Raw genomic sequence first — 54675 nt, 5'->3', positions numbered from 1 at the left:
TCTCAATTCGCCGCCGAGGCGGCACAGATACTGCGATTACGGGAAGGCATCCGGGCAACGGGCACCCTCCGGGAACGCGATGACCGGCGCTCCGGGCATGCCACGCTCACACCCCCAGCAGGGAGTTCAGGTGATCGCGCTTGCCGGGCAACTCGGCCTTGGAGATCTCCTCGATGATTCGACCGTGCTCCATCACATAGTGGCGGTCGGCCAGCGGCGCGGCGAAGCGGAAGTTCTGCTCCACCAGCACGATGGTCATGCCGCGATCGCGCAGCTTGACCAGCACCTCGCCGAGTTTCTGGACGATGACCGGCGCCAGGCCTTCGGTGATCTCATCGAGCAGCAGCATGCGCGCGCCGGTGCGCAGGATGCGCGCCATGGCCAGCATCTGCTGCTCGCCGCCGGAGAGCCGTGTGCCCTGGCTGCGGCGCCGCTCATAGAGGTTGGGGAACATCGCGTAGATCTCGTCGATGCTCATCCCACCGGAGCGCACCGTGGGCGGCAGCAGCAGGTTCTCCTCCACGTCGAGGCTGGCGAAGATACCGCGCTCCTCGGGACAGTAGCCGATGCCCAGCCGCGGGATGCGATGGGGCTTCATGCCCAGCGTCTCGTTGCCGTTGATCATGATCGAGCCGGTACGCCGGCCGACCATGTTCATGATCGACTTGAGGGTGGTGCTGCGCCCGGCGCCGTTGCGCCCCAGCAGGGTGACCAGCTCGCCGCGCTTCACGTCGAAGTCGACGCCGTGAAGGATGTGCGACTCGCCGTAGAAGGCGTGCAGGTCACGCACCCGCAGCATCTCGGCGCCGTCGTGATCCTGATACTGGGTGGGGTCGGTGACCGGTTCGGCTACCTGATTCATGCGCTGGCCTCCTCTTCTTCGTCCGCTTCGCTGCCCATGTAGGCCTCCTTGACCCGCGGGTCGGCGGACACCTCGGCGTAGTCGCCCTCGGCGAGCACGGCCCCGCGCGCCAGCACGGTGATGCGGTCGCACAGTCGACTGACTACGCTGAGGTTGTGCTCCACCATCAGCACGGTGCGCCCCTTGGCCACGCGGCGGATCAGTTCGACGATGCGGTCCACGTCCTCGGCGCCCATGCCCTGGGTCGGCTCATCGAGCAGCATCAGGGTCGGGTCCATGGCCAGGGTGGTGGCCACCTCCAGCGCGCGCTTGCGACCGTAGGGCATTTCCACGGTGAGCACATCGGCATACTCGCGCAGGCCCACCTCATCGAGCAGTTCGATGGCGCGGTCGTTGAGGTGGTCGAGAGTGCGTTCGGACTTCCAGAAATGGAAGGAGGTGCCCATGGGCCGCTGCAGCGCCACACGGACGTTCTCCAGCGCGGTCATGTGGGCGAACACCGCCGAAATCTGGAAGGAGCGAACCATCCCCAGGCGGGCGATCTCATTGGCCTTCATGCCGGTAATGGAGTCGCCGCGATAGAGGATCTCGCCGCGGGTCGGCGGTAGAAACTTGGTGAGGAGATTGAAGACGGTCGTCTTGCCGGCGCCATTGGGACCGATCAAGGCATGAATATGTCCTTCCCGGACCTGCAGGTTGACATCGTCCACGGCGGTGAAGCCGCGAAACTCCTTGGTCAACCCGCGAGTTTCCAGTATGAACTCCTGGGTCATGAGACGTCCTCTCTGGATCGCGCTGGCGATCCGCGCTGATTTGTTGTCTTTGTGGTGAAGGCTGCTGTGCGTGTACCAGCCCGGGGCTTTCTAACCTTTACGTTAACGTAAGCTAGAGGAGACGCTCCCGCAGGGCAACACCTGAAAGGCCGAACTCGACCAATGGCGTAGACATCCGGGCTTTCAATAGCTTGCAAATAAAAAAACGGCGCCCGTCGGGGCGCCGCGCTGGCTAAGTATAGAGGGTTGATCTGAAAGCAGCTTTCTCCGGTCAGCACTCGATGGCGTTGACGGCCAGGCCGCCGCGGGAGGTCTCCTTGTACTTCTCCTGCATGTCGGCCCCGGTGTCGCGCATGGTGCGAATCACCTTGTCCAGGGAGATGAAGTGCTCGCCGTCGCCGCGCAGCGCCATCTGGGCGGCGTTGATCGCCTTCACCGAGGCGATGGCGTTGCGCTCGATGCAGGGCACCTGCACCAGGCCTCCCACCGGGTCGCAGGTCAGCCCCAGGTTGTGCTCCAGGCCGATCTCGGCGGCGTTCTCCACCTGGCCGACGCTGCCGCCCATCACCTCGGTGAGCCCCGCCGCGGCCATGGCGCAGGCCGACCCCACCTCGCCCTGGCAGCCCACCTCGGCGCCGGAGATGGAGGCGTTCTTCTTGCACAGGATGCCCACGGCCCCGGCGGTCAGCAGGAAGTCCACCACGTCGCGCTCGCCGGCGCCCTTGCGGAACTGCATGTAGTAGTGCAGCACCGCCGGAATGATGCCCGCCGCGCCGTTGGTGGGCGCGGTGACCATGCGCCCGCCGGCGGCGTTCTCCTCGTTGACCGCCAGGGCATAGAGGTTGACCCAGTCCATGGCCGACATCGTGGAGGCGATCAGCGAGTGGTCGTCCTCGCTGGCCAGCATGCGCTGGTAGAGGGTCTTGGCACGGCGCTTGACGTTGAGCCCGCCGGGCAGCACGCCCTCGGCCTCCATGCCGGCCTTGACGCAGGCCTGCATGGCTTCCCAGGCCTTCAGCAAACCGGCCCGCGTCTCGGCCTCGCTGCGCCAGGCCTTCTCGTTCTCCAGCATCAGCTCGCTGATGCGCAGGCCGTGCATGCGACACAGTGCCATCAGCTCGTCACCGGTCTGGAAGTCGTAGGGCAGCTCGGTGGTATCGCTATCCAGCTCGCCGCGTGCGGCTTGCTCGGCATCGATCACGAAGCCGCCGCCCACCGAGTAGAAGGTGTTGCGGTACAGCTCATCGCCATGGCCGTGGGCCACCAGCGTCATGGCGTTGGGATGATACGGCAGGCAGTCGTCATGCCACTGCAGGTCACGGGCCCACAGGAAGGCGATCGGCAGGCGGCCGTCGAGCAGCAGGGTGCTGGACTCCAGCAACTCCTCGATGGAAGGGCCGACGATGGCGGGGTCGATGGCATCGGGTCGCTCGCCCATCAGGCCCATGAGCACGGCGCGGTCGGTGCCGTGCCCCTTGCCGGTGGCCGACAGCGAGCCGTGCAGGTGCACCTCGATGCGCGCCACCCGCTCGAGCAGGCGCCGCTGGCGCAGCGCCTCGACGAAGTCGAAGGCGGCGCGCATCGGCCCCACGGTGTGGGAGCTGGACGGACCGATACCGATCTTGAACAGATCGAAGACGCTGATTGCCATGATATCTACCTCATAGGGTCGGCGGCTGACGTGCTGCCCGAAGCTTCTGGAAACGGCGAATACATCAGCATAACTAAACAGCCTTGCCATCTGGCCGGCTTTGCCTCTATGTTGGTGCGGTTAACAGCGCCGAGCAAACCAGAATAACTCCCCATGAGTATAGAATGACTAAAGCATGAGCCGCCTCCTCCACGCCCAGACCCACGCCTGGCTGAAGGTCTTCGCCATCAGCGCCCGCCACCTCTCCTTCACCCGCGCCGCCGAGGAGCTGCACGTGACCACCGGCGCTGTCAGCCAGCAGATCAAGCAGCTGGAGGCCCGACTGGGCTTCAAGCTGTTTCGTCGCCTGCCGCGCCGACTGGAGCTCACCGAGGAGGGCCGCCGGCTCGCCGACGTGGTCGACGAGGCCTACCAGGCGGTGGGCCTGGAAGTGAAACGCCTGCGCAGCGGGGTGATGAGCGGCATCGTGCGCCTGCGCAGCGTGCCGGCCTTTCTCAGCAAATGGCTGATGCCGCGCCTGCCGCGGCTGCAGGCGCGGTTTCCCGACATCGAGCTTCAGCTGGTCGCCGAGGACAGCAGCCTGTCGCTGCGCGAGGGCGACTTCGACCTGGCCATCGACCTCAACGACGGCCACTATCCCGGCCTGGCCACCACGCCGCTAATGGAGGAGGTGATCTTCCCGGTCTGCGCCCCGGCGCTGCTGCGCCGACGCCCTTCGCTGTCGAGTCCGGCAGAACTCGCCTGGTACCCGCTGCTGCACGACATCACCGCCTGGCGCGGTGGCCACCCCTACGCCGAATGGGAGCACTACCTGCGGGCGGTTCAGGCGCCACCGCTCAACGCCCGGCGCGGCTACACCTTCAACCGCCACCGCCTGGCGCTGGAGGCCGCCGTGGCCGGCATGGGCGTGGCCATCGCCCGCCAGGCCCTGCTCACCGACGAGCTCAAGACCGGCGCACTGATCGCCCCCTTCCCCACGCGCATTCCCACCGGCAAGCGCTACGGCATCGTGCACACCAGCGGCGCCCTCGACGATCGCCGGGTCGCCGCCGTGCACGACTGGATCGTCGAGGAAGCACAGCGCTAGCAGCTCCCATCGAAACCAAAAACCCCCGCAGACAGAGCCTGCGAGGGCATTTCGGTGACGGTGCGGCGAAGCGGCTTACTCGTCGAGGAACGAACGCAGCGGCTCGGAGCGGCTGGGGTGGCGCAGCTTGCGCAGCGCCTTGGCCTCGATCTGGCGAATCCGCTCGCGGGTGACGTCGAACTGCTTACCGACCTCCTCGAGGGTGTGGTCGGTGTTCATGTCGATGCCGAAGCGCATGCGCAGCACCTTGGCCTCGCGGGCAGTCAGCCCACCGAGCACGTTGCGGGTCGCCTCGATCAACCCCTCGCCGGTGGCCATATCGATGGGCAGCAGCATGGTGCCGTCCTCGATGAAGTCGCCCAGGTGGGAGTCGTCGTCGTCGCCGATGGGCGTCTCCATGGAGATCGGCTCCTTGGCGATCTTGAGCACCTTGCGCACCTTGTCCTCGGGCATCTCGAGGCGCTCGCCGAGCTCCTCCGGCGTCGGCTCGCGCCCCATCTCCTGGAGCATCTGGCGCGACACGCGGTTGAGCTTGTTGATGGTCTCGATCATGTGCACCGGAATACGAATGGTGCGTGCCTGGTCGGCGATGGAGCGGGTGATCGCCTGGCGAATCCACCAGGTGGCGTAGGTGGAGAACTTGTAGCCGCGGCGATATTCGAACTTGTCCACCGCCTTCATCAGGCCGATGTTGCCCTCCTGGATCAGGTCCAGGAACTGCAGGCCGCGGTTGGTGTACTTCTTGGCGATGGAGATCACCAGGCGCAGGTTGGCCTCGACCATCTCCTTCTTGGCCCGGCGCGCCTTGGCCTCGCCGATGGAGAGGCGACGGTTGATCTCCTTGAGCTCCGGCACGGCCAACTGGACCATGTCCTCTTCGAAGGCGATGCGCCGCTGGGCGCGCTGGATATCGCCGCGCATGGCGCTGAGGCGATCGGCGTACTTGCCGTGGGCGGCGATGAACTCATCGAGCCACTCCTGGCGCGACTCGTTGCCCGGGAACGCCTTGATGAAGGTCTTGCGCGGCACCTTGGCCTTCTTGACGAACAGCTGCATCACCGCCTTCTCCTGGGCGCGCACCTGCTCGACGCTGATGCGCACCTGGCCGACCAGGCGCTCGAAGTGCTTGGGCACCAGCTTGATCGGCGAGAACAGCTCGGCCAGCCGCGTCAGTTCGGCCCTGGCCTCCGGGGAGCCGCGGCCATGGGCCGCGATCGCCGCCCGGGCGCGCTCGTTGAGCTCGCGGATCTGCTCGAAGCGCGCCCGCGCCTCTTCCGGGTCCGGGCCGCCGGTGGTCTCTTCCTCGCCCGCATCCTCGTCGTCATCCTCATCGCCGTCGCCCTCGGACTCGGCGCGCGGCTCCTCCTCAGGCACCTCGGCCTCGGCCACGCCGGGGATGCCCTCGTCGGGGTCGATGAAGCCAGAAAAGAGGTCGGACAGGCGGCCGGGCGCCTCCTCGTCCTGGGTGGCATCGTAGGCCTCGAGGATGGAGTCGACCGCACCGGGCAGCCAGGCCAGCGCCGACATCACCTCGCGGGTTCCCTCCTCGATGCGCTTGGCGATCTCGATCTCGCCCTCGCGGGTCAGCAGCTCCACGGTACCCATCTCGCGCATGTACATGCGCACCGGGTCGGTGGTGCGGCCCACGTCGCTTTCCACGGCAGCCAGTGCCGCGACGGCCTCTTCGGCAGCCGACTCATCGGTGGAATGATCCGACATCATCAGGGTATCTTCATCGGGCGCCACTTCGACGACGCTGATACCCATGTCGTTGATCATGCCGATGATGTCTTCCACCTGGTCGGGGTCGGCGATGTCCTCGGGAAGATGGTCGTTGACCTCGGCATAGGTCAGGTAGCCCTGTTCCTTGCCGCGCGCGATCAACTCCTTCAGACGCGACTGCTGCTGCGCATTTCCAGCCATAGAAACCCTATCTCGACGAAGAAGAATGAAGCACCTGAAGCGCTGGGTGGAGAAAACTCATCAAGCCGGACAGTATAGCGGAAAATACCCGACTCCCGCCAGCTCGACCCATTTGCTCGGTCACTCAGGTGTGTTAATTTATTCGGTTATGCTGGCGCCAGAGCCCGCGGACCTGCTGCCTAGATGGGGCTTGCCGCGGTGATTTCAACCCCGGCGACCACCACGGGTCGACTAGCCCTTCAGCTCCATCAACAGCTCCATGAGTCTTAGACGCGCTTCGCGCGGCAGACGTTCGCCGCTGCGCTCCCTGGCCAGCAGGGCCGCGTACTCTTCCTGTGGCGACCGGCGCCGCCGGTGGCGACGCAGATGCTCCACCAGGCCATCGATTTCAGCCGCCCGCGCTTCCCGCGGAATCAGCATCTCGCGCTGCGCCAGGGCGGCCAGCCGCTGGCCCGACTCGCTGCCATGAAAGTGCGCCAGCAGCACCTGGGCGCTGCGATAGCGCCCGGCACGCAGCAGGGCCTCCACCTCCCGACACAGCCCGCTGTCCGGATCCCCCTCGGGGTACCAGTCGTCCTCCACCGGCAGCCGCTCGACCAGCGCCGGCTCATGCACCAGCAGCTGGAGGATTCGCCCCACCAGCCCCAGCGGCGTCCGCTCGGCGCCCAGCGGGTGGTTCTCGCCCGCTGCCCGATCACTCAGCGGGGGCGCGGCGGATGCACCAGCCGCCTCGGGCGTCGCCGCGACGTCGCGGGCCATCAGCGCCTCGAAGCGAGACTGATCGACCCCGGTACGCCGCGAGAGTTCGCCCAGCAGCAGCGATTTCAGCACTCCCTCGGGCAGCCTGGCGATCGCCGCCAGCACCTGGCTCGCATAGCGCTCGCGCTCCTCGATACGGGCCAGGTCACGCCCCGTCGCCGCCTGGTCGAAGAGAAACTCCGACAAGGGACTCGCGCAGGTGATGCGATCCTCGAAGGCCGCCTGCCCCTCGCGGCGCACCAGCGTATCCGGGTCCTCTCCCTCGGGGAGGAACAGGAAGCGCGCCTGGCGCCCGTCAATCATCAGCGGCAGTACCGTCTCCAGGGCGCGACTGGCCGCCTGACGGCCGGCCCGGTCGCCGTCGAAGCAGAACACCACCTCGCTGACCATCCGGAACAGCCGCGCCAGATGCTCCTCGCTGGTGGAGGTACCCAGCGTGGCCACGGCGTTGCGGATGCCAAACTGGGCCAGCGCCACCACGTCCATGTAACCCTCGACGATCAGCAGCCGCTCGAGGCGCGGATTGGCCTGACGCGCCTCATAGAGCCCGTAGAGCTCGCGCCCCTTGTGGAAGACGGGCGTCTCCGGCGAGTTCAGGTACTTCGGCTTGGCGTCGCCCAGCACCCGACCGCCGAAGGCGATGGTGCGGCCGCGCACGTCGCGAATCGGGAACATCACCCGGTCGCGGAAGCGGTCATAGGTGCGACCGCTCTCCTCGCGCTGCACCAGCAGGCCATACTCCACCTGCACCGACTCGGCGATCCCGCGCTCACCCAGGTGGCGCTTGAGCGACTCCCAGGCATCCGGCGCATAGCCGATACCGAAGGCCTGCTGCACCTCCGCCGAGAGACCGCGGCGCTCGAGATACTCCCGCGCCCCCCTCCCTTCGGGCATCTTCAGCCGCTCGCGGAAGTAGCTCGCCGAGAGCTCCAGCAGGTTGACCCCCTCCCGGCGCTTGCGCTCGCGGGCTTGGGCCCGCGGGTCGTCGGCCCCCTCCCGCGGCACCTCCAGCCCCAGCCGGGCGGCCAACTGCTCCACCGCCTCGGGGAAACGCAGCTGGTCGTACTCCATCAGGAAGCGCAGGGCGTTGCCGTGGGCGCCGCAGCCGAAACAGTGATAGAACTGCTTGTCGGCGCTGACGGTGAAGGACGGGGTCTTCTCCTGATGAAAGGGGCACAGGCCGGAGTGATTGCGCCCGGCCTTTTTCAGCTGCACCCGCTCGCCCACCACCTCGACGACGTCGACGCGGGCCAGCAGGTCATCGATGAAACGCTGCGGAATCTGACCGGCCATGCGGTTATCGCCACCTCGGCACGCAACAGGTGGATGAAGGTCGCGGCGGGATCAATGGAAAAACAAGCGGCCACCCGCCGGCGGCCGCTTGGTCATCCTTCCAGGACAGCCGGGGCGTACGCCTCGACCGCCCCACAGTACGGATCAGTAGAGCCGTTCGAAACGCTTGCGCTCACGCTGGAGCTTCTTGGCGTGACGCTTGACCGCGGCAGCCGCCTTGCGCTTGCGCTCTGCGGTCGGCTTCTCGTAGTGCTCGCGACGGCGAACCTCGGACAGAATGCCGGCTTTTTCACAGGAACGCTTGAAGCGACGCAGTGCGACGTCAAACGGCTCGTTATCACGTACTTTGACAGAAGGCATTAAGCACTCACCTACCTTAAGGTTTCTTGAGTTCGGTTTGTACGCACACCCTCTTCGGGCAGATCACGCGGTCGCCTAACCTCATCGGCAGCGAACTACCGATGGCGACACGGCAACGGATGCGGGAAAAGCCCCTGGATGCACGACCCAGTCTTGCAGCGCACAGTATTCTAGTCGCCACCTTGGCGCTTTGCAAATGCTCGATAGCCGATACGCCCGATCCCTTGACGTCGCCGGGCACGTTGTCGCATACGGCTTGCTAGCCCCGGCCAGCCGGGATAGCGTGCCGTTTAGATCAGCCTGGAATTTCTACATTCTTCGCCTAATCACAAATTATTACAACTTACACCCCGTCAAGCGCTTGACGGCGGGGCCAGGGCCGAGAGGTGGCTTTACCGATGACCATCCGTAACCTGCTGATCACGCTGCTGACCGTGATGGGGCTGTTGATCCTGGTGGGCTCGAGCTGGGAAATCCGCGAGATCCGGGCCAAGCAGGGCGCCGCCGAGTGGGTGCACCAGAGCAACCGGGTGGCCGACCTCTCCCTGCGCGCCAGCGGCGTCATGGCCATGGAGCGCGGCATCACCGCCGCCATCCTCTCACGCCCCGACCGGGCCAACCCGGAGATGCTCTACGAGATGGCCGAGCAGCGCCACAGCGGCGACGAGCTCTACCGGTCCATCGCGGCGCTGGCATCGCGCCTGACCGGCGACGACGCCGACCTGCCGCTGTCACGCAGCCTGGCCCAGCTGGCTCGCCACCGGGATGAGCTGGCCAGCGCTCGCCAGCAGGTAGACCGGCTGATCGCCGGCGACGCCTCTTCTCTGAACGAGCAGCAGTGGATTCGCCTGGCGACACGCCATATCGAGGTGCTCTCCGACCTGCGCGACGCCACCAATCAGCCAAAGCCCGGCAACCTCTACTCCCATACCCCCAACCCGGTGATCAAGGAGGTGCTGTTCAACGCCAGCGAGCACGCCGGCCGCGAGCGCGCCATCGTCGGCGCCGCCATTGCCCAGGCGCGCCCGCTGAGCGAGTCCGAGCTGGCGCGGCTGCAGCGCTATCGCGATATCGTCGACGCCTCGTTGGAACGCGCCGACACCCTGATCGAGCAGCTGCCCGACATTCCCAAGCTGGCAGCGGCCAGAGAGGCGCTGGAAGCCGGGTTCCTGGGCGACTACCAGGCGCTGCGCCAGGCGGTCTACGCGGCCAGCCGGGAGGGCGAGCCCTATCCGGTCAGCGCCAGCGAATGGTATCAGCGCGCCACCAGCGGCATCGCCACGCTGCTGGCCCTCTCCGAGTCGGTCAGCGAGCACTTCGAATCCCACCTGGGGCGGCTACGCGACCACGCCCGACTCTCGCTGGGGATGGTAGCCATTTCGATCTTCACTGCCGTCAGCGTCTTCCTGTTTGCCGTCTGGGCCATACGCAGCCGCATCCTGCACCCCTTGCGCCGCCTCGAAGTCTCCATGAACCACGTGACCCAGGGCCATCTCGACCGCCCCCTGCCGCGCTTCAGAAGCGACGAGATCGGCGCCCTGGCGCGCGCCTTCGAACAGCTGCGCATCAGCCTGATCGACGATATCGTACGGCGCGAGGCCAGCGAGGCCGAACTGCGCAAGCTCTCCCATGCCGTGGAACAGAGCGCCGACTCGGTGATCATCACCGACCGCCATCGCAACATCGAATACGTCAACAGCACCTTCGAGCGGCTGCGCGGCTACCGCCGCGAGGACATCATCGGCATGAACGCCCGCCTGCTGCGAAGCCACGAACGCAACCCCCCGGAGGTCTACCAGGGCTTCCGCGAGGCGCTGGAGAAGGGCGAGACCTTCCGCACCATCCTCATCAACCTGAGCGCCAAGGGTGAGCTGTACTACGAGGAGATGGCCGTCTCGCCGCTGCATGACGACGCAGGTGAGATCACCCACTATGTGGCCAACGGCCGGGACGTCACCGAGCGGATGCGCACAGAACAGGAGCTCAAGAAGCTCAACCAGGCCATCGACCAGAGCGTCAGCTCGATCGTCATCACCGACGCCAACGGCATCACCGAGTACGTCAACCCCCAGTTCACGCGCACCACGGGCTACCGCCCGGAGGAGATCAAGGGGCGACGCATCCACCTGCTGGAGCCCGGACGCCTGCCTCGCAGCCAATACCAGGACCTGCGCCGCACCCTGCAGCAGGGCAAGGTGTGGGAGGGCGAGATCCTCAACCGTCGCAAGGATGGCCAGCCCTACTGGGAACTCACCTCCATCAGTCCGGTGCGCAACCAGCACGGCATCATCACCCACTTCGTCGGCATCCAGTACGACATCAGCGAACGCAAGCAGATGGAGGAGCAGATCAACCTGCTCGCCTACTATGACGACCTGACCAACCTGCCCAACCGTACCCTGCTGGCCAAGCACTTCGACAAGCTCGCCGCCCGGGCCCTGCAGCGAGGCCAGCAGGTCGCGCTGCTCTCTCTGGATATCAGCCGCTTCCATCTGATCAACGACAGCCTGGGTCACCGCGCCGGGGACCAGGTGCTACAGACCGTCGGCCAGCGGCTGGGCGAGTGTGCCCGCGGCCAGGATATGGTGGCCCGCTATGCCGGCGACGAGTTCGTGGTGATCCTCACCGACGTGCCCCATTACGAGGGCATCGCCGCGGTGGCCCAGCGCATGATCGACTCCGTTTACCGCCCCATGTCCGTCGAGGGCCAGGAGCTGCACATCGACATGCATGCGGGCATCAGCGTGCTGCCCCAGGATGGACAGGACCTGGAGACCCTGCTGAGCAATGCCACCACCGCCCAGCACATTGCCGCGCGGGAGGGGCAGCGGGTGTTCCGCTTCTTTACCGAGGACCTCAATGCAGCGGCCCTGAAGCGCCTGGCCCTGGAGCAGGAGCTGCGGCGCGCCCTGGAGCACAACGCCCTGGCGCTGCACTATCAGCCCAAGGTGGACTTTGCCAGCGGCGAAGTGGTGGGCATGGAGGCCCTGGCCCGCTGGCACCACCCCAGCGAAGGCCCCATCTCGCCCATGCACTTCATTCCGGTGGCCGAGGAGACCGGCCTGATCCAGCCGCTGGGCGAATGGGCACTGCGCGAGGCGTGCCGGCAGGGCCAGGCCTGGCAGAACCAGGGGCTTGGCCAACTGAACCTGGCGGTCAATCTCTCGGCCCGGCAGCTGCAGCAGCCGGACCTGGCCGCCATGGTGGGCAGGGTGCTTGCCGACACCGGCTTCCCCCCCGAACTGCTGGAACTGGAGCTGACCGAAAGCGCGGTCATGGAGCGCCCCGAGGAGACCATTGCAGTGCTCAAGGAGCTGAAGGCCCTGGGCGTGCGTCTGGCCGTGGATGACTTCGGCACCGGCTACTCCAGCCTGGCCTACCTGCGTCGCTTCCCCTTCGACACCCTGAAGATCGACCGCAGTTTCATCACCAACGTCACCACCTCACCCGATGAGGCCTCCATCGCCCAGACCATCATCGCCATGGGGCACGGGCTGCGCCTGCAGGTGGTGGCCGAGGGGGTGGAAACCCTGGCCCAGGCCGCCTACCTGCGCCGCCGGCACTGTGACCAGCTGCAGGGCTACCTGTTCAGCCGCCCGCTGCCGACGGAGGAGATGACGGCCCTGCTGAAGGAGCAGCGGCGACTGATATTGCCCTCGATCGACCCGTCCGTGGCCAACCGTTCGCTGCTGGTGCTGGACCCCGACCCAGAGGCGCTGGCGGCGCTGTCCCGTCCGCTACAGGACGCCGGCTACCGCCCCTTGACGGCCACGCATATCGAGGAGGCCTTCGACCTGCTGGCCCTGAACAGCATTCGCGTGGTGATCGGCGGGCTGCACCTGCCGGACATGCCGGGGCTCGAGTTCCATCACCGCGTCAGGGCCCTCTATCCCGAGGTCGCCTGTCTCGCCCTTGCCACCCCGGAGGACGCGCCTCGCGCCGCCGCTGGCGTCGACAGCGGCCCGCTCCACGGCTGGCTCGACAAGGGCTGCCAGGAGGAGGCGCTGCTCGCTCAGGTCCAGACGGCCTTCTCCCTGACCGCATTCACCGCCACGCATCTCGACGAACCCCTGGACGCCGCCCCCTGATCCTGGGGGGGGGGCGATCCTGCCTAAGCTGCAAGGCCGGCCCCCTGAGCGAGCCGAGCGCCGGGCATCCCTGCCCCTCAGGCGGCTAGGCGAGCGCCGGCAGCGGCTCCCTGGAGGGCGACGGCAGCGAGACACCGGCGTCGGACTCGGGCCGGTCACGCTGCCCCAGCACAAAGGCGCTCATCAGCACATTGAGATGCTCGGCTTGCGCCCGCATGTCGGCAGCGGCATTGGACGTCTGCTCCACCAGGGCGACATTGCGCTGGGTGTTGCCATCCAGCTCACTGACGGCCTGGTTGACCTGGACGATACCGGCGCTCTGCTCCCGGGCGCCCGCGCTGATCTCGGCAATCACGCCAGTGACCCGCTCGACGCTCTGGACGATCTCCTCCATGGTGGCACCGGCATGCTGCACGATCTCCGCCCCACGCTGCGTATGCACCACCGAGGCATCGATCAGCTGGCGGATCTCCTGGGCGGCATCGCCGCTGCGGCTGGCCAGTACCCGCACCTCCTGGGCGACCACCGCGAAGCCGCGCCCGTGCTCCCCGGCTCGGGCCGCCTCCACCGACGCGTTGAGTGCCAGGATATTGGTCTGAAAGGCGATGCTGTCGATCAGCGTGATGATCTCGACGATGCGCTCCGCGGAGGCGCTGATATCTTTCATGGTGCCGCCCACCTCCTGCATGGCGGCCTCCCCCCGGCGCGCCACCTGGGCGGTGGACAGCGCCAGCGCATCCGCCTGCTGGGCCGAGTCGGCGCTGTGGTTGACCGTGGCGGTGATCTGTTCCATGGAAGCCGAAGTCTCCTGCAGGCTCGAGGCCTCCTGCTCGGTGCGCGCGGCCAGGGCCTCGCTCCCCTGGGCGATCTCCTCGGCACTGCTATAGACCCGCTGGGCGCTCTCCTTGACGTCCAGCAGCAGCCCCTGCATGCGCGCCGCAAAGGCGTTGAACTGGGTCGCCAGGCTGCCGATCTCATCGTGATGGGTCACGCTCAGCCGGCGCGTCAGGTCGCCATCGCCTTCGGCAATCTCACGCATCGCCTGGGCCGTCTGACGCAACCGCAGCACCGTGCTGCGCCCGATCAGCAGCGCCACCAGCACCACCAGCCCGGCGATCACGGCGGCAATCACACCGTTGCGTACCAAGTCATGCCGGGCTCCGTCGCGCAGCCCTGCCACCAGCGCCAGCACACTGTCGGCCAGGGCATCCTCGACGACCTTCAGGCGGTCGATCTTGACCGACTGCCACTCGAACCACTCTTCGGGATCAACGCCGAACCCCTGTCGCTCTGCACTTTGCAGCACCACCCCGCGGAGCGCGTCCAGGCGCTCGATCTCGGGACCGGCCAGCTGCTCGTCGAGCAGCGCACGCTGTGTCTGGGAGGCGAGAACCTGGAAGGTGTTCAGCTGCGCCTCCTGGGCGCCGATCAGCGACACGAAGCGCTGATACGTCTCGCCATCGATGCGGTCCGCGCCGAAGGCGCTAGAGAGCAGCGCCCGCTCGATACCGGCCAACTCCTTGGCGCGCAGCAGGCTGTAGTAGGCCGCCAGGGTGCGGGTGGTCTGCGCCTCGTCGGTGACATGGCTGAGCTGCCCCACGATACCGATCAGCTCGGTGTTAAGATCGGTGTAGCGGCCCAGCACCTGCCCGGCCGAGGCATCGAGCTCGTCCACCCGCTGCCGCTGCGCGGCCAAGCCCGCCAGGCCCTCGACGGCGCTGTCGATTCGCTGCCGCGTCGGGGCGTCGCTATCGCCGCGCCCCAACGCCTGCAGCCGTGTTTCGAAGCGCTCGATCCGGCGATCGGTCTGCGCGCGCTGCGCCTGCAGCTCGGCGCCGAACTGGCGCCCCTGAGTACCGAGGTAGATCGCGGTGCCGCCCCGCTCGCGCTGCAGCTCATGGACGAGATCCCCGGCCGTCAGCGCCAGCCCGGACAGGCGATGCAGCTGATTCATATTGCTGACCACTTGCTGTCGCTCCAGCAGCTGCAGGCCGGCGAAGCCGGCCATGGCCAGCAGCGGCAGCATCAGCGCCAGCAGTATCTTGTGTCCGATGGAGATATGGCGAAGCAGGTGCATGACAGTCCCCCAAAAATCGTCGGCAGCGAGCCTGCCGAACTTGTTATGGTTATTTCCAAATCAGCAGCCTAGCCCAACGCCCATATATCCCCATGATTCAGATCAATTTTCGCCGAACATACCCATATCTGGCGGACAACATGCGTTGAAAATCGGGAAAACTCTCCCGCTTGCACTTCCCTCCCCGACAGGACCCATCGGCAAGCGCCAGGGCGAATTTGCTAGAATGCCCGCCTCTGTCCTTATGCGAGCCTGAACCATGCGAGTCCTCGGCATCGAAACCTCCTGCGACGAGACCGGCGTCGCCCTCTACGACACCGAGCGCGGCCTGATGGCCGACGCCCTCTACAGCCAGGTGGCCATGCACGCCGAGTTCGGCGGGGTGGTCCCCGAGCTGGCGTCGCGGGACCACACCCGCCGGCTGCTGCCACTGATCGAGCAGGTGCTCGAGGAGGCTCGCCTGAGCCGCGGCGAGCTCGACGCCATCGCCTATACCGCCGGCCCCGGCCTGGTCGGTGCGCTGATGGTGGGTGCCGCCACCGCCCACGGCATGGCGCGGGCGCTGGGCATTCCGGTGCTCGGCGTACACCACATGGAGGGGCACCTGCTGGCCCCCATGCTCGAAGACGAACCACCGGCCTTCCCCTTCGTGGCGCTGCTGGTCTCCGGCGGCCATACCCAGCTGGTGGAGGTGAAGGGGCTGGGTCGCTACCGACTGCTGGGCGAGTCGGTGGACGATGCCGCCGGCGAGGCCTTCGACAAGGCGGCCAAGATGCTGGGGCTGGACTATCCCGGCGGCCCCCAGGTGGCCCGGCTCGCCGAGCGGGGCGACCCCGGACGCTTTCGCTTTCCGCGCCCGATGACCGACCGCCCGGGGCTCGACTTCAGCTTCTCGGGGCTCAAGACCCACACCCTGACCGCCATCCGCCAGCTCGAGGCCGCCGCCGAACTGGACGACCCGGCGCGCGCCGACGTGGCCCGCGCCTTCGAGGAGGCGGTGGTGGATACGCTGGTGATCAAGTGCCGCCGCGCCCTGGACCAGACCGGCCTGAAGCGGCTGGTGGTGGCCGGCGGCGTGAGTGCCAACCTGCGGCTGCGCGAGCGGCTGGAGCACGAGTGCGCCAAGCGCAGCGCCCGGGCCTACTATCCCCGCGGCCGCTTCTGCACCGACAACGGAGCGATGATTGCGTATGTGGGGGCACAGCGCCTGCTGGCCGGTGAGCGTGACGAGATCGGCGTGATGAAGGCCGTGCCGCGCTGGCCGATGGATAGCCTGGAAGCACCGGCTTCAGGTCAGGCTTGAGGCGGAGGCAGGGTAACGAAGCGAAGCGATATCTACCCGGGAACGCTGGCAACAAGCGCCGCCGCGCACGTCAATCGACAGGGATGTCGAGTGAGGGGCACCCGTGAGGGATTATGTTGTGCCCCGACGTGCAAGCGGCAAGCGAAGTGACAGGGTTTCGTTCCCGGGATCGCGAGTCTCGTTCCCCTGCCTGAAGCTCAGCCACCGCAGCGCTACAGCCCCGGCTCGTCGCCGCGGCGCAGCCGGCGGATATTGAACAGGTGGCGCACCAGCACCAGGGCCGTGAAGGCCGTCACGACTGCCACATGGTCCGGCGCCAGCCACAGGCTGGCCAGCGGCGCCACCCCGGCGCTGGCCAGGGAGGCCACCGCGGCGGTGCGCACTCGCCAGGCCAGCAGGGCCCACAGCGCGGCGCACGCCAGCGCCACCCCCGGGGTCAGCACCAGCATCACGCCGAAGGCACTGGCCACCGCCTTGCCGCCACGCAAGCGGTGCCAGAGCGGGAAGCTGTGGCCGAGCAGAACCGCCAGCCCCACCAGACCCTGGGCCCAGGGCGGCAGACCCAGCCACAGGGCCAACCACAGCACCGGCATGCCCTTGACCGCATCCACCAGCAGGGTGGCCAGCGCCAGCCGGCGGCCATGCAGGCGCAGCACATTGGAAAAGCCCGGGTTGCCGGAGCCGGCGCGGCGCGGATCGCCCACGCCGGCCAGCCGGCACACGCTCAGCGCGCCCAGCCAGGAACCGCTGAGATAGCCCAGCGCCATCAGCGGCATCAGCCACTCGACCGCAGTCACCCGCTACTCGCCCCCCGTGCATGCCTATCGCCGACACCCGCTGGCCAAATGCCCCACCGGTGCCGTGCGGCCGCTGTCATCCCCCGACCGGCTCACGTACAATCGGGCGCCTGCAGTTGTGGATGCCGCGCATCCGCCACCACTAGCCGGTCGGGGGAGCCCGCAATGGACCTTGTACTGATCGAGTCGCTCGGCGTGGACACCGTGATCGGCGTCTATGCCTGGGAGCGTACCATCTCCCAGCGCCTGCTGCTCGACCTGGAGCTGGCCACCGACATTCGCCCCGCCGCCGCCGAGGACGACATCGCCCAGACCCTCGACTACGCCGCCGTCTGCGAGCGCATCAACCGCTTTGCCGCCGACCACGATGTGGCCCTGGTGGAGACCTTCGCCGAACGGCTGGCCGCCACCCTGCGCGAGGAGTTCGGCATCGCCTGGCTGCGCCTGACCGTACGCAAGCCGGGTGCCGTACCCGCCGCCGCTGCGGTGGGCGTGCGCATCGAGCGCGGCACGCCCCCCGGGAGCCCCTGATGGCACTCGTCAGCGTCAGCATCGGCAGCAACATCGACCGTGAGCGGCATATTCGCCGCTGCCTGGACGCCCTGCACGCCGAATTCGGCACGCTCAGGGTTTCACGGGTCTTAGAGAGCGAGCCCGTCGGCTTCGAGGATGGCCGCAACTTCTACAACCTGGTGGTGCTGTTCGAGTCCCGCTGGACGGTGGGCGAGCTGCAGGCCTGGTGCAAGCGCCTGGAACTGGCCAACGGCCGCCGCCCGGATAGCCCCAAGTTCAGCCCCCGTACCCTGGATATCGACCTGCTCACGGTGGGCGGGCTGACCGGCGTGCATGACGGCGTGCCTCTGCCCCGCGACGAAATCACGCAGCACGCCTTCGTGCTGCAGCCACTGGCCGAGCTGCTGCCGGACACCCCGCATCCGCTCAGCGGCAGGGTCTACGGCGACCTCTGGGCCGATCTCCGGGCCGATTTCGACGCCACCGGCCAGCGCCTATGGCCGGTGGATTTTGTCTGGCAAGGCCGCACAATGGGGTAGACTCTCGGCTGGCCCGCTGAATCAACAAGGAGAAGACATGACAGCCAAATTTCGTCTGGTGACGCGCAGCGACTTCGACGGCCTGGTCTGTGGTGCCCTGCTCAAGCACCTGGACATGATCGACGACATCCTCTTCGTCCACCCCAAGGACATGCAGGACGGCAAGGTCGCCATCGGCGAACAGGACATCACCACCAACCTTCCCTATGTGCCCGGCTGCCACCTCGCCTTCGACCACCACCTCAGCGAGACGCTGCGCAACGAGCAGCGGGCCGACAACCATATCATCGACCCCGACGCCCCCTCCGCCGCCCGCGTGCTGTGGCGCCACTACGGCGGCCACGACGCCTTCCCGGCGCGCTGGGACGACATGATGGAGGCGGTCGACAAGGGCGATGCCGCCCAGTTCACCAAGGACGAGATCCTCGACCCCCAGGGCTGGGTGCTGCTCAACTTCATCATGGATGCGCGGACCGGGCTCGGCCGCTTCCGCGACTTCCGCATCTCCAACTACCAGCTGATGATGAAGCTGATCGACTACTGTCGGGAGCACAGCATCGAGGAGATCCTCGATCTGCCCGATGTCCGCGAGCGGGTCGAACTCTATCAGGAACACTATGACAAGGCGCGGGAACAGATCCGCCGCTGCGCCACGGTCCACGGCAACCTGGTGGTGCTCGATCTGCGCGACGAGGAGACGATCTTCGCCACCAACCGTTTCGTGATCTATGCGCTCTACCCGGCGTGCAATATCTCCCTTCACGTGCTGTGGGGCCTGAAGAAGCAGAACACCGTCTTCGCCATCGGCAAGTCGATCCTCGACCGCTCCAGCCGCACCAATGTCGGCGAGCTGTGCCTGGCCTACGGCGGCGGCGGCCACCGCAACGCCGGCACCTGCCAGATCGCCAACGACCAGGCGGAAGAGCGGCTCAAGGAGATCATCGCCCGGATCAACGCCGACGGCTGAGCGTTCACTCCGGCTCGGCGAGTGCCGCGGCCAGCTCGGCCCGGCGCCGCCGGGTCAGCTCCTCCCCCAGGGCGCGGCCGTGAAACCCTTCGGCAAGCAGCGCCTTGGGCTCTAGCGCCGCCGCGGCCCGCCAGCCGCGCGCCGCGGCCGGGGCCAGCCCCGGCGCCTCCAGCGCCAGCAGCGCCAGCAGTGCCGACATCCGCTCACTGCGCCGCCAGGCGTCGACGCCATCCAGCCAGGCCTGCACGGCGTCGACCCCGGGTGCCGGGTGCTGCCACAGCCGCCGGGTCAGCGCCGCCTGGCGCCCCAGGTCGGCATAGGCCCGCGGCAGCCGCAGCCGCTCGGCGATGGCCGCCCGCTCCGCCTCGTCGAGGTGTTCCACCAGCCGCGCCCAGCGCCAGCGCCGGCGCTGCCCCTCGGGCAGCGCCGCCGGCAGTCGCTCGAGCCGCGCCAGCGCCGCCGCCAGGGCTTCGTCGTCGCCCGCCAGCTCGGGCAGCAGCGCGGCCAGGGCGCCGCACTCCGCCAGGGTGCGGAAGTAGACCGCCGGGCAGGGCTCCCCCAGCGCCTTCTCGGTCTCGGTCCACACCCGCTCGGCCACCAGATAGGCGAGCTCGCCGCTGTCGGCCAGCTCGCCCATCAGCGTCCGGGTCTCCTCGGCGATCACGAAGCCCAGCTCAGCGTAGCGGGCCAGGAAGCGCGCGGTGCGCAGCACCCGCAGCGGGTCCTCGACGAAGGCCGGCGAGACATGGCGCAGGCGACGCGCCTGAAGGTCAGCCAGGCCGCCATAGGGATCGATCAGCTCACCCTCGGGGGTCTCGGCCATGGCGTTGATGGTCAGGTCGCGGCGGGCCAGGTCCTCCTCCAGGGTCACCTCGGGGCTGGCGTGGACCGCGAAGCCGGTGTAGCCGTGGCCGGACTTGCGCTCGGTGCGCGCCAGGGCATACTCCTCGTGGGTCACCGGGTGCAGGAACACCGGGAAGTCGCGCCCTACCGGCTTGAAGCCGCGCCGGCGCATCGCCTCGGGCGTGGTACCCACCACCACCCAGTCGGTGTCCTTGACCGGCCAGCCGAGACGGGCGTCGCGCACCGCCCCGCCCACCCGGTAGACCTCGAGCCCGTCGACACAGGGGTCTTGACGATCATCCATGGCGGCCTCAGCGGTGCAGACGGCTGGGCACGCTGACGCGCTCGCCGCTGTCGAGGTTGAGGGCGGTCAGGCTGCCGCCCCAGACGCAGCCGGTATCCAGCGCCTCGGCGCGCACCCGGGCGCCGGGCAGCCCGCCCTGCAGCGCCGCCCAGTGGCCGAACAGCAGCCGGGCCGCGTCGTCGCGGGGGTACTGGAACCAGGGCGCGAAGCCCTCGGGTGCACTGTCGAGCCCCTCCTTGGCGGTGAAGTCGAGGCAGCCATCGGCATCGATGAAGCGCATGCGGGTCAGCGCGTTGACGATGGCCCGCAGCCGCTCGATGCCGTCCAGGTCGTCGCGCCAGCAGGCCGGTCGGTTGCCGTACATCCGCTCGAGAAAGGCGCCGCTGTTCTCGCTGGCGAGCCTCGCCGCCACCTCGCCGGCCAGCGCCTCGGCCTGGCCCACCGACCACTGGGGCAGCAGGCCGGCATGGGTCATCACGGTGTCCCGGTCGCTCTCGCCCCCCTGGCGCGCCAGCAGCGGTCGCGACTGCAGCCAGTCGAGCAGCGCCTCGCGGTCGGGCGCAGTGAGGATGGCGTCCAGGGTGTCCTTGCGGTTGAGGTCCGCCCCGCCGCGGGCCACCGCCAGCAGGTGCAGGTCGTGGTTGCCGAGCACCGTCAGTGCCGCCTCGCCCAGCGCGCGCACCTCGCGCAGGCAGGCCAGCGATCCCGGGCCGCGATTGACCAGGTCGCCGGCCAGCCAGAGCCGGTCGCGGCGCGGGTCGAAGTCGAGTCGTTCGAGCAGTTCGACGAATTCAGCGTGGCAACCCTGGAGGTCGCCGATGGCGTAGGTGGTCATGGCCACTCCCTGTGTCGATGCGCGCCAGACGCTCCGCGTCAGTGTACCTGGTTGGGGCCGGCCAGCCGGAACGGCGCCACGGCCACCTCGAAGGGGCGCTGGCTGGCGGTATCCACGCAGGTGTAGCCCCCTTCCATCACGCCCACCGGCCCGTCGAGAATCGCCCGGCTGGTGTAGCGGAAGGTCTGGCCGGGACCGATCATCGGCTGCTGCCCCACCACCCCCTTGCCGCGCACCTCCTGCACCTTGCCGCTGCCCTGGGTGATCTTCCAGTGGCGGGCCAGCAGCTGCACGCTGCGCGGCGAGTGGTTGTGGATGGTCACCGTATAGCTGAACACATAGCGGGACTCGTCGGCGCTGGACTCCTCCTCGCGGAAGGCCGGCTCCACGTCGACGCGAATCTCATCGGTCGGGGACTGCGGTGTCTGGGTCATGGGGTCGCCTCCATCGCGGCCAGGTGGTTGGCGATACGTACGAACTCCTCCACCGTCAGGGTCTGGGGACGGCGCGAGGGATCGATCCCCAGCGTTTCGAGCGCATCTCCCTCGACCAGCCCCTTGAGGTTGTTGCGCAGCGTCTTGCGCCGCTGGCCGAAGGCCTGACGCACCAGGCGAAACAGCAGCGCCTCGTCGTCGGCCGGATGCGGCGGCTCGCCGTGGGGGGTCAGCCGCACGATGGCGGAGTCGACCTTGGGCCGCGGCACGAAGGCTTCCGGCGGCACCACGAACAGCGCATCGACGCGGCAGCGGTACTGGGCCATCACCGACAGCCGCCCCCAGTCGGCGCCGCCGGGGGCCGCCGCCAGGCGGTCGACCACCTCCTTTTGCAGCATGAAGTGCATGTCGGCGATGGCGTCGCCCGCTTCGAGCAGATGGGCGATCAGCGGCGTGGAGATATTGTAGGGCAGGTTGCCCACCACGCGCAGCGGCTCACCCTCGCCGCGCAGGGCGCGAAAATCGAACTTGAGCGCATCGCCCTCGTGGATCACGAAATCGGGGTGGTTGAAGAACTGCACCCGCAGCCCCGGTATCAGGTCGCGGTCCAGCTCGATCACCTCGAGGCGGCCGCCGGCGGCCTCCAGCAGCGGCTCGGTGAGCGCGCCCTGGCCGGGGCCGATCTCCACCAGGCGCTCGCCGGGGCGGGGTGCGATGGCGCGCACGATGCGCGAGATGATGCCGGGGTCGCGCAGGAAGTTCTGGCCGAAGCGCTTACGGGCCCGGTGAACCGGGGGGCGAGCTGCCATTCAGGGGTGTCCTTCTATCGCTGGGGTCATCTGTACCACCGGCTCTGGGCTGCCCCGGGGGCAGACCTGCGAGGAGGCGCTGTGAATACGTCCCTGTACGCTACCGATTCCTTCCTTGGAATCGGACCTCCTCTTCGGTCTGCCCCCGGCGCCCTTTACGGTGTTGTCATTGCCTTTAAGTCGCCACGGCTTGTCATCTCGGCGGCCAGGGCCACGGCCACGGCCAGGCTGCCGGGGTCGGCGCGGCCGCTGCCGGCCAGGTCCAGGGCGGTGCCGTGATCCACCGAAGTGCGCGGAAACGGCAGGCCCAGGGTGATATTGGCGGCGCGGCCGAAGCCGGCGTACTTGAGCACCGGCAGCCCCTGGTCGTGGTACATCGCCAGCACCGCGTCGACACCGGCCAGGTGGCGCGGAGTGAACAGGGTATCCGCCGGCAGCGGTCCGTCAAGGTCGAGGCCCTCGCCACGCAGCGCGTCAAGGCAGGGCGCGATGACCTCCAGCTCCTCGCGCCCCAGGTGCCCGCCTTCGCCGGCGTGGGGGTTGAGCCCGCAGACGGCGATCCGCGGCCGCTCGACGGCGAACCAGCGCCGCAGGTCGCCATGCAGGATACGCAGGGTGCGCGCCAGCCTAGGCGCGCGGATGGCGTCGGCCACGTCGCGCAGCGGCAGGTGGGTGGTGGCCAGCGCCACCCGCAGCGCCCCGCCACCCCGCCAGGTCGGCTCGGCGGCGTGCAGGGCGCGGTCGGTGGCCAGCATCATCACCACCTCGTCGATGCCGCAGGCGTCGCGCAGGTACTCGGTATGCCCGGTAAAGCCGACATGGCCGGCGTCGAGGATCACCCCCTTGTGCAGCGGCGCGGTGATCATGCCGGCGGCGTGGCCGGCGCGACAGGCGCCCACCGCCACGTCGAGGGTCTCCAGCACGTAGTCGGCATTGGCGGTGGCCAGCACGCCGGGGCGGCTCGGCTCGCGCAGCGCCACCGGCCACACCGGCAGCACCCCGGCCCGGGCCGCGGGCACCGGCTCGCCGGGGGCCAATTCGGGCAGCGATAGCGACAGCCCCAGCATGGCGGCGCGCTCGGCCAGCAGTGCCGGGTCGCCCACCGCCACCGGCCGCGCCGCCGACGGCGCGGTGGCGGCCAGCCGCAGCGCCAGTTCGGGGCCGACCCCGGCGGGCTCGCCGGTGGTCAGGGCCAGCACTGGTCCATGGGCAGCGTCGGCCATCAGCGCGCGGCGGAGAGGCGGTTGTCGATGAAGGCCTCGGCGCGGATCTCCTGGATCCATGCCTCCAGGGCCTCGTTGCCCTTGCGCTGGAACAGCGCCTGGCGCGCCTGGTCACGGCTCACGGCGCCACCCTGCTGTTCGATGAAGCGCTCGACCTCACGCTCGCTGATGTTGATACGGCTGCCCACCTGGCGCTGCTGCAGCTCGCGCATCAGCATCTCGCGGCGGATCTCTTCGCGCACGGAGGCCAGGGTCAGGCCGTCGGCCTCCAGGGCATCGGCGAACTGGTCGAGGCTCATGCCGTTGTCCTCGGCGATGGCGCGCATCTGGCGGTTGAGCTGGGTGTCATCCACGGCGAGCCCCGCCTCGGCCGCCTTCTGCAGCTGGATCTCCTCGACGATCAGGCGCTCGAGCACCTGCTCGCGCAGCACCGACTCCGGCGGCAGGTTCTGTAACTGCTCTCCGGTCAGTTGGCTGCGCGCCTGCTCCACGCGATCGCTGAGCTGGCTCTCCATGATCGCCTGCTGGTTGACCACCGCCACGATGCGATCCAGCGACTGGCGCTCCAGCGGCTGGAAGCTCTGCGCCTGGGCGCTCAACGACAGTGCCCCCAGGCACAGGGCCAGCGCCAGGGTGGCGCCCAGGGTGGCGATTCGCGGAGTGCGCATGTCGTTCTTTCCTCTCATGATGTCTCTCGTTTGCCGACCACGCGGGTCGTTCAGAAGGCCGTGGCGCGGTAGCCCGGCACGGCCCGTTCGAAGTAGTCGCCGGCGTCGCCGCCCACGCCGCCCAGTCCCTTCAGCACGAAGCGCAGGAAGAGGCCGCGGTCGGTGGTGTCGTCGTCGACCCGGGCAGTATCGTTGTCGTCGATCCACTCGCGCCAGACCAGCTGCAAACCATAGCAGCAGTCGTTCCACTGCACACCCGCCAGCTGCTCGAGGAAGCGGTCGTTGGTGTGGTCGTAGAGGGCGCGGCCGATCACGTCGACCCGCGGCGAGGCCTTCCAGGCGAACGACAGGTCGTACTCCTCGCGGTTGAAGTCGCGAAATTCGTCGTCACCGGGCTCTGCCGACGGGTCGAAGCCTTGGAGTTCCCAGCGGTAGCCCAGGTTCAATACGTGGCCGGCGCGGGCGCGATACTGCAGGTCCAGCGAGGCGCGCTCGGTCTGCTCGAAGTTATCGTCATAGAACCACTGCCAGCGGGTACGCCAGCGCTCGGAGACCCGCCAGTCGGCGCGGGCGACCAGCGGCGAGCGGTCCCGGGTGGCGTTGTAGTAGCGCTGGAAGTCGCCGCCCTGCTCGGGCGGGGTGGGCAGCGCATCCGGGTCCCCGTCCATGTCGATATGGCGGTCGTCGAAGTAGAACGCCTGCCCCACGCCGACCGCCAGGCGCTCGCGACCGCGCTCATCCTCCAGCAGCCGCGAGTCGAGGCCGAGTGACAGGCGATTCAGATCGCCGACCCGGTCGGCGCCGGAGAAGCGATACGGCGACCACAGCTGCGCCCAGGAGAAGGCGCGTTCGCTGGTGTCGAAATCGGGAAACTCCGCCTGGTCCCGGGCCGGCACGTAGGCGTAGTTGAGGCGCGGCTCCAGGGTCTGGCGATAGTCGCGCCCGCCAAGCGCCAGCTCGCGCTCGAAGACCAGCCCACCATCGAGGCTGCTCACCGGCAGTGCCCGGGAGAGCGAGGTGTCGCGAGCGGTGTCACGCTCGCCGTAGTCCAGGTCGTAGGCGGTGTAGAGCCACTCCACCCGCGGCTCCAGGTGCCCCCAGCGCTCCTCGAAGCGCCAGCCGGTGGCCGGCGACAGATGCAGGCGCGTCCCCAGGGCCGCCTCGCGGTCGCGGGGAATCGCTGTCTCGTCCACGTCGCGCCAGAAGTAGGTCAGGTTGGAGCGCCACTCCTGGTAGAGGCCGCCCGGCTGCGACCAGCGCGCGTCGGCGGAGAGGCTGGGCAGACGATAGAAGGGCTTGTCGCGGTCGCGCAGTGGGTCGTCGAGGCGCTGGAAGCCCTGGGCGCGGGCATCCAGCCGCCAGACCTCGCCGTGGTAATTGAGCTGGGCCAGGCGCGGCATGCTCGACGGGCTGTCGCCGAAGGCGCTGCCGAAGTCGTCGAAGTAGCGGCCGTCGCTGGCCGCCCCGTAGCGCAGCGCGTAGCGGGTGCGGGGGTCGAAGCGGCCCGCGTGCCGGTAGTCGAGGTACCAGCGCTCCTCCCCTTCGAAGCGCCGCGAGGGTGCCTCGGGGTCGTCGCTGGAGCCGCCACCGTCGCGGGCCAGGTAGGCGCCCTCGATCTGCCCGGCATCGGTGGGGAAGAGGTAGCGATACTCACCGCCCAGCAGCAGGCCGCGGTCGCTGATCCAGCGCGGCGTGATGGTCGCATCCTGATGGGGGGCGATGTTCCAGTAGAACGGCTGGGCGTAATCCAGGGCGCCGCTGGAGACGCCGAGCTCCGGCCACAGGAAGCCGGTATGGCGGCGGTCGTCGATGGGAAAGCGCACCCAGGGCCAGTAGAAGACCGGCACCCGCCCCAGCTCGAGCCGCGCATGACGGGCGGTACCGAAGCCGCTCTCGCGGTCGAGTACCACGTCGCCACCCACCAGCCGCCACTGCTCGTGGCCCGGATCGCAGGTGGTGAAATTGGCCGAGGTCAGGCGAAAACGCCCATCCTCCAGGCGCGCCAGCTGCAGCGCCTCGCCGTGCAGGTGGCGGTCGTGGATCACGTAGTGGGCGGACTCGATGCGCGCGGCGTCGCTGACCAGCGAGACCTCGGCGGCCTGCCCGCGCACCAGCAGCCCCTGGTCGCGCAGCGCCAGGGGGCCCTCGGCGAAGGCGCTCTGCCGGGCGGCCGGCACGCTGACGCGCGGCGACTCCAGCTGGCTGTCGCCGCGGCGCAGAATCACCTCGCCGCCGAGAATCGTCTCGCCGTCTTCGCCGTAGAAGGCGGTGTCGGATTCGCTTTGCACCTGGCGCGGGTCGTCGGCGGCCGGCAGGCGATAGTCGGGCATGACATAGACGCCGCGGCACAGCGCGTCCGCCGGGCGCTCGTCCCCCCAGGGGCGCCAGTCGAGGCGCTCGGCCGGCATCGGCTCGAGCGCCGCGGCCTGCAGCGCGCCGGCGCCCAGGCCCGGGGGGATCAGGCCGGAGGTGATCAGACCGGCGAGGGCCATCCCTGAAAGTCGCTTGCCCATGGTGCTCGCTGTCCTCGGCGAAGAGAGTCGGTATTATACAGATCGCATCGCCAGTCGTATGCGCCGCGGCCGCCGAGCCAGCATGCGACGGCGCCCCACGGGCGTCAACCGCCGGTGCCCGACACTCGCAAGGAGCCCGCATGACCGAGGCCGATATCCCGACACGACTCAGCCAGCTGCGCCGCTGGGCGGCCGATCAACACGGCCTCGATGCCCACGCCCTGGAGCTGCGGCTGGCCGCCGGCGACGCCAGCTTTCGCCGCTACTATCGGCTGCGCCTACCCGACGGGGCCACGCGCATGCTGATGGATGCCCCACCCGAACAGGAGGACAGCCGCCCTTTCGTGGCCATCGCCGGCCGCTGGCGAGCCGGCGGCCTGCCGGTGCCGGCGCTGCACGCGGTGGACCTCGAGGCGGGCTTTCTCGAGCTCGACGACCTCGGCGACACGCCCCTGCAGCGCTGCTTTCACGGCGACGACCACCCCGCCACCCTGGCTTGGCACGACCGCGCCATCGACCTGCTCCACGCGCTGCAGAACCGCGCCTCGCCGGACGCCCTGCCGCCCTATGACGCCGCGCTGCTGGGCCGCGAGCTGGACCTCTTCCCCGACTGGTGCCTGGGCGAGTGGCTCGGCATCGCCGCGCCGCCCGGCTGGGAGGCGCTGCGCGAGGCGCTGATCGCCTCGGCGCTGGCCCAGCCGGTGGTCACCGTGCACCGTGACTTCGACGCCATGAACCTGATGGTCCGGGACGACGCCCTCTACCTGATCGACTTCCAGGACGCCGTGGCCGGCCCGCTCAGCTACGACCTGATCTCGCTCATCCGTGGCCGCTACTGCCGCTTCACCGCCCCGCGCTTCGCGGCCTGGGTGGAGGCCTTCCGGCAGCGCGCCGTGGCGGAGGGTCGTCTGTCCTCGGGCACCGACCTGGCCACCTTCCTGACCCAGGCCCAGGCCATGGCCGCCCAGCGCGCGCTGAAGGTCCTGGGCATCTTCTGCCGCCTCACCCTGCGCGATGACCGCGAGGGCTACCTGGCCCGGCTGCCGCACTTCCTCGGCCACCTCGAGGAGAGCTTGGCGGCGCTGCCCGAGCACCGCGACGTCCACGACTGGCTGCGCGACCACTTCCACCCCGCCCTCGAGGCGAAGCTGGCGGCCCAGGGCATCGCCGGCGGGAGCCTGGCATGAAGGCGATGATCCTGGCCGCGGGCCTGGGCACCCGCATGCGCCCGCTCACCGACCACTGCCCCAAGCCGCTGCTGCCGGTGGCGGGCAAACCGCTGATCGTCCACCACCTCGAACGGCTGCGCGAGGCGGGCATTCGCGAGGCGGTGATCAACGTCAGCTACCGGGCCGAGCAGATCATGGCGGCGCTGGGCGACGGCGCGGCCTTCGGCATGCGCCTCGCCTGGAGCCGCGAGGCAACACCGCTGGAAACCGGCGGCGGCATCCGCCAGGCGCTGCCGCTGCTCGGCACCGCCCCCTTTGTGCTGATCAACGGCGATATCTGGTGCGATCACGACCCGGCCGAGCTGCCGCCGCTGGGCAACGACCTGGCGCACCTGGTGCTGGTCGACAACCCGGGCCATCACCCGGAGGGCGACTTCCATCTGGACGGGCGCGGACGGGTACAGGCCGAAGGCGAGCCGCGGCTGACCTTCGCCGGGATCAGCCTGATGCGACCCGAGCTGGTGGCCGACCGGCCCCCCGGCGCCTTCGCCCTGGCGCCGCTGCTGCGCCATGCCATGGCGGCGGGTCGGGTGGGGGGACGCCACCACCGCGGCGACTGGGTCGATGTGGGCACGCCCGAGCGGCTCGCCGAGCTCGACCGCCGCCTGCGAGGCTGAACCGAAGGCTGTTAGCAGGTAGCAGGATCGCTCGAGGCCGTTCCGGCGACAGGCCTTCGAGGGGGCGCTGTGAACCCCTCCCTGGGCGCTACCTCGGCCATCCCTGGTCCTCGGACCCCCTCTGCGACCTGTCCCCGGTGCCTCTCGCTATGGGCAGCTGCGATACCCCTGTATGCTGCCCCCTTTCCCCGACAATCGAAAAGGAGCCCTGCCATGAAAGCCAGCGTGAAATGGACCGACGGTCGTCAATTCGTTGCCGAAAGCGGTAGCGGCCACAGCGTGGTCATCGACGGCCCCCCCGACCACGGCGGCCGCAATACCGGACCGCGCCCCATGGAAATGCTGCTGATGGGGCTCGGCGCCTGCGCCTCCTTCGACGTGATGGAGATCCTCGAGAAGGCCCGCGCCTCGGTGACCGACTGCGTGGCCCAGGTGGAGGCCGAGCGGGCCGATGCGGTGCCCGCGGTGTTCACCAAGATCCATGTCCACTTCATTGTGGCCGGCCACGGCCTCAAGGAGAATCAGGTCAAGCGGGCGGTGGCGCTGTCCGCCGAGAAATACTGCAGCGCCTCGATCATGCTGGCCCAGGGCGGCGTCGAGATGACGCACTCCTATACCATCGTGGAGGAGTAAACGCTGCTCTGAAGGCTGACCCAGCGGCTATTCTGGCGACAGGTCTACAAGGGGGCGCTGTGAACCCCTCCCTGGGCGCTACCGATGCCATCCCTGGCATAGGACCCCCTTTTCGACCTGTCCCCAGTGCCGCTTCCACTGAGTCCCGCCTGACCACACTGCCTTAGATGCGATAGACACTCTTGGTCATCACCTTGGACATCAGCGACATGCCGAACTTGACCGGGGCAGGGAAGCGGCTGCCCCCGGCTTCCAGCGCCAGCTGGGCATGGTGCGCCTCGTCGATGGCCATCTGGCGCAGCACCGCGCGGGAGCGGTGATCGGCGGCGGGCAGCCTGACCAGGTGATCCTCCAGGTGGCGCCCGACCTGCTCCTCGGTGGCGGCTACGAAGCCCAGGCTGACCCGGTCGCCCACCGCCCCGGCTACCGCACCCAGCCCGAAGGAGGCGGCATAGAAGAACGGATTGAGCAGGCTAGTGCGCCCCTCGAGCTCCTGCAGGCGGTCGTCGCACCAGGCTAGATGGTCGATCTCCTCCTGGGCCGCCTGCTCCATCTGGCCACGCACCTCGGGCAGCTTGGCGGTCAGCCCCTGGCCCTGGTAGAGCGCCTGGGCGCAGACCTCGCCGGTGTGGTTGATGCGCATCAGCCCCTCGGCATGACGCCGCTCTTCCGGGGTCATGGGGTCATCGCGAATGTCCGGGGTCACGGGCGACGGCCGGGAGGAGCGGGCCGCATGGGGCACCAGGGTGCGCAGTACGGTATCGAACTGATGGATCAGCGAATCGGCGCGGCTCAGCTTGCGGTTCATGGCACCCCTTATTCCAGGTCAGGTTGGTTCCAGGTCGGGTTTTCCAGGACGGGTCAGGTGTCGAGCCGTCATTCTAACCGAGCCGGGCACCGGCCAGAAGTTCCCGCCCGACCACACGGCGGCGCCACCCGCAGGGGTGGCGCCAAAGGGGTATGCACCTGATGCGTCGCACGCCTTGACGCGCGCGATTTTCACCGCAGGGCGCCAGCTAGCCAGCCGGCCAAGTAAAGCGTCGACCGCCCATCAGGTGCATATGAATATGATAGACCGTCTGACCGCCCTGGTCATTGCAGTTCATGACCACCCGGTAGCCATCTTCGGCGAAGCCACGCTCGCGGGCCAGCCGGGCGGCGACGTAGGGCAGCCGGCCGACCAGCGCCTGATCCGCCTCGGTGAGATCGTTGAGGGTGGCGATATGGCGCTTGGGGATGATCAGGATATGGGTCGGGGCCTGGGGGTTGAGGTCGTTGAAGGCCAGCACCTCATCGTCCTCGTAGACGATATCGGCGGGTATCTCGCGGTTGACGATCTTGCAGAACAGGCAGTCCATCGGGCTTATGCTCCTCTTGTTAGTGAACCGACTTGTGTTGGGGAAGCGACGCCGCGACCGAGGGTGACTCAGCGAAAACGGCGCTGGGCCAGCAAATGGCGCACCAGTGGCGCCAGGATCAGCTCGATGGCCAGCGACATCCGCGACCCCGGCACCACCAGCGTATGGGGCCGACTCATGAAGGAGTCCTTGATCATCGCCAGCAGCCAGGGAAAGTCCACCGTGGCGGGGTCGCGAAAACGAATCACCACGAAGGACTCGGCGTCAGTGGGGATATCCTGCACCTCGAAGGGGTTGGAGGTATCCACCGTGGGCACCCGCTGGAAGTTGATATGGGTACGCGAGAACTGCGGCTGGATATAGCGCACATAGTCGTCCATGCGGCCGAGGATGGTGTCGATCACCGCCTCCTGGGAGTGGCCGCGCAGCTTGGTGTCACGGTCGATCTTCTGGATCCACTCCAGGTTCATGGTCGGCGCCACCCCCACCAGCAGATCCACGTGCCGGGCGATGTCGTAATCGGCGGTGACCAGGCCGCCGTGCAGCCCCTCGTAGAACAGCAGGTCGGTACCGCAGGGCAGCGCCTGCCACTCGGTGAAGGTGCCGATCCGGTAGCCGGCCTCGATCATCTGCTTGTCTTCGGCGTGGATGTAGTGGCGGTAGGTGCCGGTGCCGTACTCGCCGTACTCCTGGAACAGCGCCTCCAGTCGGTCGAGCAGGTTCGCCTCCACGGCGAAGTGGGAGAGCTCGTCCTTGCGCTCGGGCTCCTCGCGGAAGATACGCGCCAGTTCGTCGCGGGTGTAGCGGTGGAAGGCGTCGCCATCGACGAAGGCGGCGTGAACGTCCTCACGCAGAAACATCCGCTCGAAGGTCCGCTTCACCGTGGTGGTCCCCGCCCCGGACGAGCCGGTCACGGCGATGATCGGGTATTCGCGCGACATCAGGCGCTCTCCGCTCCGTCGATGGCCCGCTGCACGACGTCGGGAATCGCCACCGGGCGACCGATGGCGGGGTCGACCAGCACCACATTGAGCCGCGCGGTGGCCACCGGCTTGCCGCCCTCGGCATGACACACCCGATGATAGACGACCAGCGACTTGCCCTGGGGCGACGGGATGGCCGTCTCCACCACCAGCGCATCCGGCCAGCGGGCCTCGGACTGGTACTGCACGGCGAGGTCGGCCACCACGCTGGGAAAGCCGCCCATGTCCCATTCGCTGAGCCCGAGGGCGCCGAACGCCTGAATGCGCGCCTCGTGGAGCAGCGACACCAGGGTGTCATGCCCCAGGTGGCGGCCATAGTTCATGTCGGTGATGCGCATCGTCAGGGGGTGACGATGGATCACCGCCTGGGCGGGAAACTCGAGTCTGATGCGTTCCATCCTCGCTCCATATCGTTGTTCTTGATAACTCGCTCTTGGGGACCGGCTCTTGAGAGCTGGCGCTTGGCGGCTGGCACTTGAGAGCTGGCGCTGGGGCGCAACGGCGAGGCCGACCGACTCAGTCGGCCCGGCGCTCGCGGGCAATGGCGCGATGGGCGATATCGCGGCGGAACTGGGCCCCCTCCCAGGTAATGGCGTCCACCCCTTGGTAAGCCAAGTCGCGCGCCGCCGCGACGCCCTCACCCAGCGCCGTGACACACAGCACCCGCCCGCCGGCGGTGACGATCTCACCGTGCTCGTTCTGGGCGGTGCCGGCATGGAAGACCTTGCAGTCGCGTGACTCGGCGGCCTCGAGGCCGGTGATGACGTCGCCCTTACGGTAGCTGCCCGGGTAGCCGCCGGCGGCCATCACCACGCCTACCGCGGCGCGGGGGTCCCAGTCGCAGGTGTGGCCGGCCAGCTCGCCGCGTGCGCCGGCCAGGCACAGCTCGGCCAGGTCCGACTGCAGGCGCAGCATGATCGGCTGAGTCTCCGGATCACCGAAGCGGCAGTTGTATTCGATGACCCTGGGGTTGCCCTCGGCGTCGATCATCAGGCCGGCGTAGAGGAATCCGGAGTAGGGGTGGCCCTCCCGGGCCATGCCGCGCACCGTGGGCAGAATCACCCGCTCCATGATGCGCTCATGGACGCTCTCGGTGACCACCGGCGCCGGGGAGTAGGCGCCCATGCCGCCGGTGTTGGGGCCGGCATCGCCATCCAGGGCGCGCTTGTGGTCCTGGCTGGTGGCCATGGGCAGCACCGTCTCGCCGTCCACCATGACGATGAAGCTGGCCTCCTCGCCCTCGAGGAACTCCTCGATCACCACCCGCGCTCCGGCGTCGCCGAAGGCATTGGCCTCGAGCATGTCGCGCACCGCCGCCTCGGCCTCGGCCAGGGTCATGGCCACGATCACGCCCTTGCCCGCGGCCAGGCCGTCGGCCTTGATGACGATCGGCGCCCCCTGCTCGGCCAGGTACGCAAGCGCTGGCGCCACCTCGGTGAAGGTGCGATACGCCGCGGTGGGGATGGCGTGGCGGGCCAGGAAGTCCTTGGTGAAGGACTTGGAGCCCTCGAGCTGGGCCGCCCCGGCGGTGGGGCCGAAGATCGCCAGACCCGCCTCGCGGAAGCGATCGACCACGCCCTCGACCAGCGGGGCCTCCGGCCCCACGATGGTGAGATCGATGCGCTGCTCGCCGGCGAAGGCCACCAGGCCGTCGAGATCGTCGACGCCGATGGCGACATTCTCAAGGCCCGGCTCACGGGCGCTACCGGCATTACCGGGGGCCACGAAGACGCGCTCGACGCGCGGCGACTGGGCGACCTTCCAGGCCAGGGCATGTTCGCGGCCACCGCCGCCGATGATCAGAACCTTCATCCGCTGCTCTACCTATAAAACGACTGGAAACGGGCTTGATCGCCGCGCACCGGATGGGCGCAGGCGAAAAATGTCGCCGCATTATGTCAGAAAGCCGCCGTTATCGCCGCCCCGGTCACGACTTCTTGGAATCGTCATCGTCGTCGTTCTGGGGGCCACCCTGGCCGATGGTCTGCTGCCAGAAGCGCATGTTCTCCTCGGCCAGGTCGCGCATCACCTCCATGGGCGAATGGCGCAAGGCCTGCTGCCACTGGTCCTGCATGCGTTTCTGCTGCTCGAGCATCAGCTTGGTGCCCTGCTCCAGGTAGCGCGCCAGCGGCAGCGGCTGGGCCATGTCATAGACCCGAATGAACTCGGCCAACAGGTCGTTGGAGAAGACCTCCGCCTCGCCGTCGGCCTGCTCCTGCTCGATGATGATCGACAGCAGGATGGTCCGGGTCAGGTCCTCACCGGACTTGGCATCCTCGACCCGGAAGGGCTCCTGGTCGAGGATCAGGCGACGCAGATCCTCGAGGGTCACATAGCGGCTCTGTTGGGTATCATAGAGCCTGCGGTTGGCATATTTGCGTATGACGCGCACGGCGCACTCCTTGTTCATGGCAGGCAGCGTTGCCCTCATACTGACATTGTGCACTGCGCCACCGCCCTTGCAACTCGAACCGACTTCAACGAGGCCCGATGAACCTGATCCTGCTCGCCCCCGAGGATATCGAAGACCGCCGCCAGGCGCGGGTACGCGACCCACGTCGACTGCGCCACCTCAGGGAGGTCCACCGCGCGACGATCGGCGATCGCCTGACGCTGGGCATCCAGGGCGGCGGCATCGGCCGCGGCGAACTCGTGGCGCTTGACGACGAGGAAGCCTGCTTCACGCTGGACGCCATGGACCAGCCGCCGCCGCCGCCGCTGCCGGTTCACCTGGTGCTGGCCCTGCCGCGCCCACGGATGCTGGCCCGAAGCCTCGAACACGTCACCGCCCTGGGAGTGAAGCAGATTACCCTGCTGCACAGTCGCCGGGTTGAGAAGAGCTACTGGCAGTCCCCGGAGCTTGGCGAGCAGAAGATCCGCGACCACCTGGTGCTGGGGCTGGAGCAGTCCCGGGACACCGTGATGCCCGAGGTGAGCCTGGCCAGGGGCTTTCGCCCCTTCGTCGAGGAGCGGCTGCCGGGGCTGCTCGCCGAGCGACAGGGCCTGCTGGCGCACCCCGGCATGCCCAGCCCCTGCCCCCGCGGTATCGACCGGCCAACCCTGCTGATCGTCGGGCCGGAGGGGGGCTTCATCCCCCATGAGGTCGAGCGGCTGCTCGACGCCGGCTGCCAGGGCATCCACCTGGGCCCGCGCATCCTGCGGGTGGAGACTGCGGTGGTCGCCCTGCTCGCCCGACTCTTCTAGACGCCCCCCTTGCCCTCGAAAGCCGCGACGGTGACCGTGGAGCTCCGCCCGGGCTGCATGAGTCATCGGCGATATGCCGGGCAAGCAAGCCGGCGGGGCGTTTAGGGACGCCCCGGCGGGTCGACGGCACGATCCGTCCTGTCGTCTACACTAATGGCCACATCATGGAAAAGGAGGACGCCCCAATGGCACAAGGCCGCTTCGCAAGGACGACGCTCGCCACCGCCGTGGGTCTGCTGGCCGCCGGCCTCACAGCGGGCGCCCATGCACAGTTCGAGCCCCAGGGCCTCTACTCGGCCCAGTCGATTCTCGATGCCGACGTCTACTTCGAGGCCGCCCCGGGTACCGAGGCCGGCAGCGTGGCGGACATCCTGCTCGGGGACGACATGCGGGTTCATGCCCTGGTGGTGCGCCCCGATACAGGCGTGGGGCTCGGCGACAACCCACTGGTGGTCACCAACCCCCACTACCATCTCGTCACCCATGAGGACGACGAGGGCCAGATCACCCACGACGTCATCATCGACACTCCCGAGGAAGCCCTCGAGGAGATGCCGCACTATGACCAGGACTGGTGGGACCTGGCCCGCGAACGGGCGCGCGATGCCTGGGACACCACCCAGGAGGGCGCCATCAGCGCCTGGCATTACACCCGGGAAGGCGCCGACCGCATCGGCGAAGGGGCCGAAAGCGCCTGGGAGCGTACCCAGGAGGGGGCCCGGCGCGCCGGCGAGGCCATCGAGGGCGCCATCGACCACATGCGCGACTGAGCTGCCCGCCGGACGCTGCTGCGACCCCGCCTCGGCGGGGTCGCTGTGTATCAGGGCTTAGTCAGAAGACCGGCATCAAGATTCGCTGCCCGCAGCGCCCTCCCGGTCAGCGCTGCAGCCGCTCCAGCAGGCGCCGGGTGGCGAAGCCGTCGGGGGGGACGCCGATCTCGCGCTGGAAGGCGCGCAGCCCACGGCGGGTATTGGGCCCCATGATGCCGTCGGCGGCGCCGACCTCGAAACCGCGGGCGTTCAAGGCCTGCTGCATCTCGCGGACCTGGCGGCGCGCCAGCGGCTGCTCGTCCCGCGGCCAGCCCGCCACGATGCCGTCCCGGCCGGCGATCTCGTTGGCCAGGGTGCCCACCGCCAGCGCATAGCTGGTGGCGTTGTTGTAGCGCAGGATGGCCCGGTAGTTGGGCCCGACCAGGAAGGCCGGCCCCCGGGCGCCGGCCGGGGCGATCACCGATGCCTGATCGAATGCCGGCAGCGCCTCGCCGCCCAGTGCGCGCACGCCCTGCCCGGCCCACTCCCGGCTGCTGCGCCGGGTCGCGAGCTCGGTCTGGGCGTAGTCGAAGTCATCGGGCAAGCGCACCTCCACGCCCCAGGGCTCACCCGCCTGCCAGCCGGCACGGGCCAGGTAGTTGGCGGTGGAGGCCATGACATCGGGGATGCTGCCCCAGATATCGCGCCGGCCGTCGCCGTCGCCGTCCACGGCATAGGCCTCGAAGCTCGACGGAATGAACTGGGTGTGACCCATGGCGCCGGCCCAGGAGCCGACCATCTGTCGCGGCGCGATATCCCCGGACTCGATGATCCGCAGCGCCGCCAGCAGCTCGCCCCGGGCGAAGTCGCGACGGCGACCGTCGAAGGCCAGAGTGGCCAGGGCATCCAGCGTCGAGAAGCTGCCGAAGTTGCCCCCGTAGTTGCTCTCGATCCCCCAGATGGCGACGATGATCTCCGCCGGCACCCCGTAGCGGCTCTCCATGCGCCGCGCAGTGTCGCGATGCTCGGCCAGCTTCTCCCGCCCTTGGGTCACCCGGGTCGCCGAGACGGCCGTGTCCAGGTACTGCCAAATGGGTCGCACGAACTCCGGCTGCGAGCGATCGAGCTCGACCACCCGGGGGCGATAACGCACGCCATCCAGGGCGCTGGCCAGGGTCGCCTCGGAGATGCCTTCGGCGCGGGCCTCGCGGCGAAAGCCGGCCAGCCAGTCGGCGAAATCGACCGGCGCGCCGGCCTCTGCCTCGGTCTCGGGGGGCGTCACCGACGCCTGTGTCGCGGCCGACGACACGGACTCGGCACCCGCCGGGTCGGCCGCGGCCTCCTGCACGGGGCCGCCCTGACAGCCGGCCAACAGCGCAAGCAACAGCGAGGCAGGAACAATCTGGCGCATCATGGTCTCGACTTCCCTAGGCGGTGGATGGCCCCCGATGATGGCGCAGAAGTGCGACCCAGGCCAGTCCCTCAACCGTCGACAACGCCAGAGGCCGCCCGCAGGCGGCCTCTGGCATCACGCGACGCAGCTCCCCGCCTTCAAGGCGGGTCGTTGTGCTTCGGCTCGCGCTTGGCGTTGGCCTGGGTCTCCATGCCACTCTTCAGCTCATGGGTGAGCGGATCATAGTTGGGGCGCAGCTCATCCTTCACCGTGCCGCTCCATAGCTTGGAGCCGACGAAATAGCCGGCACGACCGATCACGTGGGCCGCCACCGGCGCGGTCATCACCACGAAGATGATGATCGCGAAGGCGCGCGCCGCCACCGCCACCTCGGCGAAGTGGAGCGCCACCGCCAGCATGATCAAGATCACGCCGAGCGCCGCGGCCTTGGTGGTGGCGTGCATGCGGGTCAGCAGGTCCGGCAGGCGCAGGATGCCCAGTGCCGCCAGCAGCATGAACAGCGCGCCGGCGAGTACCAGCGTGCCCTTGACGACCTCAATCATCGCGCGGCCCTCCCCGTTCCAGAAAGCGGGCGAACCCGATGGCGGCGAGAAAGCCCATCAGGGCGATCACGATGGCGGCATCGAGAAAGCTCGAGACATCCATCTTGATGGCGTAGACACCGACCAGCCCCACCACGATGCTGGCGAAGAGCTCCAGCGCCACCACTCGGTCGGGCAGGCTCGGGCCACGCACGACCCGCACGAAGGCGAGAATCAGTGCCAGGGCCATCACGACCTGGCTGAGCAGAATCACGGTGTCCATGTCGGCACCTCGTTGTCAGGGTCAGCGGAACAGCTCCAGGGCACGGGATTCCATTTCCTTGAGGTTGCGGCGCAGCTCCTCTTCATCGTCGAGGAACATGGCGTGAATGTAGAGCACCTTGCGGTCGTCGGAGACGTCCAGGCTCAGGGTGCCCGGGGTCAGCGAGATCAGGTTGGCCACCATGGCGATCTCGAGCTCGGTGCGCGCCTCCAGGGGCATGGCGATCACCCCCGGTTTCATATGCCAGGGCGGGGTCAGGATATCGAAGCCAACGCGCAGGTTGGCCTGCACCAGTTCCTTGATGAAGAAGCCGAGGAAGCGCAGGATCCGCGGGATGCGCGCCGGATAGCCCTTGAGCGCCTCCACCTGGGGCTCGATCAGCACCAGGGTGATGTAGCCGAAGACCAGGCCCACCACCAGGTTGAGGCCGGAGAAGTCGCCGCTCAGCACGACCCAGGCGATCCCCAGCAGCAGATTCCAGATGGCACCGGTCATGGGGTCACCTCCTGCTCCTGGGCCTCGATCAACACGTCATCGACGCCGACCTCGGCGCCCAGCACCGCCTCGATATAGCCCTGCGGATGCATGAGCTGCTCGCCGACCTGATTCATGATGCCCATCAGCGGCTCGGCGAAGATGCCGATCAGCAGCGAGAACAGCGCCAGCACCGCCACCGGCAGGTACATCAGCCACAGGCTGGGCGGCACGATCCGGCTGTCATCGCCGATCACGATCTCCTCCGCCGGGACCAGGTTGTCCTCGGGCAGAGTCTTCCAGAACACCTCGTTCCAGATCTTGACCATGGAGTAGAGGGTCATCAGCCCCACCGCCAGGGCGATGGCCGTCACCACGTAGGCCTCGGCCTCGATGCCCGCGCGCACGATCACGAACTTGGCGAAGAAGCCCGACAGCGGCGGAATCCCCGCCAGCGAGAAGGCCGAGAGGAAGAAGGCCACCGCCAGCCAGGGCCGCTCACGGTAGAGCCCCCCCATCTTCTTGAGCTCGTAGGTGCCCTGCAGCCGCCGGGTGATGCCGCTGATCAGAAACAGGTTGGTCTTGACCACCATGTTGTGCACCACCGCGAACACCCCCCCCGCAATGGCCAGCGGCGTGAACAGCGCCAACCCCAGGATCATGTAGCCGATCTGACTGACGATATGGAACGACAGGATGCGCCGGAACTCGAACTGGGCGGCCGCGCCCAGCACCCCGGTGACCATGGTCAGCGCCGCCCCCCAGATCAGCAGGTCCTGGGTGTAGCCCAGGGTCTGGTCGAACATCAGCGAGAAGACGCGAAACAGCGAGTAGACGCCGACCTTGGTCAACAGCCCAGCGAACAGCGCCGACACCGCCACCGGCGGCGTGTGGTAGGAGGCCGGCAGCCAGAAGAACAGCGGGAAGGCCGCCGCCTTGATACCGAAGGCCACCATGAACATTACCGCCAGCACCTCCACCATGCCCTGGTGCTCGGCCACCGCCAGGCGCTGGGCGATATCGGCCATGTTGAGGGTGCCGACCATGCCGTAGGTCAGGCCGATGGCGGTGAGGAAGATCACCGAAGCGAGCAGGTTGAGGGTCACGTACTTGATGGCCCCCTCCATCTGCGCCTTCTCGCCGCCGAGGATCAGCAGCGCGAAGGAGGCCACCAGCATCACCTCGAACCAGACGTAGAGGTTGAAGATGTCGCCGGTGAGGAAGGCGCCGGCCACCCCGGCCAGCAGCAGGTGCATCAGCGGGTAGTAGCCGAATTTCTCGTGACCGGGTCCGGTGGAGGCCAGCGAATAGATCGCCAGCGCCAGCCCCAGGATGCCGGTGAGCACCACCATCACCGCGCTGAGCATGTCGGCCACCAGGGTGATGCCGAAGGGCGCCGGCCAGCCGCCCATCTGGATCACCACGTGGCCTTCGCGACTGACGGAGGCGATCAGCCACAGTGCCACCCCGAGCAGGGCGGCATTGCCGGCCACCGCCACGAAGCGCTGCATGGGGCGCGAGCGCCAGAACAGCAGGGAAACGGCCCCCGACAGCAGCGGGAGGAGGACGGGAAGTGCAACTTCGGGCCTCACGTGTCGGTTTCCTTCATCTTGTCCAGATCATCGGCCTTGACGATTTCATAGGCCCGGCGAATCAGTACCACGGCAAACGCCAGCACACCGAAGGCGATCACGATGGCGGTCAGCACCACCGCCTGGGGCAGCGGGTCCGCCACGGCGCCGACTGGCGCCGACAGCCCCTCGGGGATCAGCGGCGGCGCCCCCCGGGTCATCCCCGCCGAGGTGAAGATCAGCAGGTTGGCGGCGTTCGACAGCAGGATCAGGCCGATCACCAGCTTGACGATGGAGCGGCGCAGTATCATGAAAATCGCGGCCGCGTAGAGCGTGCCGATGGCCACGGCCATTATCGGTTCCATGCGGGACCTCCCTGGCAGGTTGGCGTTGCGGCGAGGGCAAGCGATTCAGGGTTCATCCTTGTCCACCTCCATCAGCGTCATGACCATGGCCAGCACCGAGCCGAGCACCGCCAGGTAGACGCCGATATCGAAAATCAGCGGCGTCGAAGCCTTGAAGTCGATGCCCGGCACCTCCCACCACTGGGCGGTCAGGAAGGGCTGGTCCACGAACCAGGCGGGAAACACCGAGATCATGCCCAGCAGCAGCCCCATCCCGATCAGATCGCGCGGGTCGACCATGCGCAGCACGTCACGGGTGGCGCTGACGCCGAAGGCGAACAGGTAGAGCGTGAAGGCGCCGGCGGCCACCAGGCCGGCGATGAAGCCGCCGCCCGGCTCATCGTGGCCGCGCAGCAGCAGAAACACCGAGAACAGCAGCTGCAGCGGCATCAGGATGCGCGCTGCGGTGTGCAGTATCAGGGTACCGGACTTAACCATCGTACGGCTCCTTCTCCGGGGTCGCTTTCTTCGCGGCCTTGTCGCCGGCGCGCAGCTTGAGCATGGCGATGACGCCGATCGCCGCCAGCGCTAGCACGAAGATCTCGCCCAGCGTATCCAGCGCCCGGTAGTCGACCAGGATGACGTTGACGATGTTGCGGCCGTGGGCCAGCGGCACGCTGTTGTCGATCATGTAGCCGGAAATCGGCACGAACTGGTCGATGCCCCAGGCGGTCAGCACCAGCAGGGTGATCAGCACCCCCGCGCTGCCGGCGACGATGATGTCCCTGATCCGCTCCACGGGGGTCGAGAGGCTGGCGAAGCGCGGCAGGCGAAACAGCACCAGCACCAGCAGAATCACCGTCAGGGTCTCCACCAGCAGCTGGGTGATGCCCAGGTCGGGCGCGCTGAACAGGATGAAGGTCAGGGCGATCGAGAAGCCCATGATGCCCACCGACACCACCGCGCTGAGCCGCGAGCGGGTGACGGTGGCGAACAGCGCCCCCATCACCAGCATGCCCACCACCACCACCTCGTGGAAGCGCACGTCGACATGGAAGGCGATCGCCGGGGCATGGCGCAGCAGCAGCGAATTGCCCACCAGGCCGATCAGGGTCAGCACCATCACCATGATGTAGTTGCGCATATAGCCGTTCTGCAGGATGCGGGTCTGCCAGTCGGAGACCACCGTGACCCCGTGCATGAAGGCCTCGTAGCCCGCCTCAGGGCCCCGCGCCATCAGCGGGTCGAGGCGCGCCAGCCGCCCTCGCACCAGGTCCCAGCGACGAAACAGCGCATAGCCGAGCCCCAGGCTGGCCAGCGACATCAGCAGCGGCAGGTTGATGCCGTGCCACAGCGACAGCGATACCTGCACCGGCTCGCCGATCACCGCCGAGGCCGCCGCGGTCAGCAGGCCGGTGCCGGCCAGCATCGGGGTCAACCCCAGCAGCAGCGAGAGGATCGCCAGCACCGCCGGACCGATCAGCATCGAGGCCGGTGCCTCGTGGGCCACGCGCGGCGTCTGGCGGCGCTCGCCGAAGAAGGGCCGCAGGCCCACGATGGCCGCCACGGCGATGGTCAGGAAGGCGGCGGAAAAGGCCAGCAGCAGGATCAGCGCCCTGAAGCGCCCCGCCTCGAGCACCGACTCGAACATCAGCTCCTTGGCGATGAAGCCAAACAGCGGCGGCACCCCGGCCAGCGACAGGGCGGCGATCAGCGCCACCAGCGCGGTGACCGGCATCAGCGGGCGCAGCCCGCCCATGGCGGTGACGTCCTTGGTGCCGGTCTCATGGTCGAGAATACCGGCCACCATGAACAGCGCCCCCTTGTAGAGGGAGTGCGCCAGCAGGAAGGTGGCGAAGGCGATCAGCGCCCCCTCGGTGCCGATGCCCAGCAGCATGGTCAGGGTGCCCAGCGCCATCACCGTGGAGTAGGCCAGGAGCTTCTTGATATTGGTGTGGCGAATGGCCAGGAAGGCGCCGGTGAACATGGTCAGCGCCCCCACCACCGAGAGGATGCCGATCCACATCTCGGTGCCGCCCAGGCCCGGGTGGAGGCGGGCCAGCAGGTAGATGCCGGCCTTGACCATGGTCGCCGAGTGCAGGTAGGCCGAGACCGGGGTGGGAGCGGCCATGGCATTGGGCAGCCAGAAGTGGAAGGGGAACTGGGCCGACTTGGTGAAGGCACCGAGCAGCAGGCAGATCAGCAGCGGCGCGTAGAGGTCGTGCTCACGCAGCACATCGCCCATGGCGTTGAGCTCGGAGAGCGACCAGCTGCCGCCGGCGATGCCCAGCATCACCAGCCCGGCCATCAGCGCCAGGCCGCCGGCCACGGTGACGAACAGCCCCTGACGGGCCGACTTGCGCGCCTCCAGGTCGGCGTGATTGAAACCGATCAGCAGATAGGAGGTGATGCTGGTCAGCTCCCAGAACACGAACATCGTCAGCAGGCCGTCGGCCAGCACCAGCCCCAGCATCGAGACCATGAACGCCAGAATGACGATGTGGAAACGTACCAGGTCGGGATGCCCCTTGAGATAGCCGCCGGCGTAGATCAGCACGAAGGTGCCGATCACCGTGATCAGCAGGGCGAACAGCAGCGACAAACCGTCAATGACGAAGGTCAGGCTCATGCCCAGCGAGGGCACCCACTCCAGGGCCAGGGTCAGCACCTCACCGTCCATGACCGCCGGCACCTGGCCCAGGAACCACAGCGCCAGGGCAGCCGGGAAAACTGCCAGCACGAGGCTGGTCCGCCCCCCGAACCAACGATGCAGCAGGGGCGCAAAGGCGGCCAGCACAAAACCCGATAGCACGGCTAGTTGCATCTTGCAGCTCTCTTCTGGTCGATTATCCGGTCAACAGTTGCCCGCGGCATGGCGTCTCGTACCCGCCCGATGTCCCTTGGCATTGTCCTCTCTCCTGCTGTTTTGCCCTGCATCTTGCGTTCGATCGCCTGACCATGGGCAAGGCATTGAGATACGCATTAGGGCTTCCCGGCCGCCATCCCCACCCGTTGGCCTACGCCCAAAGAATGACCATAGTGGATTTTTTCGGGCTGTATATTGCACTGCAAAGTCGATAAACTTTGCGCCGAGCTGGCCACCGAAAATACCGGCCCGTCGATGAAACGGCCTGATAGTATAGCGATTTTCCGCCGTTTCTTCATATAGGCCCACCGCTCGCCAGCCGCGCGATCCATCGATCGCCGCCAATCCCGATGAGCCTCTGTGTGGTATCCGGGTGCATCGAACGCCACGACACCATGACCCAAGCGTGGCGCAGACACCACCCTAGCCGCCGTCAGAATGGACGAGCCACCGATGTCACTGCTGTGGATTCCGCTTCTCACCATTGTCGGCACGCTGGTGCCGGTGATGACGTCTCGCCGTGGTCGCAAGGTCTGCGTCGCCACCACCCTGATCGCCCCCCTGGCGGCGCTACTGCTGGTGCTGCTGCATGCCCCGACGGTGATCGGCGGCGAAGTGGTCAGCATGCAGCTCAGCTGGATGCCGCTACTCGGCCTCGACCTGGCGCTGCGCATCGACGGTCTGACACTGCTGTTTGCGGTGCTGATCCTGGGCATCGGCAGCCTGATCCTGCTGTACGCCGGCTTCTATCTCAGCGCCGAAGAGGACGACGGCCGCTTCCTCTCCTACATGATGCTGTTCATGACCGCCATGCTCGGCATCGCCATGGCCGACAACCTGATCCTGCTGTGGCTGTTCTGGGAGCTGACCAGCATCTCGTCGTTCCTGCTGATCGGCTTCTGGGGGCATCGCAGCGACGCCCGCCGCGGGGCGCGCATGGCGCTGACCGTGACCGGCGCCGGCGGCCTGGCGCTGCTCGCCGGCTTCCTGCTGATCGGCCAGGCGGCCGGCAGCTTCGCCCTGAGCGAGGTGCTGGCCGCCGGCGACGCCATCCGCGCCTCGGCAAACTATCCGCTGATCCTGCTGCTGGTGCTGTTCGGCGCCTTCACCAAGTCGGCCCAGTTCCCCTTCCACTTCTGGCTGCCCCACGCCATGGCCGCTCCCACCCCGGTGTCGGCCTTCCTGCATTCGGCCACCATGGTCAAGGCCGGGGTCTTCTTGATGGCGCGTCTCAATCCGGCGCTGGGCGACACCGCCCTGTGGGCCATTACGCTGTCGCTGGTGGGCCTGGCGACCCTGCTCTACGCCGCCTGGTTCGCCCTGCTCGAGCGCGACCTGAAAGGCATCCTGGCCTTCTCCACGGTGAGTCACCTGGGCTTGATCACCCTGCTGCTGGGGCTGGGCAGCCCGCTGGCCATCGTCGCCGCGGTGTTCCACATCCTCAACCACGCCACCTTCAAGGCGGCGCTGTTCATGAGCGTGGGCATCATCGACCACGAGACCGGCACCCGCGATATCGACCGCCTGGGCGCGCTGTGGTCGATGATGCCGCTGACCGGCACCATGACGATCCTGGCCGGCGCCGCCATGGCCGGCTTCCCACCCTTCAACGGCTTTCTCTCCAAGGAGATGCTGTTCGAGCAGAGCCTGGTCAACGACGTGCTGGGCGCACTGAGCGGGCTGATCCCCATGCTGGTGGTGATGGGCGCGATTCTCTCGGTGGGCTACTCGCTGCGGCTGGTCTGGAGTCTGTTCTTCGCCGCCCCCAAGCTGACCCGTGAACAGAAGGCCCAGCCGCCGATGAAGGTCCACGACCCGGCCCGCGGCATGCTGGCGCCGGGCCTGTTCCTGGCCGCCATGAGCCTGCTGGTGGGCCTCTTCCCGATGACCCTGGCCGCCCCGCTGGTCAACGCCGCCAGCCTCGCCGTCCAGGGCGACACCACCCCGCTGTTCACCCTGGCGCTGTGGCACGGCATCAACCTGCCGCTGGTGATGAGCCTCGCCGCCGTGGCCGGTGGCGTGCTGGTGCTGATCAATCACAAGCGCTTCGCCGCCATCGCCGCGCTGTTTCCCGCGCGGGATGCCAGCCTCGCCTTCGAGGCGGTCATGCTGCGCCTGATCAAGGCCACCCTGTGGCTGACCCTACGCCTGGAGAACGGTTCGCTGCAGCGTTACCAGGCACTGCTGATCCTTACCGCCCTGGTGATGACCGGCATCGGCCTGTCCCAGCTCAACGCCCTGACCGGCGAACGCGGCCTGCAGCCGCTGGACGGCATGCTGCTGCTGGGCGCGGGGCTGATGATCTTCGGCGCCATCGGCAGCGCACTCAGCCACCGCTGGCGGCTGGTCTCGCTGCTGATGCTCTCGGTGGTGGGCCTGTCAGTGTCGCTGACCTTCGTGCGCTTCTCCGCCCCCGACCTGGCGCTGACCCAGCTGTCGGTGGAAGTCGCCTCGATGATCCTGATGATCCTGGCGCTGTTCTTCCTGCCCCAGCGCCCACCGCTGCTGGTCTCGGGTCGACGCATCGTCCGCGACCTGGTGCTGGCCGCCTCCCTGGGCCTGATAGTGGCGATGCTCAACTATGCCCTGCTGACCCGCGAGACGCTGACCATCGCCGACTACTTCCTGCGCGAGGCGCTGCCCGGCGGCGGAGGCACCAACGTGGTCAACGTCATCCTGGTCGATTTCCGTGGCTTCGACACCCTGGGTGAGATCACCGTGCTGACCCTGGCGGGCCTGGCCACCTTCAAGCTGCTCAACCGCATGCGCCTGTTCATGCCTGCCGGCAACCTGGAGGGCATCCGCTGGTCGCGCCACCGCTATCCGCTGATTCTCGCGGTGGTAGCCCAGATCCTGCTGCCGCTGGCGCTGCTGGTGTCGGTGTATATCTTCCTGCGCGGCCACAACCAGCCCGGCGGCGGCTTCATCGCCGGCCTGATCACCTCGGTAGCGCTGATCCTGCAGTACATGGCCCGCGGCCACGACTGGACCCGCCAGCGCCTGCCGCTCTCCTACGCGGTGGTGGCCGTTTCGGGCCTGGCCATCGCCACCGCCACGGGGCTTGGCAGCTGGCTGTTCGGCTATCCCTTCCTGACCTCGGCCTTCGGCCACTTCCATATCCCGCTGATCGGCGAGATCGAGCTGGCCTCCGCCATGCTGTTCGACGTGGGGGTCTACCTGGCCGTGGTCGGCGCCACCCTGATGATTCTGATCAACCTGGGCCGGATCACCACCGTCCACCGCCCGAGCCTGGAGGAACGTTGATGGAAGCCCTGTTCTCGCTGGTCGTCGGCGTGCTCACCGCCAGCGGTATCTACCTGCTGCTGCGCGGCCGCACCTTCCCCGTCATCATCGGCCTGGCGATGCTGGGCTATGCGGTCAACCTCTTCCTGTTCTCCACCGGCGGCCTCAACACCCACGCCGCGGCGGTGATCGGGGAGTCGCTCACTCCTACCGACCCGCTGCCCCAGGCGCTGGTGCTTACCGCCATCGTCATCGGCTTCGCCATGACCGCCTTCGTGGTGATCCTGGCGATCCGCGCACGCAGTGAGCTCGGCTCCGATCACGTCGACGGCCAGCAGGGCGAAGAGGGGGATGCGCGCTGATGCCTCAACACCTGATTGCCCTGCCCATCCTGCTGCCGCTGGTCGGCGCCCTGGGTCTGCTGCTGGCCGGCAAGGCCTCGGATACCACACACCGACGCATCAGCGTTGCGCTCACCGTCGCCCTGCTGGTGATCAGCCTGCTGCTGCTCAAGCGGGCCGCCGGCGGGGAACTCGCTTTCTATGCCCTGGGCAACTGGGAGGCGCCGTTCGGCATCGTGCTGATGCTCGACCGGCTCTCGGCGCTGATGCTGACCCTGACCGCCACGCTGGCGCTGGGCTGCGTGCTGTTCGCCTGCGCCGGCGACGATACGCGGGGCAGCCACTTCCACGGCCTCTTCCAGCTGCAGCTGGTGGGGCTCAACGGCGCCTTTTTGACCGGCGATCTGTTCAACCTCTTCGTGTTCTTCGAGATCCTGCTGCTCGCCTCCTATGCGCTGCTGATGCACGGCGGCGGCAAGGCGCGGATCGCCGCCGGCCTGCACTACGTGATCCTCAACGTGGCCGGCTCGGCGCTGTTCCTGGTGGCGCTGGGGGTGCTCTACGGCGCCACCGGCACGCTCAACATGGCCGACATGGCGCGGCGCATCGCCGCCATGTCCGGTGACCAGGCGGCCCTGGTCACCGCCGGTGCGCTGCTGCTGATCGTGGTGTTCAGTCTCAAGGCGGCGCTGCTGCCGCTCTACTTCTGGCTGCCGCGCACCTACGCCTCGGCCCCGGCGCCGGTGGCGGCGCTGTTTGCCATCATGACCAAGGTGGGGCTCTACGCCATCCTGCGGGTGCAGTCGCTGATCTTCGTCGACAGCCCGGCCGCGGCGGCGATCGAGGCCTGGCTGTGGTGGTCGGGGCTGGCCACCATCGTGCTGGCCGCCGTGGGCGTGCTCGCGGCCCGCGACCTGCGTCCGCTGATCGCCTATCTGGTGCTGGTGTCGGTGGGCACCCTGCTCGCCGGCACCGCCCTGGGCACCCCGGCGGCCACCACCGCCCTGCTCTACTACCTGCCCCACACTACCCTGATCTGCGGCGCACTGTTTTTGATCGCCGAACTGCTAGGCCAGCAGCGCGGCAAGGCGGGCACCCGCCTGGTGCGCGCCCGCCGGCTGCACCAGCGCTTCCTGCTCGGCGGCTTGTTTCTGGTCGCCGCGGTGGGGGTGGCCGGCTTGCCGCCGCTGGCCGGCTCGCTGGGCAAGCTCTTGCTGATGCAGGCCACCGAGGGCAGCGCCCGGCTGTGGCTCTGGCCGCTGCTGCTGCTGGCCGGGCTGTGCGCGCTGATCGCCATGTCGCGGGCTGGCTCGGTGTTCTTCTGGGCCAGCTACAAGGGCGAGGTGGCCACCGGCAAGGTCAGTCGCGCCCAGCTCGCCGGGGTGGTCTGGCTACTGGCCAGCGCCCCCGTGCTGGTCGCCTTTGGCGGACCGATCAGCGCCTACACCCAGGCCACCGCCCAGCAGCTCGCCGACCCGCAGCAGCCGATCGTGCAGCTGTTCGGCGAGCCATCCGCCGCGCAAGCGGCCACCTTCCACGAGATCAACGGGGAGGCACCATGAGAGCCCTGGGACGCTACCTACCTACCCCCACCCTGTCGCTGGTGCTGCTGGTGGTTTGGCTGCTGATGGTACGCAGCCTCGCCCCCGGCCAGCTGCTGCTGGGGGCTTTCCTGGCGGTGGGAATACCGCTGCTCACCCAGCGCTTCTGGGAGCCTCTGCCCCAGGTCAAGCACCCGATCAAGCTGGCCTGGTTCGTCCTGGTGGTGCTGTTCGATATCGTCAAGGCCAACGTGCAGGTCAGCCTGTTGATCCTGCTGCCCAAGCGCGAGCCGCACCCCGGCTTCATCGAATACCCGCTGCAGGTCAAGGACCGGCTGGCGATCACCCTGCTGGCCAACACCATCACCATGACGCCGGGCACGGTCTCCACCAATATCCGCCTGGACGGCTCCTCGCTGCTGATCCACGCCCTGGACATGAGCGACGAGCAGGCGTTGATTCGCGAGATCCACGAACGCTATGAGCGGCCGCTCAAGGAGATCTTCGAATGCTAGACACCGCGCTGATGATCAGCCTGACGCTGATCGTGCTGGCCATGTCGATGAACGTCTACCGGCTCGCCATCGGCCCGGACATTCCCGACCGGCTGCTGGCCCTGGACACCCTCTACGTCAACAGCATTGCGCTGATCGTGATGCTGGGGCTGTGGCTCAACACCAAGACCTACTTCGAGGCGGCCATCCTGATCGCCATGCTGGGCTTCGTCAGCACCATGGCCATCTGCCGCTACCTGCTGCGCGGCGATATCATCGAGTGAGGAAGCTCCCATGACCTTCTACGTCATCGTCGAGGGCGTCATCGCCTTCCTGCTGATCGCCGGCGGCGTCTTCGCCTTCACCGGCTCGCTGGGCATGCTGCAGTTCAAGGACTTCTTCATGCGTCTGCACGGTCCCACCAAGGGCACCACCCTGGGCATCGGCTGCATCCTGATCGCCTCGATGCTCTACTTCACGGTCACCCAGCGCGAGCTGCACGTCCAGGAGCTGCTGATCACCCTGTTTCTGTTCATCACCGCCCCGGTGACCGGCCACATGCTGGCCAAGACCGGCCTGCACATGCACCTGCGCTTCTTTACCGGCACCCGCGGCTCGGTCCCGGAGTTCCGCGACGAAGATGTCGGCCAGAGCCGGGTGGCGCGCCCGGCCCGTGCCAAGCACCCCTGGAAGCACCGCAAGGCCAAGCGCTCGCGGCTGCGCCGCTAGCCGGCCCCAAAATGCAACAGGCTGCCTTGAGGGCAGCCTGTTGCGTTCCAGCGGGCATGACAGGAGCCGTCAGCACCAGCCCGAGAGTTCGCGGCGAATCACCGTCAACAGCGCCTGAATGTGATCCTCGCGGTCGTTCAGGCAGGGCACATAGGTAAAGGTCTCGCCGCCCGCCTCGAGGAAGGCATCGCGAATCTCCTCCTCGATCTCCTCGAGGGTCTCCACGCAGTCGGCGGAGAAGGCCGGCGACACCACCGCGATGTGCTTCTTGCCCTGGCGGGCCAGCTCGGCCACGTGCTCGACGGTGGCGGGCCCCACCCACTCCTCGGGACCGAACTGCGACTGGAAGGCGGTGACGATAGCATCGTCGCCCCAGCCCAGGCGCTCCTTGAGCAGCCGCGTGGTCTTCTGACACTGGCAGTGGTAGGGGTCGCCCTCCAGCAGATAGCGCTTGGGCACCCCGTGATAGGAGGCCACCAGCACCTCGGGACGGGTGGCGGCCGCCGCGTAGGACTCGCGCACCGAATTGGCCAGGGCCTCGATATAGTGCGGCTCCTCGAAGTAGGCCGGCACGGTGCGAAACGCCGGCTGCCACTTGAGTTTCATCAAGGTGCGGAAGGCCTGGTCGTTGGCGGTGGCGGTGGTCGGCGAGGCGTACTGGGGGTAGAGCGGGAAGAACAGGATCTTCTCGCAGCCCTGCTGCTGCATGCGCCTGAGCACGCTGTCGGTGGAGGGGTTGCCGTAGCGCATGCAGAAGTCCACCACCACCTGGTCACCGAACTGCTCGTAGAGCCCCTCGGCGACCTTGCGGGTCTGGTCGCGGGTAATGGTGAGCAGCGGACTCTCGTCCTGCTCGGTGTTCCAGATGCCGCGATAGGCTGCCCCGGAGCTGAACGGTCGCTTGGTGAGTATGATCAGCTGCAGCAGCGGCTGCCACTTCCAGTTGGGATAGTCGACCACCCGCTTGTCGGAGAGAAACTCGTTGAGATAGCGGCGCATGGACCAGTAGTCGGTGGCATCCGGCGTGCCCAGATTGGCCAGTACCACCCCCACCTTGCGCGTCGCCACCCCGGGGTGGTCGGCTGGGGCGTGCTGGGGACGACGACTATCCGGGCTGTCGTGCGGCGCGTTGTCAACTGTCATGCGAGGCCTTCCTTCTGATCTTCGACGGGCAACGCCGGGCAGTTTACCAGCATCACGCCTCGCTGACAGAAAAACTGTACTAATCGATAATTCTGTATAGGTTAAGGACAGGCCGCGTTTCAGAACACCAGCGGCACCCGCGACGTCAGTGGATCCCGATAGTGGGCATCGCGGCCGATCACCTCGTCCTCGGGCACGTGCTGCACGAGGTAGGCGCGGTGGATACCGGCACGCTTGAGCTCCAGGTAGACATCCTCGAGCGAGCGGAACACCATCGGCTTGCCGCGCCGGCTCAGCATATGACGCGCCCCCTCCACGTCTTCCAGTTCCACCTGATAGCAGTGGCTGCCGCTATGGGTGATGACACGAATTTCGAAATTGTCGTGGCGCGCCGCGAAGGCCTTGAGGTCATCGTATTCCATGTTTCCCTCCCAGTGACCGATAGTCTGACGTCAGATGCATACAAAGTGGGCACAGCCTGACTGTGCCCGATGACAGCTGCATTAACGTGCCATTTCGACACTGTGACCGCCCGGCATACTTAGGGTTCCTGCGTTGACACTCTGTTACTGATAGCTGCTGGGGTCGATGGCCTTGGCCAGGGAGTTGCGGTCGACCCAGTTGCCGGCCTTGGTCTCCTTGTAGCGAAACACCACACGGTCACCGACTGCAACGCCCAGTTCGGCCTCTTCGGTCTGGTAGCTGTAGGCTTCGCCGTCGACCACCAGGTGGAAGCGGTAGAGGTCGGGCATGCCCAGCCACTCCTTGAAGGGCCCCTCCCGCTCCAGCGATTGCAGCTCGCCGCGCGCCTCGAGCTTGGGGGTACGCTGGCGCTTACCGCGCCGAAATCCGCCTGCCATGCTGCCTCCTTCGGGGTGATCAGTCAGGGGGGGTCGGCATTATACGGTGCCCGCCTCCAGGCTCAAGTGCCGCCGAGCCGTCAGTCGCCGAAGGAGTCGCCGTAGCTGTCCGGCGCCAGATCCTCGAAGCGGGTGTACTTGCCGATGAAAGCCATGTGCACCGTGCCGATGGGGCCGTTACGCTGTTTACCGATGATCAGCTCGGCCAGGCCCTGATTGTCAGGGTTATCCGGATTGTAGACCTCGTCACGATAGACGAAGGTAATGATGTCGGCGTCCTGCTCGATGGCGCCGGACTCACGCAGGTCCGACATCACCGGCCGCTTGTTGGGCCGCTGCTCCAGCGAGCGGTTGAGCTGGGAGAGCGCCACCACCGGGCAGCCGAACTCCTTGGCCAGGCCCTTGAGGGAGCGGGAGATCTCGGAGATCTCCCCGGTGCGGTTCTCGGAGAAACCGGGGATCTGCATCAGCTGCAGATAGTCGATCATGATCAGCGCCAGGTTGCCGTGCTCGCGGACCACCCGGCGAATGCGCGAACGCATCTCGTTGGGCGACAGCGCCGCGGTATCGTCGATGAACAGCTGCTTGTCCTTGAGCAGATTGACCGCCGAGGTGAGGCGCGGCCAGTCCTCGTCCTCCAACTGGCCGGTGCGCACCCGGGTCTGGTCGATGCGACCCAGCGACGAGAGCATGCGCAGCATCAGCGACTCCGCGGGCATCTCCATGGAGAACACCATGACCGGCTTCTCGCTGGCGATCACCGCATGCTCCACCACGTTCATGGCGAAGGTGGTCTTGCCCATGGAGGGACGCCCGGCGATGATCACCAGGTCGGAGGGCTGAAGCCCGGAAGTCATCTCGTCCAGGTCGCGAAAACCGGTGGAGAGCCCGGTCATCTCGCCCTGCATGTTGAACAGCTCGTCGATCCGGTCCACCGCTTTGGCCAGCAGTTCGCTCATGCCGACGGGACCGCCCGACTTGGGCCGCTCCTCGCTGATCTGGAACACCAGCCGCTCGGCCTCGTCGAGCAGTTCGTCGGCGGGCCGCCCCTGAGGGGAAAAGGCGCCATCGGCGATCTGGCTGGCGGCGCGGATCAGCTTGCGCAGGGTGGCGCGTTCGCGAACGATGTCGGCATAGGCGCGGATATTGCTGGCCGAGGGGGTGTTGCGTGCCAGCTCGGCAAGATAGGCAAGCCCGCCCACCGTCACCAGCTGGTCGCGTCCCTCCAGGGCTTCAGAGAGGGTCACCACGTCCAGCGGCTGGCCGGCCTCGGCGAGGCCGATCATGACGTTGAACACCAGGCGGTGCTCATAGCGATAGAAATCGTCGGCCACCAGGCGGTCGGCCACGTTATCCCAGGCCTGGTTGTCGAGCATCAGGCCGCCCAGCACCGACTGCTCCGCCTCCAGCGAGTGGGGCGGCACCTTCAGGGCAGCGGTTTCCTGATCCAACTCGACGGTGTCGTTCATGGCGGTCAGTGGGCCTCGGCAGCAGAGTTAAGCGGCGCTCATTCTACCCTATCGCCCGGCGACACCCCATGGCCGCATGCGGCTCCAAGGAAAATCCCCGCGACCCTGGCGGGCCGCGGGGAAAGATCGAAACAGCAGCCCGGCATCGCGACACGCCCAAGCTCCCGTTACCTGCAGTATGGCCGGGAATACGTCCGGGTCCAGCGCCATCCAAGGCGCCAGTGGCCGCAGCCTCAACGCAAAAAAGGGGCGCAGGAAGCCTGGCTCCCTGCGCCCCTGGCGCCCGTGCGGCGAAGCCGCTTACTCGGCCACGACTACCACGCGCACGGTGGCGTCGACTTCGGCATGCAGGTGCAGGTCGATGTCGTATTCGCCGGTCTGGCGGATCGGACCTTCCGGCATGCGCACTTCGCTCTTGGCGACGTCGATGCCGGCCTGGCCCAGCGCTTCGGCCAGGTCGCGCGGACCGATGGAACCGAACAGCTTACCCTCATCGCCGGACTTGGCCACCAGCGACAGCTCGATCTCGGCCAGCTGAGCGGCACGCGCTTCGGCCTCGGCCTTGCGCTCGGCGGCATGGGCCTCGAGTTCGGCGCGCTGGGCCTCGAAGGCCTCGGTGTTTTCGCGGGTTGCCGGTACGGCCAGGCCGTAGGGCACCAGGTAGTTGCGGCCGTAACCGGGCTTGACGGCGACCTTGTCGCCCAGGCCGCCCAGCTTGCCAATCTTGTCGAGCAGAATGACTTCCATCTCGTGAACCTCTTGTCAGTCGCTGCGGGAGGCCAGACGGCCGCGGAAATCCACGAACACGTCAATGCAGGCCGCCAGCAGCACGATCAGTATCGTGGGCCAGGTGGTGATCAGCAGCAGATAGAAGGCGATCAGCCACAGCCCGTTCATGCCCTTGGCTCCGATGAAGCCGTGCACCAGCGCGATGCCCGCCACCAACAGCGGGATCCAGGCCAGCATGCTCAGGGCGGGAATGCCCAGCACCATGCCCACCGCGATCAGCGCCACCAGCAGGAAGAACTCACGCCCCGACAGGCGCAGCGCATGGAACTCCTGCCGGAAGCCGCCGGGATTGTAGAGCCCCGCCTGCCAGCTGCGCCCCAGCGCCAGGCAGGCCACGGCGGCAACCAGCACCACCAGGCCGGTGACGCCGCCGATCAGCAGCGTGGCCAGCTCCTGGGCATCGTACCCCTGTCGGGTCAGCTCGGTGAGCAGGCGATCGATCTCGCTCGAGCCCTGGCGCAGCTGCTCCAGCAGCGGCCCGGTCCCGCCGGGCGGCACGAAGACCCCCAGTTGGATCATCACCGCCCCGGCCAGGGCCCCGACAATCAGCGCTTCGCTCCAGCGCATGCGCTCGCGCAGCACCACCGCCATCAGCGTGACCAGCAGGATACTGGCCAGCGGAATGGCGTCACCCTGGACCCACCACCAGCCGGCCGGCAGGGCCGCGGCGACGATGACCGGCAGTGTCGGCACCAGCCCGCGACGCAGGGTCACCAGGGCAGCCACGGCGGCGCTGAACCAGAACAGCCAGGGAACGATCGCGGCGATCGCGGCCCCGCCTGCGGCATAGGGGGTTCCGCGCATCAGCCAGCGGGCAATCGTCAACATCGGGCGTTCGACTTACTGGTGGCTGTCGGTGTAGGGCAGCAGCGCCAGGTAGCGTGAGCGCTTGATGGCGGTAGCCAGCTGGCGCTGATAACGGGCCTTGGTCCCGGTGATACGGCTGGGGACGATCTTGCCGGTCTCGGTGATGTAGGCCTTGAGCGTGTCCAGATCCTTGTAGTCGATCTGCTTCACGCCCTCTGCGGTGAAACGGCAGAACTTACGGCGACGGAAAAAGCGTGCCATTGAGAGTCTCCTTGGACGTGCGGAATCAGTTGGCTTCGGCGGTTTCGGCGCTACGCGGCTTTTCTTCGCGACGCGGGCGCTTCTCTTCCGCCGGCTTCATCATCGGCGAAGCTTCGGTGATGGCTTCCTTA

The 54675-nt window shown here is 67.8% G+C and carries 54 protein-coding genes (1 of these 54 only partly in view); 17 read left to right on the top strand and 37 right to left on the bottom strand.

Annotation, left to right across the window (positions count from 1 at the left end; genetic code table 11):
* Positions 1–106 precede the first annotated feature (106 nt).
* From HOP52_RS08220 to HOP52_RS08210, 3 genes are all read right to left on the bottom strand, one after another.
* Entirely contained in the window at positions 107–862 is a 756-nt protein-coding gene (locus tag HOP52_RS08220; protein WP_238976892.1) for an ABC transporter ATP-binding protein, read from the bottom strand.
* A complete protein-coding gene (locus tag HOP52_RS08215) occupies positions 859–1635 on the bottom strand; it encodes an ABC transporter ATP-binding protein (RefSeq protein WP_238976891.1) in 777 nt (258 codons plus the stop codon). The genes HOP52_RS08220 and HOP52_RS08215 overlap by 4 nt, the downstream gene beginning before the upstream one ends.
* A gap of 271 nt (positions 1636–1906) precedes the next feature.
* On the bottom strand, positions 1907–3286 hold the full coding sequence (locus HOP52_RS08210) for an L-serine ammonia-lyase (protein ID WP_238976890.1): 1380 nt from the start codon (positions 3284–3286) through the stop codon (positions 1907–1909).
* Between the two features lie 175 nt (positions 3287–3461).
* On the opposite strand from HOP52_RS08210, the gene HOP52_RS08205 reads away from it, so the two are divergent.
* Positions 3462–4373 (top strand): LysR substrate-binding domain-containing protein, encoded by a 912-nt coding sequence (locus HOP52_RS08205; RefSeq protein ID WP_238976889.1) that lies wholly within the window; start codon positions 3462–3464, stop codon positions 4371–4373.
* A 75-nt stretch (positions 4374–4448) separates the two neighbouring features.
* On the opposite strand, the gene rpoD is transcribed toward HOP52_RS08205, so the two are convergent.
* The 3 genes from rpoD to rpsU all read right to left on the bottom strand — a co-directional run bounded on the left by rpoD (position 4449) and on the right by rpsU (position 8708).
* On the bottom strand, positions 4449–6296 hold the full coding sequence (gene rpoD, locus HOP52_RS08200; protein WP_238976888.1) for an RNA polymerase sigma factor RpoD: 1848 nt from the start codon (positions 6294–6296) through the stop codon (positions 4449–4451).
* 231 nt (positions 6297–6527) lie between these two features.
* Positions 6528–8348, bottom strand: coding sequence for a DNA primase (dnaG, locus tag HOP52_RS08195; protein WP_238976887.1), 1821 nt, complete (start codon positions 8346–8348; stop codon positions 6528–6530).
* A 144-nt stretch (positions 8349–8492) separates the two neighbouring features.
* Positions 8493–8708, bottom strand: a complete 216-nt coding sequence (gene rpsU, locus HOP52_RS08190) for a 30S ribosomal protein S21 (protein WP_010629611.1) — start codon at positions 8706–8708, stop codon at positions 8493–8495.
* A 398-nt stretch (positions 8709–9106) separates the two neighbouring features.
* On the opposite strand from rpsU, the gene HOP52_RS08185 reads away from it, so the two are divergent.
* Entirely contained in the window at positions 9107–12796 is a 3690-nt protein-coding gene (locus HOP52_RS08185) for an EAL domain-containing protein (protein ID WP_238976886.1), read from the top strand.
* A gap of 85 nt (positions 12797–12881) precedes the next feature.
* Here the strand turns inward: HOP52_RS08185 and HOP52_RS08180 are convergent, their stop codons facing one another.
* Complete coding sequence (locus HOP52_RS08180; RefSeq protein ID WP_238976885.1) at positions 12882–14873, bottom strand: methyl-accepting chemotaxis protein; 1992 nt, start codon at positions 14871–14873, stop codon at positions 12882–12884.
* Between the two features lie 259 nt (positions 14874–15132).
* On the opposite strand from HOP52_RS08180, the gene tsaD reads away from it, so the two are divergent.
* The gene (tsaD, locus tag HOP52_RS08175; protein ID WP_238976884.1) at positions 15133–16176 is read left to right on the top strand and encodes a tRNA (adenosine(37)-N6)-threonylcarbamoyltransferase complex transferase subunit TsaD; all 1044 of its coding nucleotides are present in this window, start codon (positions 15133–15135) and stop codon (positions 16174–16176) included.
* Positions 16177–16388: 212 nt separating this feature from the next.
* Here tsaD and plsY read toward each other — a convergent pair whose 3' ends face one another.
* Positions 16389–16952 carry a glycerol-3-phosphate 1-O-acyltransferase PlsY gene (gene plsY, locus HOP52_RS08170; protein WP_238976943.1) on the bottom strand — a complete coding sequence of 188 codons (564 nt, stop codon included), beginning with the start codon at positions 16950–16952 and terminating at the stop codon, positions 16389–16391.
* Positions 16953–17138: 186 nt separating this feature from the next.
* Between plsY and folB the strand changes: the two genes are divergently transcribed.
* The 3 genes from folB to HOP52_RS08155 are packed head-to-tail and all read left to right on the top strand — an operon-like array spanning position 17139 to position 18992.
* Complete coding sequence (gene folB, locus HOP52_RS08165) at positions 17139–17504, top strand: dihydroneopterin aldolase (protein WP_238976883.1); 366 nt, start codon at positions 17139–17141, stop codon at positions 17502–17504.
* Positions 17504–18025: a 2-amino-4-hydroxy-6-hydroxymethyldihydropteridine diphosphokinase gene (folK, locus tag HOP52_RS08160; protein ID WP_238976882.1), complete on the top strand. Its 522-nt coding sequence runs from the start codon at positions 17504–17506 to the stop codon at positions 18023–18025. The genes folB and folK overlap by 1 nt, the downstream gene beginning before the upstream one ends.
* Positions 18026–18062: 37 nt before the next feature.
* A complete protein-coding gene (locus HOP52_RS08155) occupies positions 18063–18992 on the top strand; it encodes a DHH family phosphoesterase (RefSeq protein WP_238976881.1) in 930 nt (309 codons plus the stop codon).
* Positions 18993–18996: 4 nt separating this feature from the next.
* Here HOP52_RS08155 and HOP52_RS08150 read toward each other — a convergent pair whose 3' ends face one another.
* The 7 genes from HOP52_RS08150 to HOP52_RS08120 all read right to left on the bottom strand — a co-directional run bounded on the left by HOP52_RS08150 (position 18997) and on the right by HOP52_RS08120 (position 26621).
* The gene (locus tag HOP52_RS08150; protein ID WP_238976880.1) at positions 18997–20139 is read right to left on the bottom strand and encodes a tRNA nucleotidyltransferase/poly(A) polymerase-related protein; all 1143 of its coding nucleotides are present in this window, start codon (positions 20137–20139) and stop codon (positions 18997–18999) included.
* Positions 20140–20146: 7 nt separating this feature from the next.
* On the bottom strand, positions 20147–20974 hold the full coding sequence (locus HOP52_RS08145; protein WP_238976879.1) for a symmetrical bis(5'-nucleosyl)-tetraphosphatase: 828 nt from the start codon (positions 20972–20974) through the stop codon (positions 20147–20149).
* Positions 20975–21012: 38 nt separating this feature from the next.
* The gene (gene apaG, locus HOP52_RS08140) at positions 21013–21408 is read right to left on the bottom strand and encodes a Co2+/Mg2+ efflux protein ApaG (RefSeq protein WP_238976878.1); all 396 of its coding nucleotides are present in this window, start codon (positions 21406–21408) and stop codon (positions 21013–21015) included.
* Positions 21405–22217, bottom strand: coding sequence for a 16S rRNA (adenine(1518)-N(6)/adenine(1519)-N(6))-dimethyltransferase RsmA (gene rsmA, locus HOP52_RS08135; protein WP_238976877.1), 813 nt, complete (start codon positions 22215–22217; stop codon positions 21405–21407). Before rsmA ends, apaG begins: the two co-directional genes overlap by 4 nt.
* Before the next feature lie 155 nt (positions 22218–22372).
* Positions 22373–23440, bottom strand: a complete 1068-nt coding sequence (gene pdxA, locus HOP52_RS08130; RefSeq protein ID WP_238976876.1) for a 4-hydroxythreonine-4-phosphate dehydrogenase PdxA — start codon at positions 23438–23440, stop codon at positions 22373–22375.
* Entirely contained in the window at positions 23440–24108 is a 669-nt protein-coding gene (locus HOP52_RS08125; RefSeq protein ID WP_238976875.1) for a SurA N-terminal domain-containing protein, read from the bottom strand. The genes pdxA and HOP52_RS08125 overlap by 1 nt, the downstream gene beginning before the upstream one ends.
* A gap of 50 nt (positions 24109–24158) precedes the next feature.
* Positions 24159–26621 (bottom strand): LPS-assembly protein LptD, encoded by a 2463-nt coding sequence (locus HOP52_RS08120; protein ID WP_238976874.1) that lies wholly within the window; start codon positions 26619–26621, stop codon positions 24159–24161.
* 140 nt (positions 26622–26761) lie between these two features.
* Between HOP52_RS08120 and HOP52_RS08115 the strand changes: the two genes are divergently transcribed.
* The 3 genes from HOP52_RS08115 to HOP52_RS08105 all read left to right on the top strand — a co-directional run bounded on the left by HOP52_RS08115 (position 26762) and on the right by HOP52_RS08105 (position 29100).
* Positions 26762–27808, top strand: a complete 1047-nt coding sequence (locus HOP52_RS08115; protein WP_238976873.1) for an aminoglycoside phosphotransferase family protein — start codon at positions 26762–26764, stop codon at positions 27806–27808.
* Positions 27805–28467: an N-acetylmuramate alpha-1-phosphate uridylyltransferase MurU gene (murU, locus tag HOP52_RS08110; protein WP_238976872.1), complete on the top strand. Its 663-nt coding sequence runs from the start codon at positions 27805–27807 to the stop codon at positions 28465–28467. Before HOP52_RS08115 ends, murU begins: the two co-directional genes overlap by 4 nt.
* 213 nt (positions 28468–28680) lie before the next feature.
* A complete protein-coding gene (locus HOP52_RS08105) occupies positions 28681–29100 on the top strand; it encodes an OsmC family protein (protein WP_238976871.1) in 420 nt (139 codons plus the stop codon).
* A gap of 163 nt (positions 29101–29263) precedes the next feature.
* Here the strand turns inward: HOP52_RS08105 and coq7 are convergent, their stop codons facing one another.
* The 6 genes from coq7 to phaR form a co-directional block, all read right to left on the bottom strand.
* Positions 29264–29908: a 2-polyprenyl-3-methyl-6-methoxy-1,4-benzoquinone monooxygenase gene (coq7, locus tag HOP52_RS08100; protein WP_238976870.1), complete on the bottom strand. Its 645-nt coding sequence runs from the start codon at positions 29906–29908 to the stop codon at positions 29264–29266.
* 208 nt (positions 29909–30116) lie between these two features.
* Positions 30117–30458 (bottom strand): histidine triad nucleotide-binding protein, encoded by a 342-nt coding sequence (locus HOP52_RS08095; RefSeq protein ID WP_238976869.1) that lies wholly within the window; start codon positions 30456–30458, stop codon positions 30117–30119.
* Between the two features lie 68 nt (positions 30459–30526).
* A complete protein-coding gene (locus HOP52_RS08090) occupies positions 30527–31399 on the bottom strand; it encodes a phosphoribulokinase (RefSeq protein WP_238976868.1) in 873 nt (290 codons plus the stop codon).
* Complete coding sequence (locus tag HOP52_RS08085; protein WP_238976867.1) at positions 31399–31839, bottom strand: acyl-CoA thioesterase; 441 nt, start codon at positions 31837–31839, stop codon at positions 31399–31401. Before HOP52_RS08085 ends, HOP52_RS08090 begins: the two co-directional genes overlap by 1 nt.
* A gap of 118 nt (positions 31840–31957) precedes the next feature.
* Entirely contained in the window at positions 31958–33253 is a 1296-nt protein-coding gene (purD, locus tag HOP52_RS08080; protein WP_238976866.1) for a phosphoribosylamine--glycine ligase, read from the bottom strand.
* A gap of 115 nt (positions 33254–33368) precedes the next feature.
* Positions 33369–33833, bottom strand: coding sequence for a polyhydroxyalkanoate synthesis repressor PhaR (gene phaR, locus HOP52_RS08075; protein WP_238976865.1), 465 nt, complete (start codon positions 33831–33833; stop codon positions 33369–33371).
* A gap of 98 nt (positions 33834–33931) precedes the next feature.
* Between phaR and HOP52_RS08070 the strand changes: the two genes are divergently transcribed.
* Both HOP52_RS08070 and HOP52_RS08065 read left to right on the top strand, forming a co-directional pair.
* Positions 33932–34645, top strand: a complete 714-nt coding sequence (locus HOP52_RS08070) for a 16S rRNA (uracil(1498)-N(3))-methyltransferase (RefSeq protein WP_238976864.1) — start codon at positions 33932–33934, stop codon at positions 34643–34645.
* Between the two features lie 185 nt (positions 34646–34830).
* Positions 34831–35415: a PRC-barrel domain containing protein gene (locus tag HOP52_RS08065; RefSeq protein WP_238976863.1), complete on the top strand. Its 585-nt coding sequence runs from the start codon at positions 34831–34833 to the stop codon at positions 35413–35415.
* Positions 35416–35521: 106 nt separating this feature from the next.
* Here the strand turns inward: HOP52_RS08065 and HOP52_RS08060 are convergent, their stop codons facing one another.
* From HOP52_RS08060 to HOP52_RS08025, 8 genes are all read right to left on the bottom strand, one after another.
* Positions 35522–36808, bottom strand: coding sequence for a lytic murein transglycosylase (locus HOP52_RS08060; protein ID WP_238976862.1), 1287 nt, complete (start codon positions 36806–36808; stop codon positions 35522–35524).
* A 137-nt stretch (positions 36809–36945) separates the two neighbouring features.
* The gene (gene mnhG, locus HOP52_RS08055) at positions 36946–37350 is read right to left on the bottom strand and encodes a monovalent cation/H(+) antiporter subunit G (RefSeq protein WP_238976861.1); all 405 of its coding nucleotides are present in this window, start codon (positions 37348–37350) and stop codon (positions 36946–36948) included.
* Positions 37343–37612, bottom strand: coding sequence for an MrpF/PhaF family protein (locus tag HOP52_RS08050; RefSeq protein WP_238976860.1), 270 nt, complete (start codon positions 37610–37612; stop codon positions 37343–37345). The genes mnhG and HOP52_RS08050 overlap by 8 nt, the downstream gene beginning before the upstream one ends.
* Positions 37613–37633: 21 nt before the next feature.
* Positions 37634–38107, bottom strand: a complete 474-nt coding sequence (locus HOP52_RS08045) for a Na+/H+ antiporter subunit E (protein WP_238976859.1) — start codon at positions 38105–38107, stop codon at positions 37634–37636.
* Positions 38104–39678, bottom strand: coding sequence for a Na+/H+ antiporter subunit D (locus HOP52_RS08040; RefSeq protein ID WP_238976858.1), 1575 nt, complete (start codon positions 39676–39678; stop codon positions 38104–38106). The genes HOP52_RS08045 and HOP52_RS08040 overlap by 4 nt, the downstream gene beginning before the upstream one ends.
* Positions 39675–40022 carry a Na+/H+ antiporter subunit C gene (locus tag HOP52_RS08035; protein ID WP_238976857.1) on the bottom strand — a complete coding sequence of 116 codons (348 nt, stop codon included), beginning with the start codon at positions 40020–40022 and terminating at the stop codon, positions 39675–39677. The genes HOP52_RS08040 and HOP52_RS08035 overlap by 4 nt, the downstream gene beginning before the upstream one ends.
* 45 nt (positions 40023–40067) lie before the next feature.
* Positions 40068–40499 carry a Na+/H+ antiporter subunit B gene (locus HOP52_RS08030; protein WP_238976856.1) on the bottom strand — a complete coding sequence of 144 codons (432 nt, stop codon included), beginning with the start codon at positions 40497–40499 and terminating at the stop codon, positions 40068–40070.
* Positions 40492–42825: a putative monovalent cation/H+ antiporter subunit A gene (locus HOP52_RS08025; protein ID WP_238976855.1), complete on the bottom strand. Its 2334-nt coding sequence runs from the start codon at positions 42823–42825 to the stop codon at positions 40492–40494. The genes HOP52_RS08030 and HOP52_RS08025 overlap by 8 nt, the downstream gene beginning before the upstream one ends.
* Before the next feature lie 495 nt (positions 42826–43320).
* Here HOP52_RS08025 and HOP52_RS08020 point away from each other — a divergent pair, with 495 nt between their 5' ends.
* Genes HOP52_RS08020 through HOP52_RS07995 form a run of 6 tightly spaced genes read left to right on the top strand, consistent with a single transcriptional unit; the run spans position 43321 to position 49215 of the window.
* Positions 43321–46131, top strand: a complete 2811-nt coding sequence (locus HOP52_RS08020; protein ID WP_238976854.1) for a monovalent cation/H+ antiporter subunit A — start codon at positions 43321–43323, stop codon at positions 46129–46131.
* Positions 46131–46472, top strand: a complete 342-nt coding sequence (locus HOP52_RS08015) for a Na+/H+ antiporter subunit C (protein WP_238976853.1) — start codon at positions 46131–46133, stop codon at positions 46470–46472. Before HOP52_RS08020 ends, HOP52_RS08015 begins: the two co-directional genes overlap by 1 nt.
* The gene (locus tag HOP52_RS08010; protein WP_238976852.1) at positions 46472–48013 is read left to right on the top strand and encodes a monovalent cation/H+ antiporter subunit D; all 1542 of its coding nucleotides are present in this window, start codon (positions 46472–46474) and stop codon (positions 48011–48013) included. The genes HOP52_RS08015 and HOP52_RS08010 overlap by 1 nt, the downstream gene beginning before the upstream one ends.
* Complete coding sequence (locus HOP52_RS08005) at positions 48010–48507, top strand: Na+/H+ antiporter subunit E (RefSeq protein ID WP_238976851.1); 498 nt, start codon at positions 48010–48012, stop codon at positions 48505–48507. Before HOP52_RS08010 ends, HOP52_RS08005 begins: the two co-directional genes overlap by 4 nt.
* A complete protein-coding gene (locus tag HOP52_RS08000; protein WP_238976850.1) occupies positions 48501–48770 on the top strand; it encodes a K+/H+ antiporter subunit F in 270 nt (89 codons plus the stop codon). Before HOP52_RS08005 ends, HOP52_RS08000 begins: the two co-directional genes overlap by 7 nt.
* A 10-nt stretch (positions 48771–48780) precedes the next feature.
* Complete coding sequence (locus HOP52_RS07995) at positions 48781–49215, top strand: Na+/H+ antiporter subunit G (protein WP_238976849.1); 435 nt, start codon at positions 48781–48783, stop codon at positions 49213–49215.
* 69 nt (positions 49216–49284) lie between these two features.
* Here the strand turns inward: HOP52_RS07995 and hemH are convergent, their stop codons facing one another.
* The 8 genes from hemH to rpsF all read right to left on the bottom strand — a co-directional run.
* Positions 49285–50358: a ferrochelatase gene (gene hemH / locus HOP52_RS07990; protein ID WP_238976848.1), complete on the bottom strand. Its 1074-nt coding sequence runs from the start codon at positions 50356–50358 to the stop codon at positions 49285–49287.
* Positions 50359–50477: 119 nt separating this feature from the next.
* Positions 50478–50780 carry a DUF6482 family protein gene (locus HOP52_RS07985; RefSeq protein ID WP_238976847.1) on the bottom strand — a complete coding sequence of 101 codons (303 nt, stop codon included), beginning with the start codon at positions 50778–50780 and terminating at the stop codon, positions 50478–50480.
* Positions 50781–50924: 144 nt separating this feature from the next.
* Positions 50925–51218, bottom strand: a complete 294-nt coding sequence (locus HOP52_RS07980; RefSeq protein ID WP_238976846.1) for a hypothetical protein — start codon at positions 51216–51218, stop codon at positions 50925–50927.
* An 80-nt stretch (positions 51219–51298) separates the two neighbouring features.
* Entirely contained in the window at positions 51299–52687 is a 1389-nt protein-coding gene (gene dnaB, locus HOP52_RS07975; RefSeq protein WP_238976845.1) for a replicative DNA helicase, read from the bottom strand.
* 300 nt (positions 52688–52987) lie between these two features.
* On the bottom strand, positions 52988–53434 hold the full coding sequence (rplI, locus tag HOP52_RS07970; protein ID WP_238976844.1) for a 50S ribosomal protein L9: 447 nt from the start codon (positions 53432–53434) through the stop codon (positions 52988–52990).
* Between the two features lie 15 nt (positions 53435–53449).
* Positions 53450–54304, bottom strand: a complete 855-nt coding sequence (locus tag HOP52_RS07965; RefSeq protein ID WP_238976843.1) for a YybS family protein — start codon at positions 54302–54304, stop codon at positions 53450–53452.
* Positions 54305–54316: 12 nt separating this feature from the next.
* Positions 54317–54544 carry a 30S ribosomal protein S18 gene (gene rpsR / locus HOP52_RS07960; RefSeq protein WP_102652548.1) on the bottom strand — a complete coding sequence of 76 codons (228 nt, stop codon included), beginning with the start codon at positions 54542–54544 and terminating at the stop codon, positions 54317–54319.
* 25 nt (positions 54545–54569) lie between these two features.
* A protein-coding gene (rpsF, locus tag HOP52_RS07955; protein WP_238976842.1) for a 30S ribosomal protein S6 crosses the window boundary here: on the bottom strand, positions 54570–54675 show its 3' end. It continues 275 nt past the right edge of the window; only the last 106 of its 381 coding nucleotides appear in the window; its start codon lies beyond the right edge, outside the window; the stop codon is at positions 54570–54572.

The organism is Billgrantia campisalis (genome assembly GCF_022341425.1).
Classification (GTDB): domain Bacteria; phylum Pseudomonadota; class Gammaproteobacteria; order Pseudomonadales; family Halomonadaceae; genus Halomonas; species Halomonas campisalis.
This window is presented reverse-complemented; position numbering and strand designations above follow the sequence as displayed.

What these genes read in the sequence shown, in the direction of transcription:
- HOP52_RS08220 (WP_238976892.1), bottom strand. Translation starts at nt 862, where the DNA reads ATGAATCAGGTAGCCGAACCGGTCACCGACCCCACCCAGTATCAGGAT.
- HOP52_RS08215 (WP_238976891.1), bottom strand. Translation starts at nt 1,635, where the DNA reads ATGACCCAGGAGTTCATACTGGAAACTCGCGGGTTGACCAAGGAGTTT.
- HOP52_RS08210 (WP_238976890.1), bottom strand. Translation starts at nt 3,286, where the DNA reads ATGGCAATCAGCGTCTTCGATCTGTTCAAGATCGGTATCGGTCCGTCC.
- HOP52_RS08205 (WP_238976889.1), top strand. Translation starts at nt 3,462, where the DNA reads ATGAGCCGCCTCCTCCACGCCCAGACCCACGCCTGGCTGAAGGTCTTC.
- rpoD (WP_238976888.1), bottom strand. Translation starts at nt 6,296, where the DNA reads ATGGCTGGAAATGCGCAGCAGCAGTCGCGTCTGAAGGAGTTGATCGCG.
- dnaG (WP_238976887.1), bottom strand. Translation starts at nt 8,348, where the DNA reads ATGGCCGGTCAGATTCCGCAGCGTTTCATCGATGACCTGCTGGCCCGC.
- rpsU (WP_010629611.1), bottom strand. Translation starts at nt 8,708, where the DNA reads ATGCCTTCTGTCAAAGTACGTGATAACGAGCCGTTTGACGTCGCACTG.
- HOP52_RS08185 (WP_238976886.1), top strand. Translation starts at nt 9,107, where the DNA reads ATGACCATCCGTAACCTGCTGATCACGCTGCTGACCGTGATGGGGCTG.
- HOP52_RS08180 (WP_238976885.1), bottom strand. Translation starts at nt 14,873, where the DNA reads ATGCACCTGCTTCGCCATATCTCCATCGGACACAAGATACTGCTGGCG.
- tsaD (WP_238976884.1), top strand. Translation starts at nt 15,133, where the DNA reads ATGCGAGTCCTCGGCATCGAAACCTCCTGCGACGAGACCGGCGTCGCC.
- plsY (WP_238976943.1), bottom strand. Translation starts at nt 16,952, where the DNA reads ATGCCGCTGATGGCGCTGGGCTATCTCAGCGGTTCCTGGCTGGGCGCG.
- folB (WP_238976883.1), top strand. Translation starts at nt 17,139, where the DNA reads ATGGACCTTGTACTGATCGAGTCGCTCGGCGTGGACACCGTGATCGGC.
- folK (WP_238976882.1), top strand. Translation starts at nt 17,504, where the DNA reads ATGGCACTCGTCAGCGTCAGCATCGGCAGCAACATCGACCGTGAGCGG.
- HOP52_RS08155 (WP_238976881.1), top strand. Translation starts at nt 18,063, where the DNA reads ATGACAGCCAAATTTCGTCTGGTGACGCGCAGCGACTTCGACGGCCTG.
- HOP52_RS08150 (WP_238976880.1), bottom strand. Translation starts at nt 20,139, where the DNA reads ATGGATGATCGTCAAGACCCCTGTGTCGACGGGCTCGAGGTCTACCGG.
- HOP52_RS08145 (WP_238976879.1), bottom strand. Translation starts at nt 20,974, where the DNA reads ATGACCACCTACGCCATCGGCGACCTCCAGGGTTGCCACGCTGAATTC.
- apaG (WP_238976878.1), bottom strand. Translation starts at nt 21,408, where the DNA reads ATGACCCAGACACCGCAGTCCCCGACCGATGAGATTCGCGTCGACGTG.
- rsmA (WP_238976877.1), bottom strand. Translation starts at nt 22,217, where the DNA reads ATGGCAGCTCGCCCCCCGGTTCACCGGGCCCGTAAGCGCTTCGGCCAG.
- pdxA (WP_238976876.1), bottom strand. Translation starts at nt 23,440, where the DNA reads ATGGCCGACGCTGCCCATGGACCAGTGCTGGCCCTGACCACCGGCGAG.
- HOP52_RS08125 (WP_238976875.1), bottom strand. Translation starts at nt 24,108, where the DNA reads ATGCGCACTCCGCGAATCGCCACCCTGGGCGCCACCCTGGCGCTGGCC.
- HOP52_RS08120 (WP_238976874.1), bottom strand. Translation starts at nt 26,621, where the DNA reads ATGGGCAAGCGACTTTCAGGGATGGCCCTCGCCGGTCTGATCACCTCC.
- HOP52_RS08115 (WP_238976873.1), top strand. Translation starts at nt 26,762, where the DNA reads ATGACCGAGGCCGATATCCCGACACGACTCAGCCAGCTGCGCCGCTGG.
- murU (WP_238976872.1), top strand. Translation starts at nt 27,805, where the DNA reads ATGAAGGCGATGATCCTGGCCGCGGGCCTGGGCACCCGCATGCGCCCG.
- HOP52_RS08105 (WP_238976871.1), top strand. Translation starts at nt 28,681, where the DNA reads ATGAAAGCCAGCGTGAAATGGACCGACGGTCGTCAATTCGTTGCCGAA.
- coq7 (WP_238976870.1), bottom strand. Translation starts at nt 29,908, where the DNA reads ATGAACCGCAAGCTGAGCCGCGCCGATTCGCTGATCCATCAGTTCGAT.
- HOP52_RS08095 (WP_238976869.1), bottom strand. Translation starts at nt 30,458, where the DNA reads ATGGACTGCCTGTTCTGCAAGATCGTCAACCGCGAGATACCCGCCGAT.
- HOP52_RS08090 (WP_238976868.1), bottom strand. Translation starts at nt 31,399, where the DNA reads ATGTCGCGCGAATACCCGATCATCGCCGTGACCGGCTCGTCCGGGGCG.
- HOP52_RS08085 (WP_238976867.1), bottom strand. Translation starts at nt 31,839, where the DNA reads ATGGAACGCATCAGACTCGAGTTTCCCGCCCAGGCGGTGATCCATCGT.
- purD (WP_238976866.1), bottom strand. Translation starts at nt 33,253, where the DNA reads ATGAAGGTTCTGATCATCGGCGGCGGTGGCCGCGAACATGCCCTGGCC.
- HOP52_RS08070 (WP_238976864.1), top strand. Translation starts at nt 33,932, where the DNA reads ATGAACCTGATCCTGCTCGCCCCCGAGGATATCGAAGACCGCCGCCAG.
- HOP52_RS08065 (WP_238976863.1), top strand. Translation starts at nt 34,831, where the DNA reads ATGGCACAAGGCCGCTTCGCAAGGACGACGCTCGCCACCGCCGTGGGT.
- HOP52_RS08060 (WP_238976862.1), bottom strand. Translation starts at nt 36,808, where the DNA reads ATGATGCGCCAGATTGTTCCTGCCTCGCTGTTGCTTGCGCTGTTGGCC.
- mnhG (WP_238976861.1), bottom strand. Translation starts at nt 37,350, where the DNA reads ATGATTGAGGTCGTCAAGGGCACGCTGGTACTCGCCGGCGCGCTGTTC.
- HOP52_RS08050 (WP_238976860.1), bottom strand. Translation starts at nt 37,612, where the DNA reads ATGGACACCGTGATTCTGCTCAGCCAGGTCGTGATGGCCCTGGCACTG.
- HOP52_RS08045 (WP_238976859.1), bottom strand. Translation starts at nt 38,107, where the DNA reads ATGACCGGTGCCATCTGGAATCTGCTGCTGGGGATCGCCTGGGTCGTG.
- HOP52_RS08035 (WP_238976857.1), bottom strand. Translation starts at nt 40,022, where the DNA reads ATGGAACCGATAATGGCCGTGGCCATCGGCACGCTCTACGCGGCCGCG.
- HOP52_RS08030 (WP_238976856.1), bottom strand. Translation starts at nt 40,499, where the DNA reads ATGGTTAAGTCCGGTACCCTGATACTGCACACCGCAGCGCGCATCCTG.
- HOP52_RS08025 (WP_238976855.1), bottom strand. Translation starts at nt 42,825, where the DNA reads ATGCAACTAGCCGTGCTATCGGGTTTTGTGCTGGCCGCCTTTGCGCCC.
- HOP52_RS08020 (WP_238976854.1), top strand. Translation starts at nt 43,321, where the DNA reads ATGTCACTGCTGTGGATTCCGCTTCTCACCATTGTCGGCACGCTGGTG.
- HOP52_RS08015 (WP_238976853.1), top strand. Translation starts at nt 46,131, where the DNA reads ATGGAAGCCCTGTTCTCGCTGGTCGTCGGCGTGCTCACCGCCAGCGGT.
- HOP52_RS08010 (WP_238976852.1), top strand. Translation starts at nt 46,472, where the DNA reads ATGCCTCAACACCTGATTGCCCTGCCCATCCTGCTGCCGCTGGTCGGC.
- HOP52_RS08005 (WP_238976851.1), top strand. Translation starts at nt 48,010, where the DNA reads ATGAGAGCCCTGGGACGCTACCTACCTACCCCCACCCTGTCGCTGGTG.
- HOP52_RS08000 (WP_238976850.1), top strand. Translation starts at nt 48,501, where the DNA reads ATGCTAGACACCGCGCTGATGATCAGCCTGACGCTGATCGTGCTGGCC.
- HOP52_RS07995 (WP_238976849.1), top strand. Translation starts at nt 48,781, where the DNA reads ATGACCTTCTACGTCATCGTCGAGGGCGTCATCGCCTTCCTGCTGATC.
- hemH (WP_238976848.1), bottom strand. Translation starts at nt 50,358, where the DNA reads ATGACAGTTGACAACGCGCCGCACGACAGCCCGGATAGTCGTCGTCCC.
- HOP52_RS07985 (WP_238976847.1), bottom strand. Translation starts at nt 50,780, where the DNA reads ATGGAATACGATGACCTCAAGGCCTTCGCGGCGCGCCACGACAATTTC.
- HOP52_RS07980 (WP_238976846.1), bottom strand. Translation starts at nt 51,218, where the DNA reads ATGGCAGGCGGATTTCGGCGCGGTAAGCGCCAGCGTACCCCCAAGCTC.
- dnaB (WP_238976845.1), bottom strand. Translation starts at nt 52,687, where the DNA reads ATGAACGACACCGTCGAGTTGGATCAGGAAACCGCTGCCCTGAAGGTG.
- rplI (WP_238976844.1), bottom strand. Translation starts at nt 53,434, where the DNA reads ATGGAAGTCATTCTGCTCGACAAGATTGGCAAGCTGGGCGGCCTGGGC.
- HOP52_RS07965 (WP_238976843.1), bottom strand. Translation starts at nt 54,304, where the DNA reads ATGTTGACGATTGCCCGCTGGCTGATGCGCGGAACCCCCTATGCCGCA.
- rpsR (WP_102652548.1), bottom strand. Translation starts at nt 54,544, where the DNA reads ATGGCACGCTTTTTCCGTCGCCGTAAGTTCTGCCGTTTCACCGCAGAG.